At 29.8% G+C, this 57,671-nt stretch carries 40 protein-coding genes and 17 tRNA genes (2 of these 57 running past the window's edge); 3 read left to right on the top strand and 54 right to left on the bottom strand.

The annotated features are described in order from the left end of the window. A protein-coding gene (locus ACI2WZ_RS00785) for a mannitol dehydrogenase family protein (RefSeq protein WP_500244931.1) crosses the window boundary here: on the top strand, positions 1-879 show its 3' portion. The gene continues 246 nt to the left of window position 1, outside the view; only the last 879 of its 1,125 coding nucleotides appear in the window; its start codon lies off the left edge, out of view; it ends in the stop codon at positions 877-879. Positions 880-934: 55 nt separating this feature from the next. On the opposite strand, the gene ACI2WZ_RS00780 is transcribed toward ACI2WZ_RS00785, so the two are convergent. The 3 genes from ACI2WZ_RS00780 to ACI2WZ_RS00770 are packed head-to-tail and all read right to left on the bottom strand — an operon-like array spanning position 935 to position 3,583. Further along, a complete protein-coding gene (locus ACI2WZ_RS00780; protein WP_500244930.1) occupies positions 935-2,500 on the bottom strand; it encodes a formate--tetrahydrofolate ligase in 1,566 nt (521 codons plus the stop codon). Next, a complete protein-coding gene (locus ACI2WZ_RS00775) occupies positions 2,493-2,843 on the bottom strand; it encodes a hypothetical protein (protein ID WP_500244929.1) in 351 nt (116 codons plus the stop codon). The genes ACI2WZ_RS00780 and ACI2WZ_RS00775 overlap by 8 nt, the downstream gene beginning before the upstream one ends. Next, positions 2,837-3,583, bottom strand: coding sequence for a polysaccharide deacetylase family protein (locus tag ACI2WZ_RS00770; protein ID WP_500244928.1), 747 nt, complete (start codon positions 3,581-3,583; stop codon positions 2,837-2,839). The genes ACI2WZ_RS00775 and ACI2WZ_RS00770 overlap by 7 nt, the downstream gene beginning before the upstream one ends. A 112-nt stretch (positions 3,584-3,695) precedes the next feature. On the opposite strand from ACI2WZ_RS00770, the gene ACI2WZ_RS00765 reads away from it, so the two are divergent. After that, positions 3,696-4,541 (top strand): bifunctional 5,10-methylenetetrahydrofolate dehydrogenase/5,10-methenyltetrahydrofolate cyclohydrolase, encoded by an 846-nt coding sequence (locus ACI2WZ_RS00765; RefSeq protein WP_500244927.1) that lies wholly within the window; start codon positions 3,696-3,698, stop codon positions 4,539-4,541. Between the two features lie 62 nt (positions 4,542-4,603). Here the strand turns inward: ACI2WZ_RS00765 and ACI2WZ_RS00760 are convergent, their stop codons facing one another. The 37 genes from ACI2WZ_RS00760 to ACI2WZ_RS00580 all read right to left on the bottom strand — a co-directional run bounded on the left by ACI2WZ_RS00760 (position 4,604) and on the right by ACI2WZ_RS00580 (position 39,663). Further along, entirely contained in the window at positions 4,604-6,475 is a 1,872-nt protein-coding gene (locus tag ACI2WZ_RS00760) for a hypothetical protein (RefSeq protein WP_500244926.1), read from the bottom strand. Between the two features lie 172 nt (positions 6,476-6,647). Continuing rightward, positions 6,648-7,295, bottom strand: a complete 648-nt coding sequence (locus tag ACI2WZ_RS00755) for a nitroreductase family protein (protein WP_500244925.1) — start codon at positions 7,293-7,295, stop codon at positions 6,648-6,650. An 88-nt stretch (positions 7,296-7,383) separates the two neighbouring features. Further along, a complete protein-coding gene (locus ACI2WZ_RS00750; protein ID WP_023788912.1) occupies positions 7,384-7,980 on the bottom strand; it encodes a 4Fe-4S single cluster domain-containing protein in 597 nt (198 codons plus the stop codon). Further along, the gene (locus tag ACI2WZ_RS00745; protein ID WP_500244924.1) at positions 7,967-9,778 is read right to left on the bottom strand and encodes an AAA family ATPase; all 1,812 of its coding nucleotides are present in this window, start codon (positions 9,776-9,778) and stop codon (positions 7,967-7,969) included. The genes ACI2WZ_RS00750 and ACI2WZ_RS00745 overlap by 14 nt, the downstream gene beginning before the upstream one ends. Before the next feature lie 8 nt (positions 9,779-9,786). After that, on the bottom strand, positions 9,787-10,875 hold the full coding sequence (locus tag ACI2WZ_RS00740; protein WP_500244923.1) for a hypothetical protein: 1,089 nt from the start codon (positions 10,873-10,875) through the stop codon (positions 9,787-9,789). 1 nt (position 10,876) lies between these two features. Beyond that, the gene (locus ACI2WZ_RS00735) at positions 10,877-13,144 is read right to left on the bottom strand and encodes a hypothetical protein (protein WP_500244922.1); all 2,268 of its coding nucleotides are present in this window, start codon (positions 13,142-13,144) and stop codon (positions 10,877-10,879) included. A gap of 13 nt (positions 13,145-13,157) precedes the next feature. Next, positions 13,158-16,997, bottom strand: coding sequence for an AAA domain-containing protein (locus ACI2WZ_RS00730; RefSeq protein ID WP_500244921.1), 3,840 nt, complete (start codon positions 16,995-16,997; stop codon positions 13,158-13,160). 275 nt (positions 16,998-17,272) lie between these two features. Then, the gene (leuS, locus tag ACI2WZ_RS00725; protein ID WP_500244920.1) at positions 17,273-19,693 is read right to left on the bottom strand and encodes a leucine--tRNA ligase; all 2,421 of its coding nucleotides are present in this window, start codon (positions 19,691-19,693) and stop codon (positions 17,273-17,275) included. Positions 19,694-19,765: 72 nt separating this feature from the next. Then, positions 19,766-22,471: a magnesium-translocating P-type ATPase gene (gene mgtA, locus ACI2WZ_RS00720; RefSeq protein WP_500244919.1), complete on the bottom strand. Its 2,706-nt coding sequence runs from the start codon at positions 22,469-22,471 to the stop codon at positions 19,766-19,768. Between the two features lie 179 nt (positions 22,472-22,650). Further along, positions 22,651-24,438 carry an MATE family efflux transporter gene (locus tag ACI2WZ_RS00715; RefSeq protein WP_500244918.1) on the bottom strand — a complete coding sequence of 596 codons (1,788 nt, stop codon included), beginning with the start codon at positions 24,436-24,438 and terminating at the stop codon, positions 22,651-22,653. Between the two features lie 79 nt (positions 24,439-24,517). Beyond that, positions 24,518-24,594: transfer RNA gene (locus ACI2WZ_RS00710), tRNA-Ile, on the bottom strand. Between the two features lie 131 nt (positions 24,595-24,725). Beyond that, positions 24,726-24,801: transfer RNA gene (locus ACI2WZ_RS00705), tRNA-Phe, on the bottom strand. A gap of 8 nt (positions 24,802-24,809) precedes the next feature. Continuing rightward, positions 24,810-24,886: transfer RNA gene (locus tag ACI2WZ_RS00700), tRNA-Asp, on the bottom strand. 4 nt (positions 24,887-24,890) lie between these two features. Further along, positions 24,891-24,966, bottom strand: a tRNA-Met gene (locus ACI2WZ_RS00695). Between the two features lie 8 nt (positions 24,967-24,974). Further along, a tRNA-Ser gene (locus tag ACI2WZ_RS00690) sits at positions 24,975-25,067 on the bottom strand. Between the two features lie 49 nt (positions 25,068-25,116). Continuing rightward, positions 25,117-25,193: transfer RNA gene (locus ACI2WZ_RS00685), tRNA-Ile, on the bottom strand. Positions 25,194-25,216: 23 nt separating this feature from the next. Beyond that, positions 25,217-25,293: transfer RNA gene (locus ACI2WZ_RS00680), tRNA-Met, on the bottom strand. A gap of 7 nt (positions 25,294-25,300) precedes the next feature. Further along, positions 25,301-25,376: transfer RNA gene (locus ACI2WZ_RS00675), tRNA-Ala, on the bottom strand. A 25-nt stretch (positions 25,377-25,401) separates the two neighbouring features. After that, positions 25,402-25,478 (bottom strand) — tRNA-Pro (locus tag ACI2WZ_RS00670). A gap of 45 nt (positions 25,479-25,523) precedes the next feature. Beyond that, positions 25,524-25,600: transfer RNA gene (locus ACI2WZ_RS00665), tRNA-Arg, on the bottom strand. Between the two features lie 202 nt (positions 25,601-25,802). Further along, positions 25,803-25,877: transfer RNA gene (locus tag ACI2WZ_RS00660), tRNA-Cys, on the bottom strand. Positions 25,878-25,939: 62 nt separating this feature from the next. Continuing rightward, entirely contained in the window at positions 25,940-29,077 is a 3,138-nt protein-coding gene (gene potCD / locus ACI2WZ_RS00655) for a spermidine/putrescine ABC transporter permease/substrate-binding protein (protein ID WP_500244917.1), read from the bottom strand. Beyond that, positions 29,041-30,054, bottom strand: coding sequence for a spermidine/putrescine ABC transporter permease (gene potB, locus ACI2WZ_RS00650; RefSeq protein WP_500222565.1), 1,014 nt, complete (start codon positions 30,052-30,054; stop codon positions 29,041-29,043). The genes potCD and potB overlap by 37 nt, the downstream gene beginning before the upstream one ends. Then, positions 30,054-31,112: a spermidine/putrescine ABC transporter ATP-binding protein gene (gene potA / locus ACI2WZ_RS00645; RefSeq protein WP_500222563.1), complete on the bottom strand. Its 1,059-nt coding sequence runs from the start codon at positions 31,110-31,112 to the stop codon at positions 30,054-30,056. Before potA ends, potB begins: the two co-directional genes overlap by 1 nt. Positions 31,113-31,166: 54 nt before the next feature. Next, a complete protein-coding gene (locus tag ACI2WZ_RS00640) occupies positions 31,167-31,292 on the bottom strand; it encodes a hypothetical protein (protein WP_023788901.1) in 126 nt (41 codons plus the stop codon). 101 nt (positions 31,293-31,393) lie between these two features. Beyond that, positions 31,394-34,267, bottom strand: coding sequence for a glycoside hydrolase family 18 protein (locus ACI2WZ_RS00635; RefSeq protein ID WP_500244916.1), 2,874 nt, complete (start codon positions 34,265-34,267; stop codon positions 31,394-31,396). 60 nt (positions 34,268-34,327) lie between these two features. Beyond that, the gene (locus ACI2WZ_RS00630) at positions 34,328-35,167 is read right to left on the bottom strand and encodes a Cof-type HAD-IIB family hydrolase (RefSeq protein ID WP_500244915.1); all 840 of its coding nucleotides are present in this window, start codon (positions 35,165-35,167) and stop codon (positions 34,328-34,330) included. Beyond that, positions 35,157-35,459: a thioredoxin gene (trxA, locus tag ACI2WZ_RS00625; protein WP_023788898.1), complete on the bottom strand. Its 303-nt coding sequence runs from the start codon at positions 35,457-35,459 to the stop codon at positions 35,157-35,159. The genes ACI2WZ_RS00630 and trxA overlap by 11 nt, the downstream gene beginning before the upstream one ends. Positions 35,460-35,472: 13 nt before the next feature. After that, on the bottom strand, positions 35,473-36,312 hold the full coding sequence (locus tag ACI2WZ_RS00620) for an HAD-IIB family hydrolase (protein ID WP_500244914.1): 840 nt from the start codon (positions 36,310-36,312) through the stop codon (positions 35,473-35,475). A gap of 87 nt (positions 36,313-36,399) precedes the next feature. Beyond that, positions 36,400-36,484, bottom strand: a tRNA-Leu gene (locus tag ACI2WZ_RS00615). A 5-nt stretch (positions 36,485-36,489) separates the two neighbouring features. After that, positions 36,490-36,565, bottom strand: a tRNA-Lys gene (locus ACI2WZ_RS00610). A gap of 162 nt (positions 36,566-36,727) precedes the next feature. Further along, complete coding sequence (locus ACI2WZ_RS00605; RefSeq protein WP_500244913.1) at positions 36,728-37,102, bottom strand: hypothetical protein; 375 nt, start codon at positions 37,100-37,102, stop codon at positions 36,728-36,730. A gap of 85 nt (positions 37,103-37,187) precedes the next feature. Next, positions 37,188-37,263, bottom strand: a tRNA-Thr gene (locus tag ACI2WZ_RS00600). A gap of 9 nt (positions 37,264-37,272) precedes the next feature. Further along, positions 37,273-37,348 (bottom strand) — tRNA-Val (locus ACI2WZ_RS00595). A gap of 13 nt (positions 37,349-37,361) precedes the next feature. Then, positions 37,362-37,437 (bottom strand) — tRNA-Glu (locus tag ACI2WZ_RS00590). An 8-nt stretch (positions 37,438-37,445) separates the two neighbouring features. After that, positions 37,446-37,521 (bottom strand) — tRNA-Asn (locus tag ACI2WZ_RS00585). Between the two features lie 516 nt (positions 37,522-38,037). Continuing rightward, positions 38,038-39,663 (bottom strand): TrkH family potassium uptake protein, encoded by a 1,626-nt coding sequence (locus tag ACI2WZ_RS00580; RefSeq protein ID WP_500244912.1) that lies wholly within the window; start codon positions 39,661-39,663, stop codon positions 38,038-38,040. A 95-nt stretch (positions 39,664-39,758) separates the two neighbouring features. On the opposite strand from ACI2WZ_RS00580, the gene ACI2WZ_RS00575 reads away from it, so the two are divergent. Further along, on the top strand, positions 39,759-40,451 hold the full coding sequence (locus ACI2WZ_RS00575) for a potassium channel family protein (RefSeq protein WP_023788894.1): 693 nt from the start codon (positions 39,759-39,761) through the stop codon (positions 40,449-40,451). Positions 40,452-40,504: 53 nt separating this feature from the next. Here the strand turns inward: ACI2WZ_RS00575 and gatB are convergent, their stop codons facing one another. From gatB to ACI2WZ_RS00505, 14 genes are all read right to left on the bottom strand, one after another. Further along, the gene (gene gatB, locus ACI2WZ_RS00570; RefSeq protein ID WP_500244911.1) at positions 40,505-41,953 is read right to left on the bottom strand and encodes an Asp-tRNA(Asn)/Glu-tRNA(Gln) amidotransferase subunit GatB; all 1,449 of its coding nucleotides are present in this window, start codon (positions 41,951-41,953) and stop codon (positions 40,505-40,507) included. After that, positions 41,946-43,412 (bottom strand): amidase family protein, encoded by a 1,467-nt coding sequence (locus tag ACI2WZ_RS00565; protein WP_500244910.1) that lies wholly within the window; start codon positions 43,410-43,412, stop codon positions 41,946-41,948. Before ACI2WZ_RS00565 ends, gatB begins: the two co-directional genes overlap by 8 nt. Further along, positions 43,412-43,702, bottom strand: coding sequence for an Asp-tRNA(Asn)/Glu-tRNA(Gln) amidotransferase subunit GatC (gene gatC / locus ACI2WZ_RS00560; protein WP_500244909.1), 291 nt, complete (start codon positions 43,700-43,702; stop codon positions 43,412-43,414). The genes ACI2WZ_RS00565 and gatC overlap by 1 nt, the downstream gene beginning before the upstream one ends. Next, the gene (gene ligA / locus ACI2WZ_RS00555) at positions 43,702-45,702 is read right to left on the bottom strand and encodes an NAD-dependent DNA ligase LigA (protein WP_500244908.1); all 2,001 of its coding nucleotides are present in this window, start codon (positions 45,700-45,702) and stop codon (positions 43,702-43,704) included. Before ligA ends, gatC begins: the two co-directional genes overlap by 1 nt. Positions 45,703-45,713: 11 nt before the next feature. Next, a complete protein-coding gene (locus ACI2WZ_RS00550) occupies positions 45,714-47,333 on the bottom strand; it encodes a hypothetical protein (RefSeq protein WP_500244907.1) in 1,620 nt (539 codons plus the stop codon). A gap of 74 nt (positions 47,334-47,407) precedes the next feature. Continuing rightward, on the bottom strand, positions 47,408-49,315 hold the full coding sequence (locus ACI2WZ_RS00545; RefSeq protein ID WP_500244906.1) for a hypothetical protein: 1,908 nt from the start codon (positions 49,313-49,315) through the stop codon (positions 47,408-47,410). A gap of 36 nt (positions 49,316-49,351) precedes the next feature. After that, the gene (locus ACI2WZ_RS00540) at positions 49,352-50,245 is read right to left on the bottom strand and encodes a pseudouridine synthase (RefSeq protein ID WP_500244905.1); all 894 of its coding nucleotides are present in this window, start codon (positions 50,243-50,245) and stop codon (positions 49,352-49,354) included. Between the two features lie 8 nt (positions 50,246-50,253). Continuing rightward, the gene (locus ACI2WZ_RS00535) at positions 50,254-51,258 is read right to left on the bottom strand and encodes a CPBP family intramembrane glutamic endopeptidase (RefSeq protein WP_500244904.1); all 1,005 of its coding nucleotides are present in this window, start codon (positions 51,256-51,258) and stop codon (positions 50,254-50,256) included. Positions 51,259-51,385: 127 nt separating this feature from the next. After that, positions 51,386-51,862 carry a PTS sugar transporter subunit IIA gene (locus ACI2WZ_RS00530; protein WP_500244903.1) on the bottom strand — a complete coding sequence of 159 codons (477 nt, stop codon included), beginning with the start codon at positions 51,860-51,862 and terminating at the stop codon, positions 51,386-51,388. Between the two features lie 61 nt (positions 51,863-51,923). After that, positions 51,924-53,642 carry a phosphoenolpyruvate--protein phosphotransferase gene (gene ptsP / locus ACI2WZ_RS00525; protein ID WP_500244902.1) on the bottom strand — a complete coding sequence of 573 codons (1,719 nt, stop codon included), beginning with the start codon at positions 53,640-53,642 and terminating at the stop codon, positions 51,924-51,926. A 109-nt stretch (positions 53,643-53,751) separates the two neighbouring features. Beyond that, on the bottom strand, positions 53,752-55,572 hold the full coding sequence (locus ACI2WZ_RS00520) for a hypothetical protein (RefSeq protein WP_500244901.1): 1,821 nt from the start codon (positions 55,570-55,572) through the stop codon (positions 53,752-53,754). Next, on the bottom strand, positions 55,556-56,314 hold the full coding sequence (locus tag ACI2WZ_RS00515; RefSeq protein WP_023788882.1) for an ABC transporter ATP-binding protein: 759 nt from the start codon (positions 56,312-56,314) through the stop codon (positions 55,556-55,558). The genes ACI2WZ_RS00520 and ACI2WZ_RS00515 overlap by 17 nt, the downstream gene beginning before the upstream one ends. 118 nt (positions 56,315-56,432) lie before the next feature. Continuing rightward, positions 56,433-56,696 (bottom strand): HPr family phosphocarrier protein, encoded by a 264-nt coding sequence (locus tag ACI2WZ_RS00510; RefSeq protein WP_023788881.1) that lies wholly within the window; start codon positions 56,694-56,696, stop codon positions 56,433-56,435. Positions 56,697-56,757: 61 nt separating this feature from the next. Next, on the bottom strand, positions 56,758-57,671 hold the 3' end of the coding sequence (locus ACI2WZ_RS00505; RefSeq protein WP_500244900.1) for an ATP-dependent helicase. Its footprint extends 1,252 nt past the window's final position; the window shows 914 of its 2,166 coding nt (coding positions 1,253-2,166); the start codon falls outside the window, past its right edge — the gene reads right to left on this strand; the stop codon is at positions 56,758-56,760.

Raw genomic sequence — 57,671 nt, 5'->3', positions numbered from 1 at the left:
GATGTGATAACAACCTCAATTGGCTCAGGAAATTTAAAGCATATCATAAGTCAAGTTATAAGTATAATAGAGGCTAAACAAAAATCAAACACACCATTAATTATAATGTGTTGTGAGAATGGTGAAAAAGTATCTTCATTCTTCAAAAATCAAATCGAGGAGCATCACGTTATAAATAATGATCTAATAAAATTTGTAGATGTTATGGTGGACAGGATCGTTCCTAATGAAGTATCTGATGACTTGAGTATCAAAGTTGAACCTTATTATTCTTGAGTAGCGAATGAAGATGCTTGACCAGAACAAACTAATAAATTTGAAACAATAACATATACAAATAACATTGATGCAGAGATTTGTAAAAAGGTATGAATGCTAAATGGAGCTCATGCAACTATAGCTTGAAAGGAATGAACACTTACAAAGTTCGAGAAGAAATACATAAACATAACGTTAAACGACGCTAAGGACCACACTCTTCTTTATTTTTTACAAGATTATTTAAAGGAAATATCTGAAATAGTTTCAGTTGAATTTAATTATGACAAAGAAAAACTAGAGGATTTTATAGAAACCATTATTAAGAGATTCACCAATAATTATATTAAAGATGATTTTGAGAGAGTTGCTAGAAACACTATTAAAAAGTTGCAATTAGATGAAAGAATAATGAAACCTTTTTTAATAGCTAAAAAAAATGATATAAGCTTTGTGAAGTTGAAAGAAACAATTATAAATGCTTTTTCATATAACAATACTAATGATGAGGATGGAACTATTATTCAAAGTTTGTTACAAGAGAACAAATCTTTAGATTACATAATAAAAAAATTAGTAGAAAATATAGATGACTCAATAATCCAATTGATAACAAACTAATTATGTTTCGCCTAATCTGAAATAAAAAAATGTAGAGTAATCTACATTTTTTTAATTATTTTAAACCAGTTATACGATCGTTTTCAACGTCAATACTTTTTGAATTTGGTTCTTTATTTAAACCAGGCATGCTCATTATTGCATTTGTAAAAACTAAAATAAATTTGGCTCCACTATTTATTCTAACGTTTTTGATTTTCAATAAATAGTTTTTGTCTTTGGTTTCATTACCGTCAATTGCACTGTGAGACTTAACCATACAAAGCGGCAAGTTTCTATATTTTGAGTTCTCTATTTTTTCAATTTCTTTTTTTGCCTCATCTGTAATTGAGAAATCTTTTAAGAAATAAAAGTTTTCAGTTATTTTACTAATTTTGTTTTCTATTTTATCCATTGGGTTTATTAACTTTCTAAAAGTGAAGTTTTTGTTGGAAATTTCTACAACTTTTTTAGCAAGTTTTTCGGCGCCTTTGGGACCCTTAACATATGCTTCATTTATTTCTCAAGCATAATTTTTCTCATCCAACCATTTTTTTAAATATGTTAATTGATTTTCATCATCGCCCTCTATAAAGTTTATAGCCACTAAAAAATTTAAATCATAGTTCTTTATGTGTGAGATGTGTTTTTCTAAATGATCAAAATTGTTTTCGAAATCTTTATGCAAATTCAATGCTCTTAAAGTAACTACCATAACTACACAATCAGGAATAAAACTATTTTGTTCGTTTACAACATTCATAAACTTTTCAAAACCTAAGTCGCTCCCAAACCCTGATTCCACAATAGCATACTCCCCTAACTTTAAGGCAAGATCTGTTGAAATAACTGAGTTTGTACCAGTGGCGATATTTGCAAAAGGTCCACAGTGTACAAAAGTTGGTGAGTTGTGTTTTGTTAAAACAAAGTTTGGTTTTATAGCATCCTTCAAAAGAGCCATCAATGAACCTGTAATTCCCAATCTTTCTAATAAAACTTCTTCTCCGTTTAAATCATAGGCCACTATACTTTCGTTAAGTCTGCATCTCAAATCTTCCTCGTTTTTAGATAAAGACAAAATAGTCATCATATTACTTGCTGCAGTAATCGTAAACTCTTCTTTTCTTGATAAGGTTTTTGATATTTGTAAGTCAACTTTTCTCAAAGCTCTATCATTTAAGTCTAAACATCTTTTTCAAATTATATTTTCTGGGTCGATATTCAATTTATTTCCTCAATATAATTCGGAATCAATAGAAGCAGATATTAAATTATTTGCAGTTGTTATTGCATGAATATCTCCTGTAAAATGAATATTAATTTTATCCATGGGTATAACTTCACTTTCACCGCCTCCAGTTGCAGTACCTTTTCTACCAAAGACAGGACCTAAACTTGGTTCTCTTAAAGCTAAAATTGCTTTCTTTCCGATGTAGTTAAGACCATCAGTTAAACCAATTGCAGTTGTTGTTTTACCTTCTCCTGCTGGGGTTGGATTTATCGAAGTCATTAATACTAATTTTGCTTTTCTTTCCAAGGAAACAAAATTTTTAAAATTAACTTTTGCAATGTCATTTCCGTAGAGTTCGTACTCGTCTTCTTTCAAGTTAAGTGTTTTTAAAACTTCAGTTATTTTATTCATTTAAACCTCTTTTTATTTTTTTAAAAAAATAAATTTCTACTATTAAAAAATATCCAAATATCAATGTAAGGGTAACCAAACACATAATTCTATTAATTATTATATACTTGTAACTGTTTGTAAGAAAATAAAAATTCATAATACTCAAAACAAAAAAATATCCACAAATAAATAATGCTAAACAATCAAACGTCACAAGTAACTTAAACGCTTTTTTGTTTTTCTTCACTTCAAATCTTTTAATTATAAAGTATACTGTTGCAACTATAAAAACGGCTGACACCAATGTTGTAGCTATTCCTGTCACATCTATGAAATCTGATAACATACTTAAATTTACCATACTAGTTCTCCAAACTTTTTGTAATACCTTTTACTGCTAGGATTAAAATTCGTAAACTCATATCCTCTGTTTTTGATTTCCTTTATCAAATCGTTCAAAAATAGTTTTGCATAATGTGTTGAATGCATAATAAATATTTCACCAGGTTTTAGGTTGTCAAGATATCTTTTAATAATTTTATCATGACCGTGTTTTTCATAATCTCAATCTCCACTTAGGTAGCCACCTGTAAAATAAGTTCTCTTTGTTGTTTCTAAAACTTTTTTCAAACCATTATAAAATTGAAGATAAGGCATTCTCATTGGAATTTCATAGTTTTGGTCTAACTCAAAGTTCTCTCTAATTAAATTGTCAGTTTCTAATATTTCATCTATTAGTTTTTGTTTATTATTTTGATATTTAGAATGCGAATATGAATGATTACCTACGGACATATCTGACTCTTTTATTTTCTTAAATAATTCTTTTTCACTATTTTCATCAGCATATTTTTTTATATTACTTCCGGTAAAAAAGAAAGTACCTGTTGCGCCATTAGATTCCAATATATCAATGATCTCTTTATCATTAACTTTGTTTGGTCCGTCATCGAAAGTTAACATAACCACTTTCTCTTTAGTTGCTATCCTATTTATTACGTATGAGTTTTTGTCATTAATCGAATTGTAAACTAATGTTCCAAATAAGAATAAAAGCGTTAATATCATAAAACTATAAACGAAATATTTCAAAATTTTCATTTTATTCTCCTTAATTACTACTTAATTAAAACATAGATAAGAAACTATTAAAACATTATTGTATTTTTTTTATTATAATATGTATTGGAAAGCAAAGAGTCAGGAATTAAATATGGATAACAAAATAATTGATGGTAAACAACTATCATTGGAACTTTTAAGTAATTTAAAGAGCAAAATTGAAAAATGTTGTTTACAAAGACCCCCAGTTTTAGTGATCGTTCAAGTCGGAAATAATTTAGCAAGTAACAAATACATAAAAAATAAATTAAAGGCTTGCGAAACTGTGGGAATTATAGGGCGAAACCTTAGATTAGAAGAAAATATAAACCAAGAAGATTTGAGTAAAAAAATAAGCAATTTGAACGAGGATGATGAAGTTGATGGGATTATTGTGCAACTACCACTGCCCAATCATATTGATGGAAGCAAAATAAACAATTTAATTTCACCAACTAAGGATGCTGATGGTTTTACTCCAAATAGCATGGGAAGTCTAATTTTAAATAATACCAATATATTTCCTGCAACACCATCAGGAATATTGAAGTTACTAAAATGGAAAAAAGTTAACTTGGTAGGTTCTAATGTTGTAATAATTGGAAGAAGTAACATTGTGGGTAAACCTTTAGCAAATATACTAATAAACGAATCTGCAACTGTGACGATTTGTAATACAAAGACTAAAAATCTTAGCGAAATATGCTCAAAAGCAGATATTTTAGTAAGTGCCGCAGGTTCCCCTGGTTTGGTAACAAAAGATTTTGTAAAAAAAGATAGCATTGTTATAGATGTGGGTGCAAATTTTGTTCAAGGTAAATATTGTGGAGATGTAAATTTCGATGATGTTATAAGCAAGGTTAGTTTAATCACACCTGTTCCTGGTGGAGTTGGTCCGATGACAATAGTTTGTTTACTTGAAAATGTAGTGAACTTATACTTGAATAAACTAAAATAATTAATATATATAACAAAACCCCTTATTGCTTTATAAGGGGTTTTGTTTTTGTGTTATTTATTTTAGATTTTATTTATAATTTTGTGTTCCTCATTCATAACTTTTGTTTTGTTTTTGTGCCTGATGGCAACATTAACAATCATAGAAATTAATGTCATTGAGAATACAACTCCTAATATTAAGATAAACTTAAATATTGTTGGACTCAAGAATACCATTGTTATTAAAAATAAAATATTTACTAACAATGAAAAAAACGCATTACCAAGAACATGATCTATAATCATAGCCATTTTAAATTCATCTTTACTCACTAATGTTTTATAATAACTTGCTTTTGTTCTTTCTATAAGAATATAACCTGCACCAAAAAGAAACTGTACAGCAATTAAAAGAGCATAATAAAGAGTATTTGGATTATTAAAACCTAGAAACTTATAAGCTAATATATAAGCAAAAAGAGACATAAACCCAAAAACTATTAATAACATTCCAATCATGTTGAGTTGACTATGATGTTTTTCTTTTAAGCTGACTTGTCGAAGTATTGCTTGAGCAATAAACTTAGAAAGAAAACCTAATACAAGATAGATATATATATTACTCTCATTGAAAGAGTAATATAATTCTTTGTTTTCTAATCGTACAAAAAAGAATAAACATAATGCAATTTCAAGAAACTTAATGATACCTACAAATAAGTTTTGAGAGAATATAGATATAAAGAATATCTTATTAGTTTTTAAAGTTTTAAACTGGCTTTTATCTACATCCAGAACATTACCTTTATCCATTATGTTTTTATTTGTAAATAACAAAATTATTATAGTTACTGCCAACATACCTAGAAAGATAACATTAAAAGTATTTTTTGAATATTCGTTTATTATGAACGGTATAGGAATAGTCCAAAAAATTGTAAGGCTTGTAATTTTATTTGTAATGTGGGCGTTACCATTTCTTAAATCATGGCTTTTAATCATTTCTATATTAATTGGCACAAATCCTGCAATGAATATTCCAAAAAGAATTAATCCTAAAAAAAGCAAAATATGGGCCACGATATTATTGCTAAAAGAGAAAGCCAGAGTAGTAACAACTGTTGCAATCAATAATCCAAAACTATTAAATTGTAACAAATTCTTGTTCCCGACTTTTTTCTTAAGTTTCATTCAATTCGGTGTAATTATTAACATCAACACCGGCACAATTAAGATCGCTGCTAAATAATGTATATTAAATGAAACTACAATTTTATAAGGTATGAATGCTAAAAAGTTCACCATTAACATTAATGAAACTATTAAAGATAGCATTTGAATTATATAGTATTTTTTATCATCATAATATTTCATGTTTATTATATTCTCCTTATCTTCTGTGTACTGCTTAAAATTCTTATTAAATAAGAAATCATTTTTACCGAGTAACTTGTTGAATAGTTTTTCTACTCTCTTGAGAAAAATAATCGGTAAAAAACAATAAAGTGCAAACATTACGTGTATGTGAACAACACGTGCCAAGTAAATTGCCATACCATTTTTTCAATCTGTTATTGCCGTTCAAAAAAACAAAATATAGAAATCGTTGAATGTTGAAAAGACTAAAAAAGCAATATAAATTATTATCCTATATTTGAAACTTTGTTTTCTTATTACTAACATTACAAGTCAAACGGTAATATTAGTTGCTAAATATGCTAGACCTTCAATGATGGTTGGTTTTATAAAAAACATCAAAAAGCTTATTGCCAAACTTATTGTTAGAGATGATTCTCAAGTAAAAACCAAACAACAAAGTACAACTACAAATAAACCGAAATCTAAGCCAGGAACTCAAACAAAAAAAATATTTAAACAAACACTTAAGGCACTAATTAGTGCAATTACACAAATTTTAATAATAGCTTGTGTTTTTTTAGTTTGTGAATTCATAAGTTCTCCTTTCTTTAATAAATTAAAAAAAGGCTCTTGGAGTTAAAATCATTCATACTTTTGTAAATAAAATGCATAATCATTATCCCCTAACTCTAATTAATTATATAGATATATTGCGCATTGAGGTACTCCAATTAAAAAACAAGAGCTATTACCCTTGTGAATCTTATTATTTAATTATTTTAGACATTTCATTCAAGGGTCTTCTTATCTTTTCAAACGCGTGATGATTTTCTTTTGATTTATCAACTTTACCAAGAAACGCACCCAAGACCAATCTTTCTTTAGAGAGATCAATTAAACCATTTTTTTCCAGTACAGCCTCAGCTTTTTTTGGATCAAACCCTTCTGACGGACAAATGTCAAGATTTAGTTCTTGCACTGTATTTAATAATACACCAAGACTTAAATATACTTGTCTTGCCGCTCACTCACCAACATCTAAACTGTGTGTTTTTAAAACTAAATCCAAACCACTTTTACGATAGGTTTTTATGTGTTCAAAACCATCTGGTATATTTCTGTTGTTTTGTTCATCAATTCATTTATTGATTATAACTTCGTTAGTAGGAATGTATCATAACAACAGAGCTGACGATTTATTTACTCCTATTTGATTTCATCATGTCTCAAATAATTCATCTCTGATCTCTTTATTTTCTAGGTAAACTACCCTAAAAGGTTCCATTCCAAAAGAAGTTGGTGCCATTCTAATTGATTCTAATATTTCATTAATTTCTATGTCTGATAAATTATAATTTTCTATGAACTTTTTAGCTGATCTTCTTTTTGATACAAATTCTAAACTTTTTGTCATAACAATCTCCTATAATTTAAACTTAAATAATATTAATAAATTTATACCTGGTTAGGTACTTATAAAGTATAACTTTTTTAGTTATGTATTACTCGATTTTAAAATTAAACTTGCCATTTTCATCATCAAATACAACTCCATCGCCATTTATAGCTAATCTATTATTATAAAGTTGAATTTCAACCTCAGAGTGTGGTTGCTCAAAATAATCACAATTTTTGTATTTCTCCGATAATTTATGAACCCTTTGATTTTTACTTCCTATAAGTCTTCTTTTTCTATCTAAAAGTTTCATAATGAATGGCCCATCAATTAAAATATCTATTTTCGAGAGAATATCTTGGTGTTCCTCTAAAAGTTTCTCGTATATATAACCAGTGAAACATATTACAGTTAAATCTTTGTTGTAACAAAAGTCTACTATTTCTTTTAGACCGTCGGGTTGTAAGAAGGGTTCACCACCGATTAAGGTTACTCCTTCTATATTAAATTTTTCTTTGGCTTCAACAATCTTTTCAAAAATATAACTTGTTGGCATGAAAAACTTTGGTTCTAATGGTAAAAGTTCTTGATTGGAACAACCATTACACCCAATGTTACATCCTTGAAATCATAAAACAAATCTTGTTCCTGGTCCCTCAATATCACTGTTCATTAAAAATTTGCCTACATTAATATTCGCCATAAAATTGGAAACCTAATTTATTGGTAGTATCAATTGTTCTTATTTTACTTCCCGGTTTCATTGAAGGTAAATTCTCAAAAATAAACTCTGAGAGAGGGTCGACAAGGTTTGATTCTAAAGAGTTAACCACATCACGCCCACCTCTTCTTTCATCTGCATCTTTTAACAAAATTGATAATATTGTTGGATTTGAAAGATCTATGTGAAGCTCCACTTTGTATTTTTCATATATCGCCATCTGAAGTGGTCTAATTTTTTGTTTTATAATTGCCGCTTTCATTGAAACATCTTTTATAAAGTTGAATGGGACAATGTTATTTCCAAACCTCCCTAATAACTCGGGTCTATTTAATTCGTTTGTGAAATGATTGTGTACTTTTTTGATGAAGTCTTTAAATATTTCATCTTTGCTTTGATTTGGTGATACGTCTGCTGCACCTATATTTGATGTGAATATTATAAAAGTTTCACTAAAACTTATAGTTTGTCCAGTGTTATCTGTAAGTCTACCATCCTCAAGGATTTGTAAAAACTTATCAAAAATTTTGGGACTAGCTTTTTCAATCTCATCAAATAAAACTACACTAAAAGGCTTTTCTTTAACAGCATTCGTTAGCTGTCCACCACCTTCAAACCCGACATATCCAGGGGGCGCTCCTATCAACTTTTGATCTGCGTTGTCTTGGCCATACTCAGACATATCAAATCTAATTAAGTTAGCTTCATCATTAAATAAAAACTTTGTTATTGCTTTCGCTAACTCAGTCTTACCCGTACCTGTTGGACCCACAAAAAATAATGTCCCTTTAGGTTTTGAACGACTAGCAGAGTAAGTTATTCCAGTTAAACCGGTGAAAGCTTTGTAAATAACTCTGGTAACTTTTTCAATTGCGTCATCTTGTCCTATAACTCGTTTGCTCAACTCACTTTTGATAGATAACATTTTCTCATAATTCAATTCTTCCCAAGGAGATACCTTGTCACCATATTTATATATGTTCATCATATTAGCGAATGTTAGCGTTTGTCTGAAATTGCAAGTAAACTTTACAAAGTGAGACAACTCTTTGATTGTTCATCCTTCTGTAGCATCTACTATATTTTCAAACTCTTCATTGACATCAATTAATGATATTCTAACTTTTACAGTACTTAAAAACTGTTTGCGTTCTTCTCTACTAGGCTTTGGTAAAGTACTTATTAAAATTTCTGGATTGTCTAAATAAAAACTTGGCGGAAGTTGATTAATTTTTTTTGTGATAAATATAACACAACTTGTTAACTCATCTATTCTTGATATAACAAACTTAAACTCTTTTAAAGTTTTAGAGAACTCCGTTAGGACAAATCGGTCTTCCATATCCATTGATTGTTCATTAAAAACAAAGTTAGTGTAGTCGGCAATAAAACCAATTGTTTTATCATCTTCCCTATTTAAGTTTTTATTCAACACTTTAAAAAAATCGATTGGCTTTCTCACTTCTGAAGAACTATCATCTGTTTGTTTATTGTTTTCAAAAAGTTCTTCAAACTCATTATAACTTGTATTGGAAGCCGCTTTCTTATCTTCATTTGTCAATATCAACGAGCTCATTTTGCTTCCTCTTAGACCAGAGTTTGTGTCATAAATGAATATGTCAGAGAAATTTTTCTCATTGAATACTGTTTTTAAGTACTCATGGACATTTACATATCTACCTTCCAACTCATAAATATCGTCAACATTTCCCTCTAATATGATGACTTTTTTTATCCCTATAATATTTTTTAATTGTTCCAACTGTTTTTTAACACTCATATTTACACCTACTTACTTGAATTGTACTTCTTTTTATGAAGTTTTTTTACATCTGCCACATATTTTGGCTCTCTGTATACTTTTTTATAAGCCTCACTTGAGGACAAACCAAACTCTTTCAACTTTTTCATAAAGTCGTTTGCATCTTCATCATGATCATGATTTTCAAAGCCTTCATAGTTATATATGAAGCTTCCATCCAATCTTACTGCAAAGTCAGCAGTTTCACCAGATGGTTTTTCCCCATGAATGAAGATAACATTTTTTTCTTTTTTATTAATGATATTCTCGGGATTGACTACGTATCCTATGCTTCTTATTGCATTCACTATTTTTATTACGTTGTCTCTTCTTACTAACTCACTCTCTGTACTCTTAGATGCGTTCATAAAATAACTTTTAACGTTTCTGAATAAGTTTTGTTCATTCGTAACTTCTTTAAAAGTTGAAACTTCATCTTTAAGATAATCTTCCATACCTTCTTCATCTTTAATATATTCAATCGAACTTTTTACAACATCATTAATAATGTGCTCTGTTTTTTGTTTTTGATTAAAAATGTAGTTTTTAGCTTCCTCTATAACATCGTTTTTAGGTAAATTTATTAATCTAACTTCGTTATCTATTAGAAACTTTTTTACAAGTATCTTATCATCTGTCGATACTTGGCTTTGAATAATTCCTTGTACAAGTTCTTGAAAACTAGCATAACTCTTATTTATAAGGGCATTGGAAATAAACTTTTGTTCTGTATTGACAATATCTTTTTTATAAATAAAAACTTTAGTTTTTAAATCTGCAATAGTTTCTCTTTTTCTTTCTAAATAATTATTAATTTTATTATATTGTTCTATTGCTATGTGTTCGTCTTTTTGAACTTCCTTAGCCATTTCATCTGCAATGCTCATATCTGAAAGTTTTTTTTCTACTTCCTTATATAGTTTATTAATCTCCTCTTGATGAAAATTTGAGGCGTCAATCATTTTGCACTTCTCTATTTCTTCTTTTATGTAACTTAGTAAAAGTTTTAAATCTTTTTTGATTAACTCAAAATGTTTCTTACAATTAAGTAATACTTGTTGTGCTGACATACTCATATTAATTTCCTCCAAAGACTTGTTGATAATGGTCCAGATCTTTCTTATTAAAGTTTTTTTGTTTACCAAATATAATACATAATGCTTTAAATATATTCGTTTCGTTTTTATTAATTCATTTTTCTTTTTTTGTATCTGTATTTTCGACATACTTGTTTCATGTTAGTTTCAACTCTATTGGAAAGCTAGATATGTTTTCTTTAACATTTGAATCCAAAACTTTTTCGCACTTGCTTAAATAATTTCCTGCTAATAGCTGAACTTTATAGTTTATTGTATCATGGTCCTCTACACTCAATGCTTTTCTTTTTACATCATAATAATAAGGGTATAATTCATTCAATAAAAGCGCCAAGGCCTGTAAATATGAACTGTAGTTTTGCATACTTAAGTTTTCTTTTGTTACAACCCTAATCATTTTCAGGATGCTTTCGTAGTTAACTTCAACTTCTTCAAGGTTATTGTTATACAAATCTTTTAGTAACTCACCTACTTTGTTTATCAACAATGAATGCTGTTGCCATGTTTTAGAGTCAAACATATTTTCATCGACCAAGTCTTTTTTTAGATTATCTTTTGCATACAATAACAAATTTACTAGCGAATCATTATGATTTTCCAACCAGCCATCGAAGTTATTTTTTTCTAAAATAGAGTTAATCAAAAATATATTTTCTATTGATGTATTTTTATAGAATGATTGCAATACTCTAAATAGGTTTTTAGACTTTTTGAAACTGTAGTTTTCAATTCACTCCAATGTATTAAAACTTATGTCGTCATTAGTAAGCTCTATGATACATTTACACAAGCACTTTTCAAAAAAGTTTATTCCTTCTGAGTCATTTTCAAAAACATAACTTGTTTTGATCTCATTTATATCATTATTACTTTTTAAACATTCCTTTAAAAAAGCGATAAGAACTTTTTGAAGTTCTAACTCCAAACCAAGTTTTTTTGACACTGTGTAAATCAGCTCAGAATTGGTAAAAACTTTTTGTGTTAGTTCTCAACGATAGTTTTCTAGTGTTTTTACAAAAGAGTCTTTGAAAGTAGTATCTAAATTTAAAACTTTAAGTTTTTTACTTTCAACTAAAACCGGTGTCTTGAAATCTAAGTAATTCAAATATTTATCTAACAAAGTATATGCTTTAACTTTGTTTTCAGAGTCAACATAAATCAATGAGCTCTCATTTAAAAACTCATTATTCATGTTTTCGAAATAAACAATATTTTTGTTGTTTGAAACTTCTAGCAATTTATTGTTAATTTTAGAATTGTAAATAATTATAGTGTCTGAACATGATGTTACCTCTTTAGTTTTAAGAAGTTTGTCAACTGAGTAAATATCTTCACCATTAATTAGTAGAAGTGACCAATTATAGTGATTAGAAATATCATTCAAAGAAAAGAAATTGTCATAATGTGTGCCTTCTATACCAACATTTGTTTTGGGAATAAAAATCTCTTTCAATTTATTTGTATACTTTTTCAAAACTCCCTTAGCTATTTCTACCTGAGCAACATCATTATTTTTAAGATAGTTATCTATAACTTTTTCTTTTGTTTCAATTTTGAATCAATTGTTTTCTATTATAAGTTTTCCGTCTACTGCTTTTTGCACATTATCAATATTTTGTTCTACAAATGTAGGATCTAATGTATCATTTTTACCTTTAAGTTCAACCTGAATGAATTTAGAGTTTTCACCAAATAATTCTTCGTTCTTTTCCATAAACTCAATAGCTTCATCTTCTAAGAAATTATTGTTATAAAAAAAGTTAGGTTTTTCTGTTACTTCGATTAAGCTACTATACTTAACACCTGAAACTCTTTTATCTCAATTGACTTCCCTAATTCTTTCATAAGTTTTTTTAATAGGATCAAAACTAAGTTTAAAATCTTGGTATTTATTATATTGTGAAATACTATATATTTTTTTTAAAAAGTTTTCTTTTATTTTTTCGTTTACCCACATATCTTTGGTTTTTAAATCCATATCTAAGATACTTCAAATGTCATTTGACTTATTTGTTTCAACAATATCAAAGTCAATTAAATCTTTAAGCGCTCGTTCAAAAATATATGCGTTTGTTATCTTTAGGTCTCTTTCAAGAATTTCTCTTATGGAGAGATTCTTATTCGGATGAGTAATCAAAGTTGCTAAAATCACAAATTCAGGAAAAGTTGGTTTTCTTATTTCTGAGTACTTGATTTTTAGTTGTAAGACTTTCTTGTTATATAAAATTTCAATTTTTTCAAAAACCATCTTATCCTCCTTCTTAAATATCTTTTAAAGTTAAAAAACTTCCATCATATTCAATCTTATCTATTATTGATGAGTATATTTCGTGTGTGTTTATGATATTAGGGTCAGAAGTTTTCGCTATTTTAACTGTGATATCATTAACCGCTCTTTTTGAACCAACTATAATTAAAAGCTCTCGCGCTCTACTAAAGGCGACATTTATACGCTCGTATTTTTTTAAAAACTCTCTACCACTCTTTGATGATAACTTGGCAGGATTACGGACAATATTAACTATTACGTAGTCTGCCTCTTTCCCTTGAAAATCATCAACTGTATTCACAACGATTTCTATATTTTTAAACTTGTAATTTCGTAATTTGTTTTTTATTTTTTTAACATGCAAACCATAAAAACTAATTATTGCTAGTGTTGGTTTTTTATCTAAAGATAAATTTTTAACAGACTCATTTAGTTTAGATACCATGTTCATGGTTATTTCAACTTCTAAGTCATTATAAATACTTGTTGAATTATCTTCTCTCTGTTCAAAGAATATTTCATCATTTTCATCATATGTTGAGTCTATTCAATACACAGAGCTATTTTGATTAATTATCTCTTTGTTTTTATTACCCAGTACTATAAGATTGTGTTCTTTTTGGTCACTAACATTTTGTTCTACTTTAAGAAAGCCGTCATAAAATTTATTAACAATATCCATAATTTTACGATGACTTCTATATTGTGTTCTTAATAGAGTGGTAATTTCTTTTTTATTAACACCAACTAAGTTTTTAAATGCGGATTGATCTAGTAATTCCATCAACTCATAATAATCGTAATCTTTTCCCAGTTGCTCATTAACTGTTTTAACATCACTTGGTTGAAGTTTGAAAATTGGAGGTAACTGTTTATAATCACCTACAAGTATTAATGTTTTCCCATAAATTAATGGCATAAGTATTTCTAATAAAGTTGCTTTTGAAGCTTCATCAATAATAACAACATCCACATCTATTGACTTTAAACTAATTTCTTCTAATCCTAACTTATTTGCCTGCTCGTTTTTATTAAACTTGAAAAGGTTTGATGAAGTAAGAGTCATTGCATAAACATTTATAATATTTTTAATAAGCGTAGGCATGTATTTTTTTGATTCTTGTATCATTTGTACTGTAAAGTTATTTGTTGCCACTTCACTGTCAAAATCATCTTCTATCTTGTAATTATCTTTAAGATAACTTGTTATCAAGGAATAAAACTCATTCAGTTCTTCTCTTTTACTTTGTTTTGCTTCCAACTCACTGGAAAAACTATTCAACTCTTCTCTAAGAATTTCTTCTAAATCGATATTTTTTAAATCTAGGTTCAAGTTAAACTTGTTATTTATTTTTTTCAATAAACTTGTGAGTTCTTTATTATTCTCAGTTCGTGACTTATATAGTTTTTGAAGTTTTACTTCTAAATTGTTTATTTCAACTTCTTGATTGTTTATGATACTATCATCAGCCAAAGAATATTCAACTTCATACAGTTCATGTTCTAGATCTGTTTTTAAGAAATCTAAATCTTTACTCAAGGAGAAAAGAAAGTTATTAAATTCTTTTATTAACGATGCTTCATCCAAAGTTTTCTCAAGTGTGGATATCTGACTTTCTAATTTCAAAACATTCTCTAAATTCCCCATTTTTTTATTTTGGTATATGTCTCTTTTTAATGCTGCAATCTCTTTATAGATGTCATTACTAAATAAAACTTCTTCACAAATGTTTTCTAAAGTTCTAACAAAATTCTCGCTAATTATAAATCTTAAATTATTATTTCACTTAAAGTCATCGAATAAGTTTTGATACTTCATTTCATATAAACTTTTTAATTTATCACTTATTACAATTGCCATACTAAAATCTTTTGTGCTCAGCAATTCTATAAAATTTTTTAAATTTAATAGTTCATCTTTTAGTTTATCTTTTTTTCTAAACAAGTCGTTACGTTTAGACTTAAATGTTTGCACATTAGATTTCATTGTAGTAATTTCTATATCTAAGGCTCTTATACTATTATTTAATTGGTGAAAACCTTTACTATTATTTATAAGTTTTTCCAACTCCATAATAGTATTATTAAATTCTTCGATCGAGAAACTTTCTGTTCTCAAGTATTCAAAAACTGAGTTTGCTATAGATTTATAATAGTTGTACACAACTCTCTCTGGGGAGAAATTATTCTGCGCCTTAGATGAAGTATTTAATCTATTAGTAAGTCTTAATCTATTCACATTTGGTTCATATGGTAGGCGATCAACTACATTCTTGATAGCTTCATGATTTTGACTTGAAATCAAAACTTTTCTATTTTTTTGGGATAATTGATAAATTATTTCACATATAACTTGGGTTTTACCAGTACCTGGCGGACCTTGTAAAATGAAAACATCTTTAGAGTTTAAGGCTTTGTTAACAGCTTCTTTTTGTTCTTGGTTAAGCTCATATTTGTAATTTTCTAATTCTTGTAAATTAGTACTCTCTGTTAGCTCTAATAATTTTGTGTTAAACAAGTAATTTATCAAGTAAGGGTTCTTGGTATTTCCCTCTGCTATTCTTTTTAATACTTGTTTACTTCTCTCAATTAAAACCTCTTCTCCTACACCAGAGTAAGCTAAATAACCTGTTTTGTATGTATCAATAATGTTTTTCTCATTAATGTTTGTAGTCTCTATAAAATAATCAGTTTCAAAAGTTACTTTTAAAACAAATCACTCAGATAATTTATTTGCATGCTTAGTTAGAATACTTTTCAAATCTTTTCTTGTGCCTAAAAAAATATTTTGCTTTTCTTCTCAATAGGAAACAAAATTTATTTGTTTTTCATCTATTGCAACCAACTCTGAGAGCGAAAGAAGTTCCTTGCTATCCTTATTTTTATCTAACTCGAAATCAAACAAAACTTCTGGATCTCTTTGAAACTCTGACAAAGAAGGAAGAACTCTATTATTAACCAAGGGTATAAGAGCTAAACTTTCCATAACTTTAAAATTATTCACTTTATCTAAATTATTTGTTAATAAATCTATTGTAATAAGATCAACCACATCAAAATAAATATTTTTATTCTCAAGTAACGTCATAGAATCTAAACTTAAATAAAAATAATTTTTGTTTTTCGTTTTAGATACTATGAAAGAATTTAGGTCCTCAGTAAATTCTTTTTTCTCAACTTTAACAACTCTACTTCAACTTAAATTTAAAAATGGAAGTGCCACTTTTCTTTGAACGCTTAATAAATCAGTCAAGAAATTTAAATAATTTGCTCATTTATTTTTAGTTTCAATAAACTTGGAAACAAGTACACCTATATTTTCTATAGTGCTAGAGTTTAACAAATTCCTTCTTAGTAGTTCATCTGTTTGAAACTGGTTTTTATATTTTATGAGTTCTATCGATGCTTCGTCGATTGTAGTTTCAAAGTCTTGGGCTTTATTTGAAAGTCTAGTTTGAAATATAGAAGTTATAGTTAATACAGGTGCCTTTGGATTAATATTTACAAAAAAACCTAGGTATGTTTCCTTAGGTAACTTTTCTTGACTAGTTGTATTTAGTTCCATTCTGATTATCGCATCATAAACATAATCTTCATTTGATTTTGAGTTTACTTTTCTTGTAGTATCATTTACTAAACAAATAAAACCTTGTTTCATTATTGAATTACGCAAGAAAGATAAAAACTCTTGATATGTTTTTACATTTTGTATTTCAAGCTTTTCAATAATCTCATCCAAGGAGCTGCGATTTTCTTTAAAGCGTACATTTTGCATAAAAGAAAAGTCTAAAAATATCTCTTTATTTTCATTATTCTTTATCATATTTTGCATAATCTAACCTCGAATTAAATATATAAATAAATTATAACACCTTGAGTTTAATTATCTTTATGCCAAAAAAAATAACAAATTTCACCGGTTTTAGTGCGGAAGAGTATTTTCTAGTTTATATAAAAAAACTAAATGAACGCAAAGTATTTTATTATAAAAGCAGTTATACAACAAAGTATTTATCCTGTTATTTCGTTAATTATAAAACTCAGAAAAGAAAAATACCACAAAGGTGTTTTTCTAAATGTGTTTGTTTTAACTTTTATTACTCTTTTTTATTTGATTACGAAGTTAACTATTTTATCTAAAACTACTATTTCTTTTAAAATAGTTTTCCCGTTTAGGTTTTTAGCAACTTGTTCTAATTCTTTTGCTCTTTTTAGAACTTCATCTTTTGCAGTTCCTTTAGAAACCTCCATTGTAGTTTTAAGTTTACCATTGATTTGTATTGCAATCACAACTGTTGATGATACAAGTTTGGTCTCATCATATGTTGGTCATTTTTGCAAACACACAGATGGTGAATTCCCGATTTTTTCCCATAACTCTTCAGCTAAATGAGGAGCAAATAGAGATAACATAATCAAGAACCCTTCTACATACTTCTTATAGACGGGTTTTTCTTCTTTATAAACCGCATTAACAAACACCATCAGTTGCGAGATAGCAGTGTTGAATTTGCATTCTTCAACCATTTGTGTGACCTTTTTAACAACATCATTATATACGAAATCTAAATTCTGATTTTCGTGGTTATCTACTAAAACCACTTTTTCTATCATACGATAAACTCTATCTAATCACTTTCTAGAACCATCTAAGCCTTTGAAACTTCAAGGTAAGGAAGCTTCAAGTGGCCCCATAAATAATTCATAAAGTCTTAATGTATCTGCACCATGAGATTCAATAATATCGTCTGGATTGATGACATTTCCTTTCGATTTACTCATCTTTTCGCCATTATCGGCCAAGATCATGCCTTGATTAATAAGTTTATGAAAAGGTTCTTTAGTTGGTACTATATTTAGGTCGAATAATACTTGATGTCAAAATCTAGCGTAAAGTAAGTGAAGTACTGCATGTTCTTGTCCACCAATGTAAAGATCTACAGGTAATCATTTTTTAAATAAATTCATAGCTTCTTCACTAGTAATATCCACTAGGTTATTTGGACTAGAAGTTAAAATGTATGCCAAATAGTATCAACAAGAACCAGCTCATTGAGGCATTGTATTTGTCTCTCGTTTAGCTTTCATTCCATTGTACTCTATATTAACTCATTCACTCAGATTTGCCAATGGTGACTCACCCGTTTTAGAAGGTTTAATATAATCTGTCTTCGGAAGTGTTAAAGGTAAATCTTTTTCGTCAATCAATGCAACATCACCATTTTCCAAAAATACTAAAGGAAAAGGTTCTCCATAAAATCTTTGTCTAGAAAATAATCAATCTCGCAATTTATAGTTGGTTGTTAGAGTTCCCATGTTTTGATTTGTTATTTTTTCATTTATGCATTCAAGTGCCTTGATTCTGTTCATTCCATTTAAAAATTCCGAGTTAATATGAATAGACTCACCAACAAAAGGTTTAGACATATCCTTAGTCTCTAAAACAAATTTAATAGGTAAATCATATTTTGTTGCGAATTTTCAGTCTCTCTCATCATGGGCAGGAACTGCCATTACTGAACCTGTTGCATAATCGTTCAACACATAATCAGCTATTCAGATTGGAACATTCTCTTTTGTAATAGGGTTTATTGCGTAACTTCCTGTAAAGACACCATTTTTTTCTTTTGAATCATCTTGTCTTTCCACATCAGTTTTCATTTGAGTGCTTTTGATGTAATCTTGAACTATTTCTAAGTTATCATCTGTTGTTACATCTAAAACTATTTTATTTTCAGGAGCTAAAACAATATACGAAACACCAAAAATAGTGTCTGCTCTTGTTGTAAATACAGATATTGTTTTGTTCAAACCAACCACAGGGAAATTTATTATTGTTCCATTTGATTTTCCTATTCAATTTTTTTGTAATTCTTTTACTGAATTCGGTCAATCCAATTCGTCTAGGCCTTCAAGTAACCTATCAGCATACTTGGTTATTTTTAGAACTCATTGCTTCATAGGTCTTTTGACTACTTCAAATCCGCCAACTTCAGATATCATCTTACCGTTCTCTAATAATACTTCTTCATTAGCAAGAACAGTTCCAAGACCTTCACATCAGTTTACATTTGCATCTTTAATCTCTGCTAGGCCCTTTTTATATAATTGTTGGAAGATTCATTGGGTAACCTTATAATAGTTTGGATGACTAGTATTAACTTCTTTATTATAATCGTAACTAAAACCTAATTTTTTCAATTGATTTCTAAATATTATAATATTTTTTTCTGTAAAGTCTCTTGGATCATTTCCTGTCTTCAATGCATATTGTTCTGCAGGTAAACCAAAAGCGTCTCAACCGATTGGATGTAATACATCATAACCTTGTAGTCTTCTTAAGCGAGCAAATGCATCAGTAGCTGTATAACCTTTGGGATGTCCAACATGTAATCCTGAACCACTAGGATAAGGAAACATATCTAAAATGTAAGCTTTTTTATCATTATGATTTGTCGTTACATATGTTTGATTATCTTCTCAGAACTTTTGTCATTTTTTTTCTATTTTTTTATGTGAGTATTCCATTTTTTACCTCTATATCTATAAATTAAATCTAATTGTATTTTACAATAGAAAAAACACCAATAGGTGCTTTTGTTATAATCATTCTTTAAATCTTTTTATATAAAGTGTTTTTACCAATTGTGCTAGCATTATGTAACATAAGACAAATGACAAAGCAACCGGTAAAAATACCAATGGTGGTTGTTCCATTTTAACAAGTCTATTTATTGGTGAGTATGGGACTAATATAGCCATACCACAAACAAATATTGTAGATGCATTCACTTGTCATGATGCATTCGATTGAATAAATGGTAATTTCTCTGTTCGATACATTTGCATAACTGCAGTTTGCGTCATTAAACCGACTACGAATCAAGATGCATTAAAGCGACTAGTAGCGCTGGCATCAAAACTATCTGGGTCAACATTTATTCCAGGTTTTATTCCAATATAACTTTGGAATCCGTAAAGTAAAACAATGAACGTTAGTATATCAAATATAGAACTAACCGGACCGTTTATTAAAGTAAACCATATGATATTTTTTGTTCTAAGTGGTCGTGGATTATCAGTGAACTTTTTGTCTACTTTATCAAAAATAAATGCAAACATAACTATATCATATAAAAGATTTTGAAGAAGTAAGTGAATTGGTTGCATTGGTGAAACAACAGTTATGAACAATGCCACCAATACACTTAGAACATTTCCAAAATTTGAAGCAATAGTAACTTTTATGTATTTTAGAATGTTAGCTAGCGAAACTCTTCCTTCATGAACTGCTATTTCTATTGGTAATAAAGAGTCATCCATCAATATGATGTCTGCTGCATCTTGAGCAATGTTTGAAGCATTTGCAAATGATATTGCAACATCAGACTCTCTAAGAACAGGCGCATCATTTATCCCATCACCCATGAAACCAACTACGTGACCTTGATCTTTTAATGCTTTGATTATCATAGACTTGTGTAAAGGACTCAGTTTGACGAAAACGTTTCCTTCTCGTGCTGCCTTAGCAAGTTGAGATTCATTCATTTCTTCAATTTCTTTTCCAGAGAAAAGTTTTGTTATTTTAAAGTCGACCTTTTTACAAATTGCTCTTGTGATAACTTCACTATCACCAGTAAGAACTTTTGCATCGATTCCTTTATTTTTTAAGTTTTTTATGATTTTTTTTGAAGTTGTTTTTGGTTCATCGAAGAAAGTAGCAAAACCATAAAATATCAAATCTTCTTCTATGTCTTCGTCCTCTAACTCATTGTGAGCTACACCTATAACTCTAAATCCATCTTCATTTAAAGCCTTTGCTTTACTTACTATTTTTTCTCTGTAATCATCTGTTAATGGTTCAATTACACCATTCACAGCTATTCTGTCACAAATTTTTAAAACTTCTTCAATTGCGCCCTTAGTGAATATTTCTTTTTGTTCTTTTTTAGAAAGAATTACAGATAACATTTTTCTTTTAAAGTCAAATGGAACTTCTCATTCTTTAACATAATCTTCAACATTGGGTTTATCGATTAAGTTTGATAATAATACAGCATTATCTGTTGGATTTTGAAATCCAGATTGGAAGTAGCTATTTAAATACAAAATTCTATTTAATTTTTCATTACGTTGATTTGTAACATCCAATACTTTTTCCAATATGATTTCACCATTTGTTATAGTACCTGTTTTATCGGTACAAAGTATATCAATGGCACCCATGTTTTGTACGGCATTTAAGTTTTTAACTAAAACATTGTGTTTTTTAATTTTAGAGTAACCTCTAGTAAGATTTGAGGTAACAATAATGGGTAACATTTCTGGAGTAAGTCCAACTGCTATCGATAAAGAGAATAATGCTGCATTTAATCATTTGCCATCTCCAATAGGTCTTAGACCAAAAACTAATAAAACAATTGGAGTAACTGCAAGCATAAAAGCAATCAATAAAAATGTTATTTTACGAATACCTTTATCAAATGAACTCTTTGGTCTTTTTTCTGTTATTTTGTCATTTATTGTAGAAAAGTATGTGTTTTTTGCTGTCGCCACAACGATCGCTAATGCTGAACCAGAAACTACATCTGTTCCTGTATAACAAATATTTTCATACTCCAAATAATTTGTGTTGATATTTGTATCTTTTTTTTGCACAGGAAATGATTCTCCTGTTAATGCAGCTTGATTAAGATATAAGTTATTAGATCAAACAATTCTTACATCTGCTGGTATTAAGTCACCGTTTGATAAATAAATCAAATCACCAGGGACAAGTTCTTCTGTAATGATATTATGTGCTTCTTTGATCAACTTGATAGAGTTGGCATTATCAATTGTTTGCACATTAAACTCTGTATTTCTTATTACTTTACATGTTTGCTTACTATCGTATTTCATTTTTTTGATGACAAGAAATGATCTAACTTCTTGAAAAAATGTAATTGTTCCACTTAGAACAATCATAAATAGTACCAATAAAGCTCCGAAAAGATCGAATATTTCTGACCCACTATCTGAAAAATATTGATAAAAGCTAAACGAGTCAATAACTATTAAAATTAAGTTAAAAGGGCTTAAAAAAGATTTAACAAATGCGTTGAAAACATTAAAACGTTTAGCATCAAGTTTGTTTTCCCCATATTTAGTTGCAAGTTCTTCAACTTCGTCGTCATTTAAACCAAATCTTGAAATGTTAAACTTTTTTAAAACCTCTTTAGAAGATACATTTGAGAAAACAGCTAGTTCATTGCTCATATTTTTAGCTGTATTTTTTTTATTATTATTTTTAATTCCGTTTTTCATAACCTCTCTCCTTTAAAGAGAGTGCTCGTTTTATACTACTGAAAAATTGGTGCATAATATGGCACTCCCTTTATTTCTATTTTTATTGATAAGTTCCATTTTGGCGGAAGGAATGCTCATATTACCACCTCTTTCTAATGCTTATTAATTATAACTTATCTTAATATAAAAAATCAACTTTAATTAGTTGATTTTACTTCTTTGAGATCGTCAATTTTTGATTTTCCGTCTGCTGTTAAAATATATGTTGGATCTTCTTCTTTAGGTTCAATTAAACTTCTAACCCATGTTTTCTTGAAGTATAAAATTAATGCAGGTATCAACTTAAATGTTTCGCATAGACATGTAATTAAATGAACTCATACGATGTCTAAGGTGAATAGCCCTGACTCTGGGAAAATGTGTTTGTTAGCTAATATAAGAAATGCTAGAGTTGGAATTTGAATAGTTCAATTAAATCCAGAATCCATCAAGAATGAACTTATAACACTACCACCCGCTCTTAGAACGGAGTAACAACAATTATTAATCATAATAACCGGATAAGTCATAGTATATATAAAAATCATTCATATACCAATCCTGTTTGCTTCAGGAAGAGCATTAGGGAATATCAAGTTTGGAATTACAAATGAAAGACCAGATAATAATGCTGTAAAACATATACCTATAACAAAACTTAGTCTCATTAAATGAGTAGCGTTGTATTTAGCTTTATCAAACCTTTGTGCTCCTAGCTCATTTCCAACCAGGGTTGATATACCGGCATTTAAACCATGATACATTGGCGAGAAGAAGGCCATTAACATGGTTTCATACATTGCATTAGCCGTTAGTGACTCTACGGAGTATAAAGCTCTTAATTTAACTTGTAATACTTGTGCAAATGCATAAAGTGTTTCATTAAATAAAATCGGAATAGACTTCAACAGAACAAGCTTTACAATGATTCTATTTATCAAGAAATGTTTGATTCTAGGAATGAATTCGAATCTTTTAATTGATAATAAGCAAAAAATAAATATAGTTTGCATTATTCTAGAAGCAACTGTTCCATATGCAGAACCTTCAACTCCAAACCCTATAAATCCTGGGATAAATGTTGGAGATGTTAAGAATATATTACAAGTTGAATTAGCTACAAGTGATATTGACGCCATAAATAAAGAATAAAATGGTCTTCTTGTTTCTCTTAAAACAGTTACAGTCACTTGATTAATTGTTAATAAGATGTAACTCATTGAAACTATTCTATAATATCTGACACCTTCTTGCGTTGCTAGCTTTGCTGCTTCGTTTTGAAAGTAACTAAAATAAGACATAATTGATTCTTTATCAGCTACAAGTTGGTCAGTTGGTTTAGATACATTTAAAGGATGAGTGGTGAATCCTATCATCTTCTCAGTAATTCCTGGTATAGCAAACAGCATAAATAATACTGTTATTGATAATGTCAAATACATTTTCAAGGCTGTTACTTGTTTTAGTTTTTGATACTCACCCGCACCGAAATATTGTGCTGAAAATATTCCAGCACCATAACAGAAACCAGAAACCATACAAAACATAATTATATATAGCTGATTACTTGCTGAAACCGCATTAACACCTATTTGACCCGCTTCATAAAACATACCATCACCAGCGTAACCTAATAATCCGTTTTGTTCAAGTAGCTTTAAAAAATCAGGATTTGTTGATAATTCCTTTCAACCAGAGTCTTTAATGTAGTTTAACAATTCTTGAAACCCATTTATATGTTCTGGCCTAAGATGGTTAACAAAAATATTGTCGACCAAATCTGTAGAAGCCATAATAACTTCTTGGAGTACTGATCATAAAATTATTGTCAACGTCAGTTTATATCATTGTTTTTCTGCAAAAAATCTTTTTTTAACTTTATTCTTTTTATGAATAGTTGTAGTATCAAGACTTTTTTCCTTCAAGATGTAGTTGTCTTCTTTCATGATTACCCCTTCTATTTTCAATGTTTAATAAGAAAAGACACTTCCCTAAAATACATGAAGTGCCTTATTTGATTCTAAATGGTCGGAACAAGTGGACTTGAACCACCGACCTCACCCTTATCAGGGGTGCGCTCTAACCAGCTGAGCTATGCTCCGTAAAACAATATTAATTATAAGATAATCATTCATAATTTGCAAACTTTTTTTATAAAAATAAATTATTAATTATGATTTTTTATCAATCAATAAAAAAAACATCTTTATTTAAGATGTCGCAGTTTCAATAATGGTGGTTTTGGACGGAATTGAACCGCCGACACGTTGAGCTTCAGTCAACTGCTCTACCAACTGAGCTACAAAACCATTAATAATGGCGACCCCAACGGGACTCGAACCCGTGATCTCCTCCGTGACAGGGAGGCGCGATAACCAACTTCGCTATGGGGCCAAAATGGTTGCGGGGGCAGGACTTGAACCTACGACCTTCGGGTTATGAGCCCGACGAGCTACCAACTGCTCCACCCCGCGATATAAAATGGCGGAAGATGAGGGATTCGAACCCCCGCTCGGGTTTCCCCGACTCTCGGTTTTCAAGACCGACCCCTTCAGCCAGACTTGGGTAATCTTCCGTATTTATTTCGTTCCACATAATTCGCGAATTTATCTAGAGTCAAATTATGGTGGACCTTATTGGACTCGAACCAATGACCATCCGGTTATGAGCCGGATGCTCTAACCAACTGAGCTAAAGGTCCATAATATAAAATTGATAAATATATGGTAGCGGGGAAGAGACTTGAACTCTTGACCTCCCGGGTATGAGCCGAGCGCTCTAACCAGCTGAGCTACCCCGCCATATATATGGTGGACCCGAACGGGATCGAACCGTCGACCCCCTGCGTGCAAGGCAGGTGCTCTCCCAGCTGAGCTACGGGCCCATATATAAAATAAATATTAAATTAATGGTCGGGAAGACAGGATTCGAACCTGCGACCCTTCGGTCCCAAACCGAATGCTCTACCAAGCTGAGCCACTTCCCGAAGTAATGAATATTAATTTTGAATATTCATTAGTTGTTCCTAAAATGGCGCGCCCTAAGGGACTCGAACCCCTAACCTTTTGATCCGTAGTCAAACGATCTATCCAATTGATCTAAGGGCGCAAATAATAATAAAAACAACCAAAAATATTATAATACAATTTTTAATAATTATTGCGATTTGTTATAAAATCGACAATATTTATTATAACAAATATATTTTTAATGTATATATTTTTTTCAATTTTTGTTAAATAGTTGCAACTTTTACATTTACAAGTATTTTAAAACCCACCGAGGTGGGTTTTGATTATTTATTTCATTTTGGAGGTACCAGTCGGAGTCGAACCGACGATCAGGGAGTTGCAGTCCCATGCCTTAGCCTCTTGGCTATGGTACCATTACAAAAAATATTATAACAAATTTGAACTCTAAATTAAAAAAAGTTAGAAAATTCTAACTTTAAATTTTTGTTGCTATTATGTTGTTGTATCTATCAACTAAATAATTATCTAACTCTTCATTGAATCCAAATGGTTCACCTTTATCTGAAGGTAAAAATCATTTAGCATATAATGAGTCTTTTCCATAGCCTTCTTGTATTTTTTCAATAACGCTTTGCAAAGGAGAAGTTTGGCTTGTTTCTTCTACGATAGCCATTTGACTTTCGTGAGAATAGATAAAGTTGATAAATTTGTATGTTAAGTCAATATTACGGTTACTTTTACTGATAACTAAGTCGTCACTAAAAATATTTGTTTTTTGATCTTTGCCTTTATTAAGTTCTGATTCTGCACCAGGTACACCAGTAATAACTTTTGGAGTTTCAGCATTTTCTTCTTCATCACCTTCTGCACTAGCTTCTTGTTTTGAAAGACTGTCTTCTTCTCCGCCTTCTGATTCATAATCAGGTGATAGTGATCATAAAACATCACCATTATACATAACGGCAATATCATAATCACCATCATGAACTTTATCCATTAATTGATCTCCGTATACCCCAACATTTCTAGGTTTTAATAGTTCTATTACAGCTTCGGCTGCTTTGTCAATTTGTTCCATTCTTGAAGGTAATGTCTTGTTATCATCTTTATTCGGTACAGATTCGACATTTCCATATAATTTTTCAAACGCATACATAAATACGTTTTTTGGGTCTTCATTAAGTGCAACGTTAAGATTTTCTTGAGCTGCTTCTCATAAAATATTTCAACTTAAATTTTTTTCATTTAGTATTCAACCATCAGCTTCTGGTTGAGTATCCGTATTTTGATAAATCAGGTTATTTTCTGGAGATGAAATATCTTCTCCCTCATTATGACTTTTCAAAAACTCTAAGACATTTTCATTTTCTAAGTTGAAAACTATGCGAACATCTCCTCAAACATAAGGCACTGAATATGAAAGTATATTTAAATCTTCATTTTTTCCAACTGTTGTTAATGCCATAGTTTCTTGCAGGGCATCATTTATAGCCTCAGTTGCATTTTCATCTTTTTTATCAGAGCATTCTTTTTTATTCAATAACTCTTTAGGAGTTTTGATATTTTCTATTTTACATCAATCAATTTCTTGTAACATATTTTCTTCGGCCATTTTTTTAACCATATAGTCACTTGGAACCATGATGTCATAATTAAAAGTGTAGTTTTTGTTATATAAACTTTCGTTAGAGTCATACTGTTGATAGTTTATTTTAACATTATTTTCAGATTCAAATTGCGCTAGTAATTTTGGATCAATATAACTTCCTCAGTTACCAATAACCAAATCATAGATATTGTTCATAATGTATGCTGTTGTAACTAATGAGAATGAACCCAAAAGAATAGTTCCCATTGAAAGTTGTTTTCAATTTCTTTTGAATCATCTGTTTCTTGTTGAAACGTAATCTGCAGACAATACATCAGGAAAGTATTTTGCTTTTTTCTTTTCTGTATCAATCTTAATATTTTCTAGTTTTTCATTGTTCTTTTTGATATTTGATAATATTTTTGCTAACTTTGAATCAACTACTTTTGATTTTCTTTCTTCATATGATGCTAATTTCTCTTGATAATTTGAAAGCTTGTTTTTTGATGCTTCTAGCTTGATAATTGCTTTATCTAATGCATTTGAAAACGAAACTTTTTTGAATACTTTTCATTTAGCTTCTTCTAGCATTTGATATTTTTTAGCTATTTTCTCATCAGTTTTTAATTTAACTGCTTGTATTTTTTCGATTGTTGAGCGAAGCTTAAAGTTATTTCTTCCTTCAATCAATTGATCTTTTTTTATAGTTAGTTTTGCAATTTTTCTATCATATCATGTAATAAGACTTTGACTTGGGTTTTGCAAACCATTTTTTTCTTCTTTTAAATTGTTAATTTGTTTAATTAAATCATTAGCTAACTCTTTATCGTAAGAGTCTCTTTCTTTGATTCAATCAAGTTCTTTTTCATAATAACTAATTTTTTTATCTAACTTAGACAATAATGAAGATAATTTTTTATTTCTCTTTTCATTTTTTGATAACGCTAGTTTAGAATTCAATTGACTTTTCTTAAGAGTTAATTTTGCATGAATTGTTTGCAATCTACTCTCTTCTTTTATTTCATTTGAGATTCTATCAAGTTTTCACTCAAGTTTACTAATTTTTGCGTTGTGGTTAATTGCATTTAACCTTTTTACTTCTAATGAAATAATTCCATAATTAATTCATTTGAATATATTCATACTTCTTCTAAGAACAGTATTTGTTTCAACACATTTATTGTAATAAGCGATTTTCTTTTTTAACTGACTTATTTTTTTTATTTTATATTCACCTTTTTTAATTTGATTCTTTGTTTCATTTGCTTTTTGAAATGAAAGATGAACTGCATTTCAGATGATGATTACAAATAATATAACTGCTACAAGCACTGTACCAAAAGCGTTTATATATGGTTGCATTTTTTTAGCAGTATAAATAAATGTTGATACGTTAGTTTGTCCACCACCTGTGAAATATGAAATTATAAAGTCGTCAAAACTCATAGCAAAACAAATTGCTGATGCAGTTATTATACAAGGTGTAAGAATTGGTAATACAACTTTAAAAAATGTTTTTGTAGGTGTTCCACCAAGATCTTTAGACGCTTCCAAAATATTTTTATCTAATCTTAGCATAAATGGAAGAACAGTAATTATTACATAAGGCACGTTAAATGAAACGTGTGCTGCAATTAGAGTAAAAGCTCCAAACTTTAAACCTGCTATAACAAATAATAGCATCAGTCCAACAGCTGTAATAACATCTGCATTTACTAGTGGTATATTTGCTACACGCACTCAGTTGTTAGATTGTCTTCTTTTGATTCTCGCTAAACCAACACAAGCCATAACACCAATTACAACAGATATAATTGTCGATACCATTGCAACAAATAGTGATACGATAATTGATTTAACGAATGGTGAGTAACTTAGAAAGTAACTATATCATTCAGTGCTATAACCTTCAAATGAGCTAAGAGTTTTTCCAGAGTTAAATGAAAAAAACATCATAACTGCAATTGGTACATAAATAAATAATAGTATTATTGCGAAGTAACTTGATTTAATGAACTTTTTCATTTTTTAGACCCCCTTACCTCAAATTTATTTGAAATTAATTTCATTAACCCCATTATTATAAATAGTAGGGCAGCAAGGACAACAGCTACTGTAGCTCCAAATCCAAAGTCTGATCCTTTGAAAAAGTAGTTTTCAATAATTGTAGTAATTAAATTAATTTTACCGTCACCCATATATCTCACAATAAGTAGTGAAGTTGCTGCTTGAACAATCACTAATGTAAATGCTGTGAAAATACCAGGTAAAGATTGCCTAAAAGTTATATGTCAAAAGGCTTTTGCTTTACTAGCTTTTAAATCAAGCGCTGCTTGATAATAATTTGGGTCTTGGTTTTCTAGAGCATTATATATTGGAGAAATTGAGAATGGTATAAACATATAAACCATTCCAATTATAACTGCAAACGGAGTTCCTATTGTTGTTGAACCCATTAAGTAAAATAAACTTCTCAAACCAAGTATTTTTAGTAGCATACTAATTCATATTGGTAAAGTTAATAATATTCATACGTTTTTAGCTACTCATTTACTTTTTAATTGAGATAGAATCAGCGCTATTGGGTAGGCCATTATAACGCAAATAATACTTGCTATAAAAGCATATAAAAGTGATAATCCCATAACAGACATTATTCCTGATGAGCTAAACAATTTTCAAAAATTATCTAAGTTTACAGAAAACTTAAGACTATTTCCAGTTGGCTTAACTATTGCAAATATTATGATTCCTAATAATGGTAATATTACTAAAATTACCATTGTAAGTATGAAGGGTAATAAGACTGGTCATATTTTCCCCTTCATTGCTTTGACAACTTTGAAATTGCCGATTCTTTCCTTAAGACTTTTTTTAGGATAGACGAATTCTTGATTTTCACCTTCAGATTCGATTATTTCAATATCTTCTAATTCATGTTCAACTTCTTGATCTAAGTCAAGATTGTCATTTAAAACATTTGTAGTATCTTGATTAATCATTAATCGTCAATTTCTTTTCACATTACATGAAGATCATTGTCAAATCATTTTATAGAAACTTTCTTGTCAAAATCGTGGAACTCGGTTGTATGTGCAACAAATGTTCTATACTCAGTTTTGATAGTTATCTCATAATGAACACCTTTGAAAATAACATTTTCAACGATACCATCAAAGTAACCTTTTCCGGGTTCTGAAATCTTGATATCCTCAGGTCTGATAACTATGTCAATATTAGTTTCGTTTTCACCAAAACCTTTGTCTATACAATCAAACTCTTTTCCATCAAATTTAAGTCTTAAGTCTTTTATCATAACACCATTGTCAATGACATTTGAAACTCCGATGAAGTTTGCCACTCATCTATTTTCTGGTTCATTGTAAATTTCTTCTGGTGTTCCTATTTGTTGTATGTTACCTTCATTCATAACGACAACTCTATCACTTAGTGTTAGTGCTTCTTCTTGGTCATGTGTTACTAAGATAAATGTTATTCCAATTTCTTCTTGCAAATCTTTTAACTCGTTTTGCATTCTTTTTCTTAATTGTACGTCAAGAGCCGACATTGGTTCATCAAGTAACAATATTCTAGGTTTTAAAACTAAGGCTCTGGCGATTGCCACCCTTTGTTTTTGACCACCACTAAGTTCATGAACTCTTTTATTTTCATGACCATCTAAAGAGAACTTTTTGATATATTTCATTACTTCTTGTTCTATAAGGTCTTCTTTCATTTTTTTGATTCTTAGACCATAAGCTATGTTGTCATAAACATCATAGTGAGGAAACAAGGCATAATTTTGAAAAATTGTGTTAATCTGGCGCTTATTGCTGGGTATTGGAGTTAAGTTTTTTGATTCAAAAAGCAAATCCCCAAAGTCTTGTTTTTCACGTCCACCGATTATGTTTAGGGTTGTGGTTTTTCCACAACCAGAAGGACCTAAAAGAGTTATGAACTCTCCTTCGTGGACATTAAAACTAACACCTCTTAAAACAACTTTTCCATCGTAACTTTTAGTCAAGTTACGAATTTCCAAAATGTTTTTATTATTTTTCATTGTGTTTTCTCCCTTTAAGTAAAGTATTTAATTGTGATCGCGTAATCTAAGTTATTACGCATTCAGGGAGAGTCATTCAGTTTCTAATATCTTTTCGAATCATTCTGTTCTTGTAATAACAACATCTAATCATTCAGATATAATATATTGAGAAATATTTATTGTATCTATTAGTTTCATTGCTTTACCTCCTATAAAATAATTCGTTCAAAATTTATTATAACACTTAAAACATTTTTGAAAATAAAAAAGAGTTTAAACACTCTTTAATTTATATATATTTAAGCTTTATCGCTAGGATTTTTAACACCATCATCCCATGAACCATTAAATGCTTTTGAGAAATCATATTCTCTTAAATAACTAAGTCCATGATTAACTAATGATTTTGCTACCCCAACGCCATTTGCATTTTTTCCACGGTCGTCGTTAACAGATCACATTGAAAGATAAGCCAATCCGACATTTTGTGCTCAATTATAAAGTTCTTTTGCATCTTCTAAAGTGAACACTCCAGAAACAGTGTCATTAACTCCAATCATAGGAGTCGCACCAATAAGTTTATAGATGTCCTTTTTCAATAAATCAGATACTTTGTAATTGTTCATAATTGATTTTGCTATATTGTCTCTTGTGTTATCAACAGCTTCCTTAGCTAAGTCAAAGTTTGTTTTGCCTTGGCGTATTGCCTCTTCGTATATTGGATTACCGTAATCCATCAACATTAAGTTTGTTACTGGTAAATCCTTGTATGAAATTCCAGCATTTTTGTATGCCTTAGTAAACTTGTCCATAACATTGTATCCAACGCTTGTTAATCCTGTTGGAAGTACTGGAAGTGTTATAGAAAAGTTTCAAGAGCTGTCTTTTTTCTTCATATTTGCTAATGTTTTAGCCAAAACAGCATTACCTGTTTCATCATTTTGAGCTTGACCTTCAATATCAAAGTCTATGTTTTTTGGCATTTCAACATTATGATTTTTTCTTTTTGCTAAATCTACAAGACTTTGGTTGAACTTGACTAAGGCTTCTTCCAATAGTTCTGCAGCTTTATTAATATCCCCATTTGCTTGTTTATAAGCCACATTTCAAGGGTTTTTTTCAATATATCCCCCTGTTGTTGCTCCACCATATGCTACTTTAATATTTTTAAAGTTATTTGATTCAATTAATGGTTTTAAATCTTTTTCATATAACTGACTTTTTTCTCACCAATCGAATCCTTCTCCTTTATTTTCAATACCTGCTATTGATAAATCAAGATAATTACTATGACTATTTACTTGTTGAACAAATGCTAGTGTTAAGTGATCTAAACCAGAAACCTCTCTTATTTTTGATATATCATTTCCTTCATATAGACCGGCATCTAGGTAAGGAGAAAAATAAGTGCTACCATTTGGAGTTGCTTTTTGGTTTATTTTAGAGCTACGGTTCGGGTTAGCGTCTTTTCAAGATATGTAATTAGATTTAGAAGAAGTACTTGGTGTAGATGGTGCTACAACATTACCGTCACCTGGCGTACTTCCTGATACACCATCTCATTGATTAGGCTCCTTTTGAATAATTTCGTCTAGCTCTTTATTATTTTTAATATTCTTTTCGTAGTCAATATATCCATCTAATTTTTCTAAATCCTCAGCTTTTGTTACTTCGTCTTTGGCTTCATTTAAATGACCTGATAATATCTTAGCAAAAGTAAGTTTTTCAAACCCTGCACCAGATCTTATGTTTTGGTCTAGTGGATTTTTATCAGCTAAAGCTTCCTTACTTTCATTATTACTTTCAAACTTAGACGGATAGTCTCTTGTTAAGTAGAACATCGAAATTTGTCCTAACCCTTTTTCCTTTGCAAATTTTCTCAATTCCAATGCATCCTTAGCAGTAAAATTATAAACCGCTTTTTCTGCACGTCTACCAATTCAAGGAGTAACTCCCATATGTTTAAAATAAAAATTGTCATCTCTTGTCTCATTATTTCCATTAACATTTTGATTCATAATCTTTCAAGTATTTTTTGTATTCTCAATTGCTTTTTTCATGATTGGTAATTCTCAATCTTCATTTGAAGAGTGCTTATCAGTATATGTCAAATATGGTAATACTAGATTTAATCTAAAATTCGTACCCAAGTACTTGGTGAACATGAATAAAGGAAACTCTTCATCTGATAATAATGAAATATCTCCATTTCAATTTTCTTGTCCAGCAACACTTGAAATTCCATCTTCTGTTGAGACAACAAGTGACAATCTTATATCAAAATTTTTATGTTTTTCTAGAAGTATTTTTAAAGCCCCTGCTAAAAGTCTTTGAGAGTCCGCATAACTACCTTTGTTTGACAAATAAGGTGCTGCAAAGTAAAAGTCAAATTTTTTTGTTTTGTATTTCTCTGAAATCTTTTGTAACTTATCTGCTAATTCTTCTTCTGTTAAATTATTTTTATATGCTTCATGTCAAAGGGAATTTGCAAATGGTCCAAATGATATGGTTAATTTTTCATTATTTAGACCGTTGTTTGTTCATTCTTCAAATCTTTTTTCAAATCAATCGGCTGATTTATTCGCACTCCTATTTGGTGCGGCGTCTCACATAGGTTCTAATTTATCTTCGTCGCTAGCATTTTGCATAAAACCTAATGTTATGCCGTCATTATCACTAAAAATTTCTTTGTTGTTAATTAATTTACCTAGGTTATTATACTCGTTATTCTTGTCAATTAGACTTTTTTCAGCATCACCGTGATGGTTTGAACTAACACCTTTCTCTTTTAAAAGGTATTCAGCAGTATCTTTAACTATACCGATATCTGTATAAGGTGTAAATGATAAATCACCTTCAATATTAAGGAGTTTTTTATCTGCTAATGTAGACTTTGTAATAGAGTTAGATAAATTTGCAGATCTAGCTTGAGGACCTTTTTCACTTGATGAACTATAATCTTTTGTTAAAACTTCTCCTCACTTCATTGATTTTGATTTGTTATAAGTTTTGAGTAATTGTTCACCTTGCTTTGTGCCCCCATCGGCATTTGGATTTTCTATCTTTAAAGGTTCGTTTAACTCATTTACTTTAAAGTTTGTACACGCTACTGCATTTGAAGCAACAGCTGTTGACATAGATACTGTCAACAATCCAATTAATAATTTTTTCATTTTTTTTAGCCCCTTTATTATTTTTATTTATTTTAAACAACTTATTGTAGTAAATCAAGTTTAATCAATAAATCGGTGAATTTTATATGATACACCGTTTTTTTTATGATGTGGTGCTATTTCGTTTGCAGAACTTTTGATAGAATGTGAGGCATTTTCCATTGCAACACCCACACCAGCCCATTCTATTGAGCGTCTATCATTTTCACCATCACCAAAATAAATAACTTCTTCTTTAACAATATTATAAATATCTGAAACAATTTTTAAGGCATTTACCTTATCGACATTCGGTGGACTAATTTCTATATTCATAGTTTTTTTTGAGACATAACTTCAAGCATAACTCTCGTAGTTTTTATTTTCAATGAACTTTTTAAGATCTTGTATGTTGTTCTTTTTTCCACAGGCTATTACTTTATATGCTCTATGTTTTATGTTTTTATTGTTAAAAATGATAAGTTTCCTATTTGTTATTTTCTTCATGAACCAAATAAAAAGTCCACCCTTTTTTATCACATAAGATATCTTAGGGTCTTCTATATAAGAAAAACAATTTATTTTTAGTTCCTTAGATTTTTCATAGATAGAATTTACATCTTCAATCTCGAAAAACACTTCTTTAATTATTTCGTAAGAAAAATCTTTTTTTAATTTATATATTCCTCCGCCGTTTAAACAAATTACAAATTCTTCAAACTCGAAACTTCCGATTTCTTTTGCAATGCTTAATACTCTACTTATGCTTCTCCCGGTGGCTATACAAATTTTCATTCCGGCCTCTCTAGCCATGTTGATAGCTTTTATATTTTCTTTTGAAACCTTTCTCCCCTTACCAATCAGGGTACCGTCAAGGTCCAATGCTATCATTTTATATTTTTGGTTGTGCCTACTTTGCAAAGTGAATTAATTGGTCTTTTCCTATAAAACCTGAATGTCTTTGTTTTTCTTCACCATTTTCAAATTTAATTAAAGTTGGAATTGACATTATTCCATATTCGTTTGCTATTTCTTTCAAGTCATCTGTATTAACTTTTATAAAGTTTATTTCAGTTTGTTCCTTTGCTACTTCATCAAATACGGGTGCAAGCATTTTGCAAGGTCCACATCAGTCTGCATAGAAATCAACTACAGTGTTTGATTTTGATATTTCGTTTTTAAATTCTTCTTTACTAGTAATAATTTTTGCCATTTTCTTTTTCTCCTTAAAGTATTTCTTTTTCTATAAAGTGCGCTACACCATCTTCGTTATTAGAGAGAGTTTTGTGTGTAGCTATTTTTTTTAAAGTATCAATTGCATTATCCATAGCAACTGAATAATCAGTTTTTTCAAATAAAGGAATATCATTGAAATTATCCCCGAAACATATTGATTGGAAAGATTTATTCTTTTTAGCAAAATGTTTTGAAATAAATTGTGCAGCTTCTCCTTTATTAATATTTTTGGGTATTATCTCATAAACTCTGTTTGTATATTTGATTATGTCTAAATCTCTTTTGGCAAAGTTGAAGTCTTTATGAAGTTCTTTTTCCTCAACTTCACCAGCATTATCGGGTAAGATTATTGTTAAATGTGATATCGGTTTTGTTATCTCTTCAAGTGACTCAATTACCTTATAATCAACCTTCATTATATCGCTTCAATATCTTGAATTTTCCCCTGGACCATATACATAAGTTATGTCGTTGGCAAAATAGTGAACTTTATATTTGCCGACCTTGCCAAATGTTTTGTTAAATATTTTTTTTATTAATTTTTGACTTACATATATCTCACGTAACCAAGTTCCTGATTCAAAATCGTAAATATGAGTACCATTATTTGATACGGCTATTCCACCCAACTTATCAATTCCGATATTTATAGCTTGTGTGAAAATTCCATCTTTAGTACTTCTTGCGGTTATTGGAATAAAATAATGACCGTTTTCATAAGCTTTTCTTACTGTATTCTTCGTTCGTTCGCTAAACTCATGATTAGAATTTAGTGCAGTCCCATCCAAGTCAGAGAATATTAATAATTTTTCTTTAAATTCATTTCTCACGTTATCACCTTTTTTAATTATATTATAGTTTTTCTACCAATTTTTAATAAAAAAAAATCATTCTTAAGAATGATTTAAAATCTTTTATGGTCCGGAATAAGGGACTTGAACCCCCACGTTTTACAACGCCAGATCCTAAGTCTGGTGCGTCTGCCAATTCCGCCAATTCCGGAAAAATGGTGTCCCGTATAAGACTTGAACTTATGACCCACTGGTTAAAAGCCAGTTGCTCTACCGACTGAGCTAACGAGACGAAAATTGAACAAAATTATAATAACATATTTTTAAGTAAGGTGTAACTAAAACTCTAAAAATTATTATTTTTATCATAATCCTTTATTAATTACAATTATATAACTACAGAAATTCCTATTTAAATCTAACTAGGATTTTTTACAAGATATAAAATATATTATTATAAATTTTCTCTATTATCTTTAATGATAACTGACATTGCTATTGTAATTAATATAGAAAATATAAGATTCAATGCCCAAAAAATTCAAGTTACAAAAAGTCAAGATAACAAAATTGTAGTCACAGAGAAAACTAGACCTAGTATTGCTCCTGTGTAGTTTTTTGTTAATTTACCTTTTAGTAAAGTTAATATTGTGTAGGTGCTTATCCATATAATGTTAACCACCAAATAACCAATTACCATGCCATAACCAAGTAAATTGAAAGAACCAAGGGCTGTTGAAACCGTCTTATAGAATATAAGTGTCAAAAGTTGATTTAAGAACAAAAATATTGACCCTATAATAATTAAAATAAAAACTCATTTCTTCATTATGTACCCCATATTTCTTTAATGATACAATATTTCACTTAATAAAAAAACAATCTTCTTGTAAGATTGTTTTAAATTCTTTTGATGGTGCTGATGATAGGACTTGAACCTACAACCTACTGATTACAAGTCAGTTGCTCTGCCAATTGAGCCACATCAGCATAAAAAAATGGTGGAGTGCGACGGGCTCGAACCGCCGACCGCCTGCTTGTAAGGCAGGAGCTCTCCCAACTGAGCTAGCACTCCAACAATAAAATAATGGTAGCCTGTACGGGGATCGAACCCGTGTATGCACGGATGAAAACCGTGTGTGTTCACCGCTTCACCAACAGGCCATAAAAAATGGCGGCTTTTGCAGGACTCGAACCTGCGACCAACCGGTTAACAGCCGGTTGCTCTACCAACTGAGCTAAAAAGCCATAGAGCAAAATCTACTTATTCATAATAGCATATAAATATAAATAAAAGCAACAAAATTTTGAATTTTTTTTCTTTTTTTATTTTTAATAGAACTCTATCTATGAACTTGTTAATAATATCACTCTTTGGATAAAAATCTACAACTTAGTACTCAATGACAAACTTTTTGTTGTTTACCCAAGATAAGATAAGTGTTTCAATAAACAACTTCTGATTTTCTTTCATAAAAAAGGCGTTTAAGCACAAGCTTTTGATTATACTTGCCTACAATTGCACCCTATAATAATGCAAAGTTTTCATATTGTTTTGAAGTCTTAATACACTAACTAAAGACGCTATTAGATTAAAAGAACGAGTTTTTTTATTATTAATCTAAGCTATATGAGTGATTTATGACATCTTATACCACTTACAATGCTCATAATTGATATCGAGATCAATTGTAAGTGACTTAATCATGTTAAAAAATCTACACTTTTGAAGTTGTAGATTTTATTTAATATATACACTAATTATTATCCGATTGTTACATCTTCTTCTAAATATCCGTAATTCTGTTTGTTTTTAGGTTTAACGAAAGCCAACAAAGTATTAGATATACCTAATTGACCTATAAACATTGTTATTACTAGCATAATTTTACTTATGACACCCATTTGAATAATCTGACCATTAGTAAATGGTTGAAAACCAACGGTTCCAAAAGCACTACAAACATAAACAATTAGTTTAATGATTGTGGATTCGGTATTTTTTGAGTCATCAGTGTTAAACAACATCTCGTTAGAGTCTAAATAAACAACATATATGCTGACCAATACAATCATGAAGGAAAGTAATACAACAGCAAAACTTCTTTTAACAGTTTCGTCTGGGATACGTTTCTTAAACGCTTCTGTAGAAGATTTATTTCTCATTATTGAGAAAATTGCTATAAAACAAATTGCTAGAGTCGTTGTTCTAATACCACCAGCCGTTGAAGAAGGCGCTGCACCAATAAACATTCAAATTGATAAAATGAACTTTGACCCAGCAGTAAAATTATTAATATCCACACTCGCAAAACCAGCATTTCTACAAGAAGAAACATTGAATAATATATCAATTATTCAAACATAGGCTGGTTTTCATATTTTTTCTGAGTGCTCCCCGTTACTATCTTTATTAAGTAAGATAGCACTATTCTCGATCGTTAAATATTCAGAAAGAAACACTAAAACTGGACCCAATATAAATAAAGTTACATACACTATAAAGTTAAGTTTTGTGAATAAAGAAAACTTAACTGTTTTACCTAATTTTCTAGCACGAAATTTTCTTTTAATATCATGGTATGTTGGATAACCAAGACCACCGATAATTCATTGAGCTAAAAATGTAAATTGTAGGATGTAACCTCTTGAGTCATCTTGATTATAAGGTTGCAATGAGTTTCCACTCAAAATATCAAATCCCGCATTATTAACAGCACTCACTGAATGAAAAATAGACGCTCACAATGATGTTCCAAAATTATGATATGGATTTGTAGTAGTGTTTGGATTCTCTTGCAAATAACTCTTTGACATTGGAGTGAAATAAAATCCAAAAAATAGAATAAATGCTCCGATAATTTCTACAGAAAGGAGAAAGAAGAACGCATCTTTAATCATTTCAACAGTGTTTGCAAGAGAGTTACTTCCTCTTTCGGTGTTTGCGACACTTTGGTCATCTAATGAAATTTTTTTATTTAAAAATACTAAAAATACAATTTTAACAGTTAGAATACCGATCCCACCCATTTGTATAAGAAGCAATATTAAAAACTGGCCAAAAAAGCTATATCCAGTGTTAGTTTGTATCATTGTAATACCTGTGTCAGAAAATGCACTTGAGGCGGTAAACATACCAGTTATAAAGTTTCAAAAATTAGACTCCTCTTTTACAACACCAGGAATGCTCAATAAAAAACCACCAATTACAATGGTAAGCAGGTAAACGGATATAATCCTACCGCTAACCCTAGAAAACGGCCATCAATTTTTTAGTTTTGCAAAAAAGGTTTTCTCAGATTTTTCAGTTGAGTATTTTCTTTTTGACCTTTTCTTTTTTCCAGACTTAGGTTCACCAGTTGTAAGTGAGTTATTATTAGAATTATCCACAAAATCATCTCCTAATTAATAAAACTACCTTAAATTATACAACAAACTTTAAAAGAGTTATATAATAAAATGAGTAAAGAAATGAGGGGCAAAATATGGCTAGAAAGAAAAGTTTCGCTATTATGGGAGCGAATTATTTTGGATTATCTGTAGCCCAGACATTAGAAGAAAAAAAACAACATATAAAAATATTTGATCTAAATGTTGAAAAATTAAATTTATATATGTCTGAGTTTGACTCTATTGAAGCTGTTGTATTAGATACTACCAACAAAGCAGCACTAGAGAAAAATGGAATATCACAATTTGATGGAGTAATTGTTTGTTTTGGAACAAATATGGAAGCAAGTATACTTACTGTTTTAAATTTAATTGATCTAGGTGTTGAAAATATAATCGTTAAGGCAAGAGACAAACATCATAAACGAATTTTATTAGCACTTGGATTAGACGAGGACAAGGTAATCATACCTGATGTAATAACAGGAAAAATGGTTGCAACTAAGTCGCTTTTTGATATTGAAAGTGAGGTTCAATCAACCGATGGAGAATATGTTTTTACAAGCATTAAAGTAGCAGAAGAAAACGTAATTAATAAAACAATCGGAGACGCTGGGTTGAGCTCAAATAAAGACTTCAACATTGTTCAAATTAAAAGAAATGGTAAAATTGTCATACCCGATGAATATACTACTCTCAAAGAAGACGATGTATTAGTCGTTTTCGCTAAGAATCATATGATAAATGACTTAGTTCTTAAAATACGTGGTGAAGATGAGTATGAATAAAAGCATTAACTAAAAAAAGAACCAAGGTTCTTTTTTTAGTTTATTTTGTACAATTATTGATTTTTAAAAGCTGCTTCTGCAAGTTCTTTGATTATATTGATTGCAATATCTGGGTTAACATTTCCACCGGTACATTTCATCAACTCACCCATTATTGTCTTTTCTACCCTTTCAGGTCTGTTTATAAATTGTTCTTTTATCAACGAAGTATTTTTTTCAACAATAGGCATTACTAATCTTTTGATTTCGTCTGTGTCACTTATAAGTTTTCAATTATTTTTCTCTATAATTGAAAGCACGTTTTCATTACTTTTGATTTTTACTGGCATGATCATTTTTACATGTTTTGAAGAAATAACTCCTTTATCTGTGAGTGAGATGATTTTAAATAAGTCTTTTGGTCTTAAATTTGACCCCTTCAGAGTTATATTATCCTTATTTAATATTGCTTTTATTTCTGTTATTAAAAGGTTCGCCACTTTTTTAGGGTCAGCACCATAACTTATTGTCTCTTCAAAAAATAATGTCAAGTTTAAGTCTGAAAGAATATAATTTATATCATCCATTGATAATTTATAATCATCAAAGTATCTTTTTCTTTTTACTGATGGTAACTCAGGTGCATTAATTATAGTTTCATTTATTCATTGTTCATTTAGTTTTATCGGAAAAATATTTGGCTCGCGTGTATATTTATAATCAACCGCATCGTTTTTAACTCTCATTAAGACAGTTTCTTGTTTGCTTTCATCAAAACGTCTAGTTTCTTGTTGAATTTTTTGCCCGTTAAGTAATAAGTCTGATTGTCTTTTGATTTCGAACTCAATAGCTTTTTTTACATTGTTTAGCGAGTTTAAATTTTTAACTTCTACTTTGGAACCATAGCCGTCATATCCAAATGGACGTAAAGAAATGTTTACATCACATCTTAATGACCCTTCGTTCATTTTAACATCACTTACACCTAGGAATAGCAAAATCTCTCTTAAACCATTTACATAAGCAACAGCCTCATCAGATGATCTAATTACTGGTTTAGTAACGATTTCTATCAGCCCTATACCACTTCTGTTATAATCGATAAATGTCAAATTATCTTTGTGTATCTGTTTGGCTGTGTCTTCTTCGATATGAAGTCTTTCTATCTCTATTTTTTTAGAAGTATTGTTATCTAGTTCTATTTCTAAAAAGCCATCTTTCCCTATTGGAAAGAATTGTTGAGTTATTTGAAACCCTTTGACTAAATCAGGGTAAAAATAGTTTTTGCGATCAAATCTTAGTAAGGGGTCTATTTTCAAATTTAATGCATTACACGCAAGTAATGCAAGACGAACACATTCTTTATTAACACTTGGTAAAGCTCCAGGATAACCAAGATCAACCTCGGAAACTTGAGTGTTATGTTCAAGGCCGAAATTAACTGGTGCAGGTGAAAATATCTTTGTATTTGATTTCAACTCTACGTGATTTTCAATACCAATTATTACTTCAAAATTAGTCATTTGTCTCACCCCCATTTTTTTGCTTTGCAACTACTTCTTCTATATACTTAGATACTTGTAATAATTCCAAGTCATTTTTTGGTCTGGCATTTAAATTTATACCTATTGGAAGACCGTTGGATTTAATAAAAGGCAAAGTTATTGAAGGCATACCGTTGAAGTTAGCTAAAATTAAAAGATCTTCAAGAAATACTTTTTCATCGTTATCTCTTTCTTCTACATCAGTACCTAGAACTTCAGAAACTTTAGGTGCCACATTCAAACTTGGTGGCAAAATTAAAATATCTATCTCTTCGTATACTCTTGATAACTCTTCATTAATTAATCGTCGTACCTTTTTAGATTTTGCAAGAAGTCTCTCTTGATTTTCTTTTTTTAACTGAAAACTTCCAATAACAAATCTTCTTTTCACTGTGGATCCAAAGTTTTTTGATCTTGAGTTTCGCATAATTTCAAGGTAATCTTGTCCTTTTTCCCTTTTACCAAAATTAATACCATCCAGGTTCGCGTGTGTGGTTGCACCTTCTGAGAAAGATATCATCATATATACGGCAGTTATAGCATCGAGTAGCTCTTTTTTGAAGTCTACAAAAATAACTTCATGGCCGTCTTTTTTAACCTTATCGAAAAGTTTTTTGTAGCTTCCAAGCAAACTTTTATCCATATATTTTTCTACAGATGTTAAAAAACCAAACTTGATTTTTTCTTTTTTTTCATTTAAGTTTGCAGAAAAACTTTGTTTGTTATCTATTGATGTAAAGTCATTGTGGTCTAAACCGAAAGAAGCATCGCACAATATAGCCATATCTTCTACACTTCTAGTAAAAAACCCAACATGGTCTAAGCTTGGAGAATATGGTATCACACCATATCTAGAAATACTTCCGTAAGTTGGTTTAAAACCAACAATACCTGTATAGCTTGCTGGTTTACGAATTGAATCACCAGTGTCTGTCCCTGTTGAGTAAGGTACTAAACCAGTAGCCACCGCAAAAGCACTTCCGCTTGAGCTTCCACCAATTATTCTTTCTTTATCTAAAGGGTTACGAACTTCTCCGTTGAACGCAAAAAGTCCAGTACCCCCCATACCTAGTTCATCCAAAGTGGCCTTACCACAAAGGATAGCACCAGACTTATCAAGGGTTTCTGTTATTGTTGCGTCAAAAGTAGGATAGTAATTTGATAAAATTCTTGAGCTACCAGTTGTTAGAATGTCTTTTGTCGATATGTTGTCTTTTGTTACATAAGGAATTCCATAAAGTGGATTATCAAAATTTTTTGTTTTTTCCAACTCCTTTGCTCTTTCAAGGGAATGATCTTCGGTTAAAGTCACAAGAAAGTTTGAGCTCATTTCTTCTTTTAGGTTTTTGATAGTTAAATTTGTTAGTTGGGAGATAGTGATTTCCTGATTTTTTAATTTTTCGTTTAGTTCTTTAATACTTAAAAACTTTATTTCCATTAGTTCACTACCTTTTCAATTACCACATAACCTTCTGATGTTTGTGGTGCATTTCTTAAAACTTTTGCTTTTGGTGTTGTTTTTGAAACCTCATCTTCTCTTAAATAGCTATTTGTTAAATCAAAAGGGTAATGTGCTTCCTCAACACCCTCGGTGTTTATTAAAAGAACTTTTTCAAACTTATTTAAAATATCATTTTCCAAGTTTGTAATTTCATTGACCTCATTTTCATCCAATTCCAGCATAACATCGGCTGCTAGCTCTTTTATCAAATTCTTTGTGATTTTCATTAATTTATGTCTCCTATCATATTGTTGAACTCTTCTTCACTTAATATTTTTATGTTTAATTTTATTGCTTTCTCTAATTTACTTCCAGCATCTTTACCTGCTAAAAGATAATCTGTTTTTTTGCTAACACTATCTATAACTTTAGCACCGTAGCTTTCTAAAATATCTTTGAAATGATTTCTTGGTTTAGATAGCGTTCCAGTTATGACAAAGTTTTTGTTGCTAATGGTTTCGTTGAAAACGCTTCCAATATTTCCTAAGTAAATTAAATTAACACCGTTTGCTTTTAAGTCGTTTATTAAATCTATATTTTGAGCTACTTCTCTTCAATCTATTATTGATTTTGCAACAATTGGACCGATATCATATATTTTACTAAAATCTTCGAAACTAGCTTTTAGGATATTGTCAATATTTTGAAAATTAATAGCCAAAGTTTGGGCTGTTTTTTTACCAACATGTCTGATACCTAGTCCAAAGAATATTTTTTCCAAAGAGTTTTTTTTAGAATTTTCGATGGCTGTAAGTAAATTTGAGACAGACTTATCGCCCATTTTGTCGAGTGTTAAAATTTTCTCTTTGCTAGTTTTCAATGTATACAAATCAGAAACTTTTTTGATTAGACCGTTGTCATAAAGTTTTTCAATAATTTTTATACTTAGACCTTCGATATTCATTGCGTCACGAGAGACAAAATGCTCAATACTTCTGATTCTTTTTCTTGGACATAAATTGTTGATACAATATTGGTCTACTTCATCTTCAAATCTTTCAAGTTTTGACTTACATTCTGGACACTCAAGAGGTTCTTTTCAATTTTCAAGGTTATTATAATTCTCATCTTTAACAACTTCTATAACCTCTGGTATTATGTCACCCGCTTTTTTTACCTTGACTTTTGATCCAACTTTTATTTTTCTATTGTGGATAAAGTCAGAATTATGTAAAGTGGCTGCTTGAACAGTAGTACCAGCAAGTTGAACAGGTTCTAGAACTGCATTATAAGTTATTTTCCCTGTTCTACCAACAGTGGCAAAAATGTCTTTCAATAAAGTTTCTTTTATTTCTGCGGGAAACTTATATGCTATTGCTCACTTTGGTGATTTAGATGTATAACCAACTTGATCATATAAATCAAAATTATCTAGTTTGATAACAACTCCATCAATTTCGTAATCAAGTTCGCTTCTTATATTGTTGATATAGTTAATATGTTCCAAGACATCATTAATATTTTCGCATAATTTACCTAACTTATTTACTTTAAAACCAACAGAGTTAATAAAATCTAATGATTCAGAGTGTTTGTGATATTTGATTCTATTCATATAATAATATAAAAAAGCATCTAGATTTCTGCTTGCTGCTATTGATGAGTCTATTTGTCTTAGTGTTCCAGCAGCAGCATTTCGGGGGTTGGCAAAAAGAGGTTCATCGTTTTCTTTTCTTTTTTCATTTATTTTGTAAAACTCTTTTTTAGAAAGAAAAACTTCACCTCTAACTTCAAAATATTCATCTGAATTTTCTATTTTTAAAGGAATACTTTTTATTGTCTTAACATTATTAGTTACATCCTCCCCATAGTAACCATCTCCTCTTGTGACACCTTTTTGTAAAACGCCGAACTTATAAAGAAGAGATATAGATAACCCATCAATTTTTGGTTCAACAAAGTAATTATAATTTTTATTACCTATACTTTTAAATATTTGATCATCGAAATTAATCAAATCACGTTCGTTAAAAGCGTTGCTAAGACTTAGCATAGGCACCTGATGTTTGTGTTTGGCAAACTTATCTAGTACGAGTCCCCCAACCTTTTGAGTTGGAGAATCTGATGTAACTAGTTCTGGATTTAAACTTTCTAGTTCGATAAGTTCTTTCAAAAGTGAATCATATTCAGCATCTGAAACCAAAGGCGCATCTAAAACGTAGTATGCGTGGTTTCACTCATTAAGCTTTTTTTTCAAGCTATCTAACTTTTCCTTTATATTGCTCATAATAATATCTCCTATAAACTTAATCAAGTATATTTTTTAATAATAACTGGTTCATTTGTGCTTACTTTTCGTCTTTTAATAAAGTCGAACAATCAATAAACAACAACATTTAATAATACTATACCCATTACTATCATAACAACACCATTTGTTTTTGTCATATCTGGGTATATGAAGTTTATAAACTTAACAACTATCGGATTGTAGAAAGTTAAATAACTAATCAATATCAAATCAATAATTCCTGTAAGCCCTGTAGTTCTAATTTTTTTCCTAATGAATATTCAAAAAAATGATAAGGCTAAAATAACCATTGCGAGAATAAAAGTTGTTCAAAAGTTAACGTTTTTATTTTTAAATATTGAAGTTCAAACGTAAAGAAAGTTAAGGTAGTTATCGTTTGTTGATACAAACGGCTGCTCCATCCCTAGTGTGATAGCGATGGAAATCAACATAAAACTTATAGGAAGTAGCAATATTGTGAAATTTGTCTTTTGGTCAATAAATATTTCAAACTTTGATACAACCGAATAATTACGAGACATTCAAAAAGCAGTCAATATCAAGAAGACAGTAAGTATTCCAAAAAGAAGACTTTGTATATAATAACCCAAGACAATGTTAAAGAAAAATATATCAATCAATGAGAATATAGAAAGTTTTAGTAAATCTTTAGTGAAGTTTCTAGAGTACGTTTTTTGAATTACAAATATAAATCCATAAAGAAGAAATAATACTTGGTAAGAACTATCTCAAGAAAAACAAATATAACCACCTAAAACCATTCCATTAAAAAATGTGTTATTTCTTTCTCTATACTCAGAAGTGGTGTACTTCAATAATAACATTATTGAATAAAATACTAAGTAAATGAATATTGACTCTCCTCCCCAGAACGATGCGTCAAAGTAGGCTATCAATAATTTACTTATTGAGAATATAATTAGAGATATGGCGAACAAAGCACAAGTATTTATGCTTTTAGTTTTTTTCTTTAAAGCCTCAAACATAGTTATGAATATTGAAGAGAAAAGAAATGCATCAATAATAAAACAAAAAGGTTTTATGAAATCTTGATACTGGTAGGTTTCAATATTACCCAATATTATCAAAGATAGCTGAAAAGTATATCACCCTTGAAATGGTTTGAAACCTAAAAAATTAAATAATGTTGCGTTATTGAAAAATGAAACAGGATTATCTTTTAATCAGTTCAATATTGATAATGTGTTTTTGTGTCGTGCAAAACTAACGTTATTCACGAATTGGATACCTAAAAAATTAATACCTACAATCAAAGCAACTATTCCCATGTAGATGATTGTGTTCAATGAGAAAACGTTTGTTGATAGTCAGTACTTTGAGAAAACAAAACAAAAAGCGATAAACAAAATTGTCAATGCTCATATGAAATATATAAAGAATATATAAGGTAGTACAGAAATAAGTTGTAATGGAAATGTTAGTACTGATATAAATGTGAAATAAGTAAAAAAACCAGCTGCAATTGCTGAAAAACTATTCTTTATTTTAAACTTTAAAAGTTCTAATATAATAGTCCCTGATGTGTAAAACATAAAGATAATAGGTATTGTTAACACAATAGGGAATCAAATTGATAAACTCGTCATTTCTTTTCACCAAACTTATTATACCATTCCCAACATACCAACAATAAGCCTAGAAAAAAATAAAAAAAGGAGTGTTATTTCCCTTTTATAATATAAATTTTTTCATTATTTGAGTTGACATTTATATCTAATGTTTCTAAAGAAATATGGGCAGCTGCACTGTCATCTTTAATTCCATAAAGAGCTTGTGATAGTTGTTCTGTATTGTCGACAATATCATTTACATCTATACCATTCTCTTCAAATCGCTTTTGACGTTCCTCAGCGAGTTTTTTTGTTACTATTTTGTTAATCAATGGCATATTAATCATGATCCCGTTCATCATTTTTGGAGAAAATAAATAAGCGAACAATACTAGCACAACACCAGAAACAAAAATAACTCCAAAGAATAATCCGATTAAAGGTTGAATAGGTGCATTACCTCTTGCTGATGATTCTACATCAAACTTATTTTTTATCACAAATCAATTTATCAAACTCATAGTTATAGCCGGTACTATAAGTATTAAAAAATTATTCAGAACGTGTTTTTTAGTTGAATTGTAAGTTGCGTATTTTCAAACATAAAACCATAAATAAGCATATCTAGCTACTAAAAAGATCATTTTAATTGTGTAAAGAGCAATGATACCTGACACCAATGCGAAGTTTTCCCCACCTGCATTGGTTATCTTACATATATAGCTTATTGCAAAACTTAAAACTATATAAATAGAACCTAAATAGTTTTGGAACTTCGATACTTCCCCATACCTACCCTTTGCATGAATAAGGGTTATTTGTGCTTCGCACAAAATTATTAAAGCTGTTGAACTAGCGTATAGTATAGAAAAGTACGGATTATAAAACATGAATCTCAACGCTTCATCTTCACCGCTCAATGTTTCCAGAGACTTTTGAGCAATATCACCATACAATGCACTGGCAAAATAAGGTGATAATATTGACATATTTATAAAAGTAAACCCAGCCACTAAATAAATATAAAGTTCATATTTTGCGTAGCTTTCTCACTGAATTCTACCCCGTTTGGCAACTAGAACTACAAAGAACTCTCTAAATGATGTAATAAAATTTGTCATAATTAGACGCGTGTTAACCGCAATTACAAGATATAGCGAAAGAGTAGAAGATACTCCAAGACCAAGAACAAGTGATGCTATTATAACGTCAGTATTTAATAATAATGATGTACCAATTGAAGAAACTACAATTTTTCGCTTGGTAGTATTTAGTTTGAAACTATTAAAATCCTTGTAATATTTCAATCAAAGGTATTTCTTTTTTGCATATAAATAAATCATTGCACCTTTAATTGGCGAATAAAGTAATATGGATATAAATGGAATTATGGCATTCACATTTTTTAAACTAAGCAAATAGAACAGTATCCAATATACTGTAATATCTGTGAATAATATTACTAAGCGTCTAATTGAGTTTTTATTATCTGCTGCGATTAAGTTTTCGTAGACATTAAATCAATAAGAACCTACAAAGTTTTTGAAACCAAATATAAGGGTAATAATCAGTAGCGCTCAATAACCTAAAAGTGTAGTCTCGCCGTTTTGAGTGATATTTAACCCAATTTGCTTTCAACTAGAAGTATCAAATATGCTACCATTTGCAGAAACACCAACATATAGAGGATAAATAAATGCTAGTAACAAGACAAGAATTATACTAGTTAAAGCAGATTTTTTATAAGCTTTTTTTGAGGTAGAATAAATTTCGTTAGCGGTTATTCAATCATTTTGAACAATGGGTTTAACCAATAAAATCGTTGTTGCTAAACCAAGAGAACCTTCGGCAGTTGCAATCAATGCCGAAAAGGAACTAACCAACCTGATAAACCCGTTAAATTGTGATCCAAACTTTTCCAAAACCCAATAAATAGTTAAAAATTGAATTATGGCATTAAAAAGCGATATAGTAGTACCGATAATAATACTGAAAATACCCTGTTTTGTAGATACCATTTAGTCCTCCTCCTTATATAAATAATATTTTATCATTTAAACTCTTTTTTTAGATAGGAATTCCTTTCCGTTTAAGTATGCTAAATCATTTTCAAAGTTCTCGAAACGTAACTTGCTTGCAACTAAGCCAATTGCTTTAACACCCGTTCTTTCAGCACCATATCTAAAGTCACCAACTATTGGTGCTTTAAAAAAGCTACATATTGCTCTTATCTGATGTTTTCTGCCTGATAAGAGTTGAATCTCATAAGTATACTTGAGTTTATCAACTAATTTATTAATTTGTTGGCAACTCTTATAACCGGGTTTTTCTATTTCGGAATAAACAGATTTTTGCTTTTCACTATCATATAATATAAATCCCTCAACAAGGCCCTCGGGAAGACTATCATTTTCCAAAGTTGCTTGGTAGTATTTTTGTATTTGCATTTTATTTTGTATTGCGAGAAGCATAACATCTAAAGTCTTTTTATTTTTTGCATAAATTACCAGACCCGCTGTCAGCTTATCTAACCTATGAACATGACTAACAACAAAACTATTTTCTTCTTCTGGACTATATTGTTTTGTTCTTATTAAGTATGTCTTAACCATGTTATCTAGACAAGGATTTATTTGAGAGTGCATTTCTACATTGTGGTTTTTATCAATAATAAGAATGTTTTCATCTTCAAAAATAATATCTAAACTAGAGAAATCACACATTACGAATTCATCTCTTAAAACACTTTGTGATGAGTCGTATACCTTAATCTCATCCCCAGCTTTTAATTTAAGTTTTTGATCTTTTACTTTCTTATTGTTTAATTTGATTTTGTTAGTTCTAAATCATTTATAAATTATAGATAGTTTAGTTGTTTTAAAATTCTTTTTAATGAAGTTAAAAATTGTTTGATTCTCATCATTTTGATTTACGTTTAAAATTGTCATTATTTCTCCTATATGAATATTGATACTAATAATAGTATGAACGATATTAAATTGTTAGTTAGGTGTAACATTCATGAGTAAGTTACATTCCCTTTGGTTAAAATAAAAGCACCACCCAAAATAAAACCACTTGATATGTAGCTCAGTGAATGAATATAATCACCTGTAAAACCAAAGTGTAGAAAACCAAAGTAAATTGAGCTTGTAATGTATGCGAACCACTTATTAGAAACATTCAAGAATCAGCAATTACGAGTTACTATTTCTTCACAAATAGGTGCTAATAAAACAACATATATAAATAAAATAGACAAGTAAATAACTTTTGTTATGGTAGGTGTGTTTTTATTTTTTAGCGGTCCTATTAAACTTTCTTGATTATTAGATTCGCCTTTTATATTAAATATTCAGTTATACAAATATACAAATATACCTTGACAGATAGCCAAAATAAGCACTATACCAACAAATGTAACAAGTAATAACTTTACTTTTTGAGTCTTTAAAGTTTCTTTAATTCTTTTAAATATAGTACGGTCCTTAGTCATGACCAAGATAACAAGGATGGTGGTTGACACAATATATAATCCTATGGTTAAAAAACTTTTGATATCATCTGAGTTCGGTATACTCAATAAAAAGATACTTAATAGAAGAGCTAATACAGGTTGTAAGAATGTATAAATGTAAAATCATCCATAACCATTTTTTCAAAAGCCCGAACCGTTTCGCATATAATTGAATATAAAACCAACACCAACAGATATAAGAGTTAGTACTTGGAGTGTTGCTTGTACATTTACCGAATTTTGTAAATTGAAAAAAATTGTAAAAATTATCGATAACAATAAGGGTACAAATAATGCAGAACTTGCAAAAATCATACCGTCAGTTTTTCAGTTTAATATATCAAACTTAAAATTATGGTTAGTAGAAAAATGTTTATCTTGTCAACTTTTAAAATCAAGTTGTTTGTTTTTTTTATTTTTTGGATGAATTTTCACATTACTCACAATAAGCCACCTTTTTGTCACTATCTAAATTATAACGAGAACTCTGCAAGAAATAAAAAAATAAAAAAAATCTCTTTTTATAATTGTGGTTAAAGTTCACCAAAATTATTTTTGAGATTTTATTAATTTATTTTACGATTGCAACCAAGTCGCCTTTTGCTACTTTTCCTTTTTTTACTATTTCTAACTTTTTGCCTTCCATAGAGTCAATAGTAAATATTAAAGGTGATTGTGTAGAAGGAACTTTTTTAGCCACTTCTTCTAAGTCAACAACAACTAACTGGTCACCTGCAGATACTGTTTGACCTTGTTTAACTTTTACATCAAAACCTTCACCTTCTAGGGTAACTGTATCTAAACCTATATGTAAAAGAATTTCTACTCCATTTTTACTTTCTATTCCATAAGCATGTCCGGTTGGGAAAACAGTTACTAACTTTCCAGCCATTGGTGCAACAAAATCACCATTAGATGGTACGAAGGCTAAACCATCACCCATCATTCCTTCTGCAAAGACCTCATCTTCTACTTTTGCTAAGTCTATTATTTCACCATCAACTGGTGAAAAAATTTCAATACTTTTATTTTTTGTGAATAAACCCATATTTAAGCACTCTCCTCTTTCATTAATATGATATCGTAATACATTGCATTAGTTTAATAGTTTATTTATTTTTCATCAAATTTTTCACTAGTTCTAATACTTGTTCCGAAGTATCACACTCTAATGCTTTTGAAGCCAAATCTTTTGTTTCTTGAGTAGTTAGTTTTGACATTATGCTTCTTGCTTTCAAAATACTAGTTGCAGACATAGAATAAGCATCAAGCCCAAGACCCATCAATAGTGGTATAGCGTCTGGTTCTCCAGCCATTTCTCCACACATTCCAGCTCATTTCCCGTGTTTATGTGCTCCGTCTATTGTAAGTTTCAACAACTTTAAAATAGAAGGGTTAAAAGGTTGATATAAGTAGGTTACATGCTCACTCATTCTATCTGCAGCCATAGAATATTGAATAAGGTCATTTGTTCCAACACTGAAAAAGTCAGAGTATTTAGCAAATTGTTCAGCATGAATTGCTGCTGCTGGTATTTCAACCATCATACCAATTTGTAGGTCTTTTCCGACACTTACACCTTCACTCTCAAGTTGTTTTTTACATTCTAAAGTAAAGTTTTTAGCCGCTAAGAACTCATCAACTGTTGCTATCATAGGGAACATAATTCCAACAGGACCGAAAGCACTTGCTCTAAGTAATGCTCTAATTTGGTCTCTGAAAATATCTTTTCTATCAAGTGTAAATCTTATTGCTCTGTATCCTAAAAATGGGTTCATTTCATGAGGAAATTCGAAGTAAGATAATTTTTTATCGCCACCAATATCTAGTGTACGTATAATAGTTATTTTACCATTCATATCTGAGACAACTTTTTTGTATGCCTCAAATTGTTCTTCTTCTGTAGGGAAGTGATCGTTATCCATATACAAAAATTCAGATCTAAATAAACCTATTCCTTCTCCACCATTTTCTAGGACAGCACTAACATCTTTGGGACTACCAATGTTACCTTCTAAAACAAATTTATCATAACCGTCTTTTGTTAATGTTTTTTTTGTTTTAAATTGTTCTAGCTCAGCTTTTTCCTTCAAGAAGTTTTCAGCTTTCTTGATTCATTCTTCTTTACTTACTGGGTTTATTTCTACTTCTCCTGAGTTACCGTCAATCGCAAGGATATCTCCGTTTTTAGCTTCTTCCAATATTGTTTTCAGACCAAGAACCGCTGGTATTTCCAAACTTCTTGCCATTATTGCTGCGTGACTTGTTCTACCACCAATATTACATGCAAATCCTTTTACGTATTTTGGATTTAATTGTGCTGTTTGGCTAGGTGTTAAATCTTCTGCTACAATTACAACTTCTTCTGAAATGGTAGCAAGATCAACTACAGGCAATTTTAGAACGTATCTAATCAATCTATCTGTAACATCCTTAATGTCTGCTGCTCTTTCTTTAAAATATTCATCTTCCATTGCATTAAACATCTCAATAAACTTGTTTGCCACTTCACTGATTGCTTTTGCTCCGTTATAATTTTTAGATTTTATTAATTCTGTGAACTCTTCAGCCATAGCAGGGTCTTCTAAAATTGACGCATGTGCTTCGAATATAGCAGCCTTTTCTTCACCTAACTTCTCTTTTGCAATAACTTGAAGATTTTCTAAATCTTTTTTTGCATTTATGATTGCTAGATTGACATTATTTAATTCTTCTTCTGTGTTAGTAATATTATTTTGAGGTATTATGATTGGTTGTTCATCCAATAAATAAACCTTAGCTAAAGCTATACCGTTGCTGGCACCAATACCATTTAATTTTGTTGACATTATTACGTATTCCTCCTAATTTATTAAACATACTTATTATACAAAATTATTACCCCTATATTTTTAGTTTTTTTTATTAAAAAAATAACCCAAGTTAGGGTTATTTGTTTTAGATTTTAGATTTTCTTTTAAATATTAAAGCAGAGAATAATATGAATATTCCTGTCGCTACGATTCAACATGAAACAGATAATCAATAATTTATTCCACCTTTTGCTTTTAATTTTGAGTCAAATATAGGCTCGAAATTTTTTAAAAGCTGATTGCTTGCTGATTTTTCTTTAGCATATTGAATATCAGCTGGTGTTATATATTTGATCCCTTCATAAGGAGTGATAATTGTTGTGCTAAGATCTGAATAAAAATAATCCATATAAAAGGGGTCGTTAGAATATCCTCTATAAATTCAAGAGAAGTTGCCTAAAAAGTTGATGTTATTGAATTGGTTAGCCTTATTATAAACACTATTATATTTTTCTAAGGCATCTTCGAAAGTTAAGTCCTCTTGATAAGTTTTGAATACATCTACGAAATTAAAGTTATCAAAATTAGTTGCAACATTATATAATTGTGTAACTAAAAAGTTCATAACCATTAATTCTGGGTGTTCATTATAAAAGTTAAATAATCCTTTGTTGTATTCTAAATCATGTTTATCTTCTTCTGAAGGTCTTGAAGAATTCTCTGTTTCACCCAATATCAAGTTGGTTGTTCCAACAATTCTTGGTAATAACGAATTGCCTTTAAAACTTATTGAGTAGTTTGAAATGTATGATTCATTTGCTAATCCATATCAATATTTATTGTAAACAGATGTTGCATAATCAAATAATTCAGATAAATTTTTTGTTTTTTCATTTCCTTTTAGAAAATTTGAATAAGCTTTCAAGTTAAGTGGTGATCTACTTGTTTGATTTGTAAATGAACCAAATAAATAATTACTGTCTAAGTTTTTAATTGTGGTGTCTGATTTATAATCTTTTGTAACCTCATAAACTGGTTTTAAAACATTGTCATAAATTTTTCAATTTTTAAGTACATTATCTTTAGTTGTATAAGATTCTATACTTGATTGTCCCATAAATAGGGCTCTTGCTAATAAATTATTAGAAATCTTTCCGTCATCCTTAGAAAACTGATTAAATAAGTTACCTAATTCACCGTAAGGTTTTGAATCAGTAAACACATCTTTCATGATAGAATGAGTTTTAAATTTTTGATAAAAGTCGCTTCCTAGCTCATATCTTTTATTAATTAAAGAAAGTTTTTTAGTTTTCTCATATTTTTCAAAACTACCTGTATTACTTAGTTTTGTTGAAAGTCCAATTGCCATCGGTGTGAAACAAATTGCAAGAACAACAACAATATTCAATAGAGTACCTATAGCTGAAGTAAATAAAGAAGTGATTATAGTTATAAATGGGTATACAACTATCGCAAAGAAGTAAAGAAATAATATTTGTGGTACTTGAATTTTAGATACTAAGTCGCTATCTAATTTTCCAGTATAAATAATTGGTAATGAGATTAACACATATATAGTTACATACATTAATATAACTATCATTGATAATACATATCTTAGAAAAAAAGAATTTCAAATATTAATACCTGCCCTTAATTCAATGTTCAATATTCCTTCATTTATATGTTTTTTATAAAAAAACAAAGAGACTAATGACATAAAAAGACCAAAAGTGAATAATACGATAATGTAATAAATTGACTTGGTTACTAATGAATTTGTTAAAACAGACTCGAAAGTTTTTCCTGTGTGAGCTCCAATTAATAATAGTAATATATTCAAGACTAATACAATTGAACCAATAATAATTGTTGGTTTATATCTTAATATTTGTTTTAAGTTAATCCCTAGGAGGATCTTTGTTGTTTTAAATTTGTTACCAAATTTGTTAGATTGCTTTTCCATTTTGTCCTCCTTTATAAACATTATTTAGATTACTTAGATCTATTTTTTTGGGATCTACGAATTTTTTATAAATATCTATAATTCTTTCTTTTTGGTTATCAATAATTTTATCGAAAACAATTTCGCCATTTTTAATTAGAACTAAGTGATTTGCAATTTCTTGTAATTCCTCTATTATGTGACTAGTTATCATTATTGTTACACCATAGGTGTTTAATTCTTTCAATATAGATATAAACTCAAGTTTTGATTCAACATCTAAATTTGCTGTTGGCTCATCAAGAATTATATATTTCGGACCTCTAATAAGAACGCTTGCCATTATAGCTTTTTTCTTTCAACCTGCCGAAAGCTCTTTTAGTTTTTTACCCTTGTGCTTATCTAAACCCAACATATTGTAAATTGGCTCAATGTTAGGCATAAAGTCTTTTTTTTCCATACCATTTGCGGCACACAAATAGTGAATATACTCATTAAGTTTCATATCTAAAGGTATATTGTTTGTGTCAGGGAAAAAAGCCACATTTTTTAAGTTATTATTCTCGTGAAGATTTTCACCATTAAGCAAAACATTCCCTTCTTTAAGTCTTACCTCTCCAAAAAGTGCTTTAATTGTTGTGGTTTTACCTGCTCCGTTATCGCCAATAAATGCAACAATATCACCTTGATTTATATTAAAAGAAACATTTTTTATACCTGTTCCATTTTTAAAAGTTCTAGTAAGGTTTTTAATTTCAATCATATTTTTACTCCAATCTTGAAAGAATTATATCATTATTGGTCTAGTAAAAAAGTTTTAAAAATTAAAATAATTATATATACCTAAGAATAAAAAAAATGAGTTACTACTCATTTTAATTTTAGATAATTGAATTATCTTTCATAGCTTGTTCAATAGCTGCAATTGCTTCTTTTTCGTCATCACCAGTTGCTTCGATTGTAACATCTGCACCAGATTTAACAGCAAGCGCCATAACGTTCATAATAGATTTAAGGTTTCCCTCTTTGTCTCCTGATTTTATTTTAATTTCAGAAGCAAATTTAGAAGCTTCCTTAGTTAAAACAGAAGCTGGTCTTGCATGTAATCCTACTGGATCAATAACTTTAGCTGTAAATGAAGTCATTTTTTATATCCTCCTAACAAATATATTATATAGAAAAGTAAATACTTGTGATAAGAAAGTGTTACTTTTTGCTTCAAGATTTAGATACTATCGGAATAGATTTGGTTCCATATGATGGATTCGAAAATGCAATTACAAGATATTTATCTGTAATAGAAGTAACAATTCCTTCACCAAACATTATGTGATCGACTTTATCACCTTTAAATACACCAGACTCTATTTTGGTTGGTTCTTTATGAACCAAACCAGTAGAATACATTTGGCTTGTCATCTCAGTTGGAGAATGAAAGTAAATATTTTTTTCAAAGTCGTATAAACTTGGATCCAATTCTCTAATAAACCTAGATTCTCCAAGTTCACCACCCACTAAATATGAAAACCCACCTGATACATAGCTAATAAAGAGCATTTCTTGCGCTCTTGTTATTGCCACATAAAAGGCTCGTCTCTCTTCTTCGAGATTCTCCATACTTGTAAATGCTCGTTTTGAAGGGAAAATATCTTTATTTAATCCGACGATGAAAACAACCTTATTTTCCAATCCTTTAGCTGCATGTATAGTTAGAAGAGTAACTTTATTTGGAACTTCAGGAGTCTCAGATGAGCTAGATAACGACTCTTCTTGTAAGAATTTAATTAATCTATTAATTTCTGGTTTTTCTAAATCATACTCTTCATCAAACTTTTGAAACTGATCATAATAGGCTCTTAAGTTTTGAAGGCTTTCTAAATCTTCTTTTGATTGAGAATTTATTTTGTCTTCGTAGCCACTCAGTTTTATCATTGCCTTCGCAAGAGTGGCTAGTTTAGTGTTCTCCATAAACATCTCATTTCCTGTTTTTAGAGTTATTATCAAAGAGTCTAAGTTCTTTGTTATTTCTTTTACTTTATTCTCGTGTTGAGTTAAAAAGTCGAACATGTTCAAATTCATTTCCTTTGCCGCAGCAAAAAGTTTTACAGATGTAACCGAAC

This window comes from Spiroplasma endosymbiont of Megachile willughbiella (genome assembly GCF_964273395.1).
Taxonomy (GTDB): Bacteria; Bacillota_I; Bacilli_A; order Mycoplasmatales; family Mycoplasmataceae; genus Spiroplasma_A; species Spiroplasma_A apis.
This window is presented reverse-complemented; position numbering and strand designations above follow the sequence as displayed.